This window comes from Stenotrophomonas testudinis (assembly GCF_024499815.1).
Taxonomy (GTDB): domain Bacteria; phylum Pseudomonadota; class Gammaproteobacteria; order Xanthomonadales; family Xanthomonadaceae; genus Stenotrophomonas.
This window is the reverse complement of the sequence record NZ_JAMOKY010000005.1, coordinates 1-55,222: the sequence shown is the minus strand read 5'-3', so window position 1 is coordinate 55,222 and position 55,222 is coordinate 1. Positions and strand designations below refer to the sequence as shown.

The window sequence follows — 55,222 nt, the reverse complement described above, 5'->3', positions numbered from 1 at the left end:
CTGACCACCTTCCAGCACCACTTCATCGATGTGCCCACCGGGCTGCTGGCCGGCTGGCTGTGCGTGTGGCTGTGGCCGGAGCAGGGCACGCCGCCGCTGCGGGCGTGGCGCACGGCGCGCGATCCAAAGCGCTGGCGCCTGGCCTCGTCCTATCTGCTGGGCGCGGCCGTGCTGCTGGTGCCGGTGGTGATGCTGGGCGGCGCGGCACTGTGGCTGCTGTGGCCGGTGGTGTCGCTGCTGCTGGTGGCGCTGGCCTATGCCGGGCTGGGCACGGCGGTGTTCCAGAAGCGCGCCGATGGGCGACTGACCATGGCCGCGCGCTGGCTGCTGGCGCCGTACCTGGCCGCGGCCTGGATCAATTCGCGGTTGTGGACGCGCAGTGCGCCGCAGCCGGTCGAGGTGGCAGGCGGGGTGTGGCTGGGCCGCATTCCCTGCGCCGCGCTGCCAGCGCCGTTGCGTGGCGTGGTCGATGCCTGTGCCGAGCTGTCCTGCAAGGCGCCGGGTGCGGCCCATGCCAGCGTGCCGATGCTGGATCTGGTGGTGCCCACGCCGGCGCAGCTGGCCGAGGCCGCCGATGCCATCGAAGCGCTGCGTGCGCAGGGGCCGCTGCTGGTGTGCTGCGCGCTGGGCTATTCGCGCAGTGCGGCCAGCGTCGCTACCTGGCTGCTGCGTACCGGCCGGGTGCGCAGCGCCGCCGAGGCAGTGGCGCGGGTGCGTGCCGCGCGGCCGTCCATTGTCCTGCATGACGTTCACCTACAGACCATCGCGGCCGCCGCCACACGGGAGAGCAACGCATGAGTACCGCTGCCGATCTGCCGATGATGCACCTGCTGCTGCGCCAGGGCCGGTTGCCTGCCGCGCTGTCACTGGGCCTGCTGCTGGTGGCGCTGTTGCTGCTGGGCATCGAGCCCGGCCTGGCGATGTTCGCCGCCGGCCTGCTGTTGCTGAGCGTGGCCGTGGGTGTGGTGCAGGCGTACTACGCGGTTCGGGTGCAGCTGGATGCCAGCCTGCTGCAGCTGCTGTTGCGCGAAGACCTGCAGGGCGATGCCGCGGCCGAGCGGGTGGACGCGGCCCTGCACACCGCCGGCCTGCGCCGCCGCGATGCGCAGGCGCCGGTGCGCGGCTGGGACGCACGCTGGATCGGCATGCGCCGCCTGCTGGTGCACCAGTACGTGGCCACGCTGCTGCAGTTTTCGGTGCTCCTGCTGGCCGTGCTGTGGCCGCAGACCTGAGCGGAGGTATCGATGTTTGCTGAGCTGATCGCCCGCGCCTGCAGTGGCGCGATCCATGGGGTGACCGGTGCGCGCGCGCTGTGGATCGGCTGTGCACCGTCCAGCGAACACCGCGTGTACTACGGCAACCATGCCAGCCATGGTGACTTCGTGCTGATCTGGTCGTCGATGCCGCCGGCACTGCGTCGCCAGGTGCGGCCCGTCGCCGCCGCCGAGTACTGGCAGGGCGATGCGCTGCGCCGTTACCTGATCGATGCGGTGTTCAACGGCGTGCTGGTCGAGCGCGACGCCGCGCGGCGCCAGCAGGATCCGCTGCAGGGGCTGCGCGATGCGGTGGACGAGGGATGTTCGTTGATCCTGTTCCCGGAAGGCACGCGCAATATCGGCGAGGAACCGCTGCTGCCGTTCAAAAGTGGCATCTATCATCTGGCGCGGCAGCGCCCGGAACTGGAGTTCGTACCGGTGTGGATCGACAACCTGAAACGGGTGATGCCCAAGGGGCGTTTCCTGCCACTGCCGCTGCTGTGCACGGCGACCTTCGGCACGCCGCTGCGCCTGCAGGCCGATGAGGACAAGGCCGCGTTCCTCGCGCGCAGCCGCCAGGCGCTGCTCGACCTGGCACCGAACGGAGGCCGCGCATGAGTTTCCTGCTGGATGTATCCGGCGACCTGGCCACGCAGAGCGTGGGCCAGCAGACCGGCCTGTTGTTTGCTGGTGTCGGTGCGGTGCTGGTGCTGGCCACGCTGGTATCGGAGACGCTGCGCTGGCGCCAGCGCGAGAGCCCCAGCGCGGTCATCGCCAACCTCGTCTCGCGCATCCGCGCGTGGTGGGTGATGGCCATCGTGGTGGGCGGTGCGCTGCTGTTCGGCCGCGCCGGGGTGATCGTGCTGTTCGCGATCATCTCGCTGTTCGCGCTGCGCGAGTTCATCACCCTTGCGCCCACGCGTTCGGGTGATTACTACGCGCTGCTGGCCGCGTTCTACATCGTGCTGCCATGGCAGTATTACCTGGTGTGGATCGACTGGTACGGCATGTACACGCTGCTGATTCCGGTCTATGCGTTCCTGTTCCTGCCGATCCTGTCGACCATCGGCGGCGACACCACGCACTACCTGGAACGCACGGCCAAGGTGCAGTGGGGGCTGATGATCTGCGTGTTCTGCATTTCGCACGTGCCGCTGCTGCTGAACCTGCACGTGCCCGGCCACGACCCGTCGCGCAACGTGCTGCTGTTCGCCTTCCTGGTGATCGTGGTGCAGTCCTCGGACGTGCTGCAGTACATCTGGGGCAAGCTGCTGGGCAAGCGCCTGATCGCTCCGAAGCTGTCGCCGTCGAAGACGGTGGAAGGCTTCGTCGGCGGCGTGCTCAGTGCCAGCGCGCTGGGTGCGGCGCTGTGGTGGATCACCCCATTCACGCCGCTGCAGGCATTCGGCCTGTCGCTGCTGATCAACCTGATGGGATTCTGGGGTGGCCTGGTGATGTCGGCGATCAAGCGCGACCGCGGCATCAAGGACTGGGGCCACATGATCGAGGGCCATGGCGGCATGCTCGACCGGCTGGATTCAGTGTGCTTCGCCGCGCCGGTGTTCTTCCATGTGGTGCGGTATTACTGGAAGGCGGGCGGGGTGGGGTGATCAACCCGGGGTCGGATCCCTTCGCACGGCGAAGGGCTCTGACCCCTATTTCGATTCCGTCGGGTTCTCATCCACGCATGGCGTGGATCTACTGCCGGCATCGGTAGCGCCGGGCCATGCCCGGCGGGCCGCGTTTACGCGCTGATGCCGTATTCCTTCAGCTTCTTGCGCAGCGTGGCGCGGTGGATGCCCAGCATCGCCGCGGCGCGGCTCTGGTTGCCTTCGCAGTGGTTGAGCACTTCCACGAACAGCGGAATCTCCATCTCGCGCAGCACGATCTCGTAGACATCGTCCGCGTCGCAGCCATCGAGGTCACGAAGGTAGCGGCGCACGGACTGGGCGACGTGTTCACGCAGCGGTGGCCGGGCACCGCCACGACTGTTGTCAGGACGAGAAAGGACAGCGTTCAAGGGGGTTCCCGATTCGGTGGCCCGTGCGCGCGGAGCGCGCGGCCGGACGAGGTTGTGGCGGCCAGTCTAGCGCGAGCGTGCCCGACCTGCCACGGCTGGACGCCTTCGTCCCGCTCAAAGGAACTCGAAGGTGAATGCGACCGTGGAGGCCGCAGGCTCCTGTACGCGGAAGGCGATGCGTGCGCTCTGCCCCGGTTCCAGCAGGGCCGCGCCGGGGTTCTCGCCCAGGTACTGCGCGGGCGGGAACACACCGGTGCCGATCACCCGGCCATCGGCATCAGCCAGTGACAGGCGCAGGTCGGGCCATGCCTGCGCCCAGCGCGCATCGTTGCGGATGCTGGCCTGGACCTGCAGCACACCGGCCTGCCCGGGCAGCGGACGGATCTCGCGGCTGGTCATGGTCAGTGCGGTCGGTTCGCGCCACGCCGGCAGGCTGCAGCGCAGGACACCGCACAGCGCACTGACCCACGGGCGGTGCGCGGCATCAGCAGCCAGTCGCGCGCGATCGGCCAGCACGCTCTGCAGCACCAGCAGCAGTGCCAGCACGGCTACCATTGCCCAGTGCCAGCGCGGCGTCGGCAGGGCACGCGGGCGGGCGCCGAGAAAGCTGGGTGCATCGCTGGCGGGTGCGACCGACGCAGGCGCGTCGATGCGGGAGGACGGTTCGATGACAGTGTCATCGGACTGTCGCGTCTGCGGCGGTGGCGGTGTGTCCACCACCGGTTCGGCCGGCAGTTCCAACGGTGCCGTCTGATCGAGGGTGGCATCCGTCGTGTCGTCAGCGGGTTCCTGCGCCTGCCCGGTGTCGGGCGGCGCATCGGTTCCCGGCGCGGAACGCAGGAAGGTGGCAAGCGGACGACGCGGCGGGTTCGGCTCGGACATGCTCAGGGCGCGGGCTCGGATCCAGCGGTCATTCAACCACGATCAGGCGCGGCGTACGCCGGTGATGCGCATCCAGTCGCCGTCCTGGGTGGCCTGCAGGTCGTCGAACCACGCCGCGTAACGCTGCAGCAGTTCGCCTTCCTGACCATGCAGGATGCCCGACAGGGCGATGCGGCCACCGGCAGCGACGCGTGCGGCCAGCAGTTCGGCCAGTGCATCGAGTGCCGAGGCGAGGATGTTGGCGACCACGATCGGGTAGGTGGCCACCGGTTCGTCCTGCGGCAGGTACACGTGCATGCGGGCCTGCTCGCCATTGCGCTCGGCGTTGTCGGCGGTGGCGATCAGCGCCTGTGGATCGTTGTCCACGCCGATCGCTTCGCCGGCACCCAGCTTCAGCGCGGCCAGGGCGAGGATGCCCGAGCCACAGCCGAAGTCGAGCACGCGCTGGCCCTGCAGCAGGCCATCCACGGCCAGCTGGTCCAGCCAGCGCAGGCACAGCGCGGTGGTCGGGTGGGTGCCTGAGCCGAAGGCCAGGCCCGGGTCCAGGCGCACCACGGCGGCGTCGGCGGCCTGCGCGGCCTCGGGCAGTTCATGGTTCCACGGCACGATCCAGGTGCGGCTGCCGAAATCCATCGGCTGGAACTGGTCCAGCCAAGCGCGTTCCCAGTCTTCGTCCTCGACCGCGCGGAAGCTGCCGCCGGTCCAGTCCAGCTCCGGGTCGAAGGCTTCCAGTGCGGCCAGCAGCAACAGCGCATTGCTGTCGGCCGGGAACAGCGCGCTCAGTACAAGGGTGTCCCACAGCGGGGTCTCGCCCACGCCCGGCTCGAGGATGGCCTGTTCGTTGCTGGTGTCGGCCTCGGCATCGAGCAGGGTGACCGCCAGCGCGCCCACGTCCTCCAGCGCGTTCTCATAGCGGGGCTGGGTGGCTTCGGTGCAGCGCAGGGTCAGTTCCAGGAACGGCATGGCGGTGGGGGCAATCGCGGGAAAGGGGGCCATGCTAGACCATCCGGCCGTCTCCGTATCCCCTGAGATGCTGGCCGGGGCTGAACGAGGCCGATTCAGACAGGTCTCACGGGCCTTGCTAAACTTGGCGCTTTCCTGCCCGACGTGCCGTAACCGACCGCCGATGGCTCTCGCCCCGACCCTTAAAACCTGGTTGCTCGTGCTGCCGGCCGTGGCCGTGCTGGGCGTGGCCGGTTATCGGGCCAGTGGCCATGGCCACGCGGCGCAGGTGGACGTGGGCGCGCCGCTGGCGGTGTCCACCGCCAGCGTGCAGGACGCGCTGGAACCGGTGATGCCCGAAGCGCTGGCCCGCCGTCTGGCTGGCTTCGAGCGCAGCAGCGCGCTGCCGTCGGGCCTGCCGTTGGACATCCGCGCCGACATCGAAGGCGAGACAGATCTGTTCGCCTACGCGCAGCGTCTGAAGGCGCAGGCAGAGCAGGGCAATCATGAAGCGCGCTGGATGCTCAGCCGGGTCTACGACTACTGCGCGCAGTACGCGGTCGATCCCGGTGGCTACCGCCTGGACAACAACGTGCTGGCCGGCCTCGGCCTGAGCGCGGCGCCGGCGATGGTGCATGCGCGCGAGCGCGTGGCGCAGCGGTGCGGTGGTTTCGTGCCGGGCGACAAGCTGGGCCCGTCGCTGGTGTTCAACGAACGCCGCCGTGCGGCCCTGCAGGGCAACCTGGCCGCCGAAGCCGCGCTGTTCGCCGAGGGCGAGCCGCTGCACAGCAATGACCAGTACCGCCGCGACCTGGTGGAGCGCGTGCGTACCTCGCGCGACCCGGAGGCCTACATGGCCCTGGCGCCGGGCATGGGCGTGCGCGCTGCTGGCGACAAGGCGCTGGCCAACATGGTGGCCGGCGAACAGCTCAGTGAGATGGCGTGGCGGGTGGCTGCCTGCCAGCTCGGTCTACCGTGTGGCGCCGACAGCGTGCTGATGAACAGTTACTGCGCGAACGGAGGGATCTGTTCGCAGGATGGGACGCAGGATTTCCAGGATTTCGTGTATGACGCTGCTGTATCGCGGCAAGGTGCGGGGACGATGAACGAATGGATCAAGCAATTGATTGGAAAGAGGAACGGGCAATGAATTACCGTCGATTCCTGCACGGGGCCAAGTTCTGGTTCTGGGTGGCGTTGTTTGTCGCGTATTCGGCCGGCGCGGTTGGCCTGCTGATGATCGACACCTACGAGGATCGCTACCGGCACCTTTCCAAGGTTGAACTGACTTCGGTGAAGGCGCAGGAAGACGTGCGCCGCGCCGGTGCCAGCCAGGTGGCCGCGGTGTACCGCGCGCAGAGTGGCGCGCCGTTTGCCTCGCTGCCGGCCGGCAGCACCTTCCAGGTGGTCTGGCCCGATGGCTCCACCGAAACCATGGTGATCGTCGACCCGACCTCGCCCAATGGTGTGCGCCCGCTGGCCGAGACGCAGATTCCGGCCGAAGTCGCCGACAAGCGCTGACGCGATTCTGTAGAGCCGAGCCGACGCTCGGCTGCGCTTGCAGCAAGCCGGGCGTGGGCTCGGCTCTACAGGAAACAGGCAACAGAAAAGGGCGGGGAAATCCCCGCCCTTTTCGTGTCCAGCCGCTGGCGCTGATCAGGTCAGTGCGATCGGCTTGTTCTTGCGTTCGGCCAGGCGCTTTTCCAGGTAGTGGATGTTCTGCCCACCGCTCTGGAAGCCCTTGTCGCGCATGATGCGCTGCTGCAGGGCCACGTTGGTCTTGATGCCGTCCACCACCATCTCGCTCAGCGCCACCCGCATGCGGGCGATGGCGGTCTCGCGGTCCGGGCCGTGCACGATCAGCTTGCCGATCATCGAGTCATAGTTCGACGGCACGCGGTAGCCACTGTAGATGTGGGTGTCCACGCGCACGCCGGGGCCGCCCGGCGGATGGAAGCCGGTGATGGTGCCCGGGCTCGGCACGAAGGTTTCAGCATCTTCGGCGTTGATGCGGCACTCGATGGCATGGCCGCTGAGCACCACGTCGCTCTGCTTGATCGACAGCTTCTGGCCGGCGGCGATCTTCAGCTGCTCGGCCACCAGGTCGATGCCGGTGACCATTTCGGTGACCGGATGTTCCACCTGGATGCGGGTGTTCATTTCGATGAAGTAGAAGCGGCCGTCTTCGTACAGGAACTCGAAGGTGCCGGCGCCGCGGTAGCCGATGCGCACGCAGGCTTCGGTGCAGACCTTGCCGATCTCTTCGCGCTGTTCGGCGCTGATGCCCGGTGCCGGTGCTTCTTCCACCACCTTCTGGTGGCGGCGCTGCATCGAGCAGTCGCGCTCACCCAGGTGGATGGCGTTGCCCTGGCCGTCGGCCAGCACCTGGATCTCCACGTGGCGCGGGTTCTCCAGGAACTTCTCCATGTAGACCTCGCCATTGCCGAACGCGGCCTTGGCCTCGCTCTTGGTGGTTTCGATCGAGGTCTTCAGCGAGGCTTCGGCGTGCACCACGCGCATGCCGCGGCCACCGCCGCCACCGGCCGCCTTGATGATGACCGGGTAGCCGATCTCACGGGCGATCTTGGTGTTGGCAACGATGTCCTCGCCCAGCGGGCCGCCCGAGCCGGGCACGCACGGCACGCCGGCGGACTTCATGGCGCGGATGGCTTCGACCTTGTCACCCATCATGCGGATGGTATCGGCCTTGGGGCCGATGAAGATGAAGCCGGACTCCTCCACGCGCTCGGCGAAGTCGGCGTTTTCCGACAGGAAGCCGTAGCCCGGGTGGATGGCCTGGGCGTCGGTGACTTCCGCCGCGGCGATCAGTGCCGGGATGTTGAGGTAGCTCTGCGGCGACGGTGCCGGGCCGATGCAGACCGACTCGTCGGCCATGGCCACGTGCTTGAGGTTGCGGTCGACCGTGGAGTGCACGGCCACCGTGCGGATGCCCAGGGTGTGGCACGCGCGCAGGATGCGCAGCGCGATCTCCCCTCGGTTGGCAATGACGACTTTGTCGAGCATGGCGTGCCCCTCAGCCGATCACGAACAGCGGCTGGTCGAACTCCACCGGCTGGCCGTTCTCGCCCAGGATGGCGACGATGGTGCCGGACTTGTCGGCTTCGATCGGGTTGAACATCTTCATCGCTTCGATGATGGCCAGGGTCTCGCCTTCCTTGACCTGCTGGCCAACGGTGACGAAGGCCGGCTTGTCCGGAGCGGCCGACGCGTAGAAGGTGCCGACCATCGGCGAACGCAGCACGTGGCCTTCCGGCAGGGCCGGGCCCGGCTTGGCGGTGCCGCCGGTGGAGGCTTCGGTCGGCGACTGCATCGGCATGGCCTGCGCAGCCGGGGCGGCCGGCGCGGCGTACACCGGGGCGGGCATCGGCGCGGCGTAGCCGGCCACCGGGGCGCGCGACAGGCGCACGGACTCTTCGCCTTCCTTGATTTCGATTTCAGCCAGGTTCGACTCTTCCAGCAGGTCGATCAGCTTCTTGATTTTGCGCAGATCCATGAGGGCCTCTTTGGTTTCTATCTAGGTGAGGTAGAGCGCCGGCTGGCGCCCGGGTCGACAATCAGGTGGCGGACACCCGCAGCAGCGCCGCGTCCATCGCGTAGCGGTAGCTGTCGGCGCCGAAGCCACACACCACGCCCACCGCCTTGTCGCTGAAATAGCTGTGCTGGCGGAACGGTTCGCGGGTGTGCGGGTTGGACAGGTGGATCTCGATGAACGGCACGGCCACCGCCGCCAGCGCATCGCGCAGGGCGACGGAGGTGTGGGTGAAGGCGGCCGGGTTGATCAGGATGAACGTGGTACCGTCGGTGCGCGCGGCCTGCACGCGGTCCACCAGCACGTGTTCGGCGTTGGACTGCAGGCTTTCCAGCGCATGCCCGGCCGCAGCCGCCTGGGCGGCCAGCGCCTGGTCGATGTCGGCCAGGCTGGTGTGCCCATAGACCTCCGGCTCGCGGGTGCCGAGCAGGTTGAGGTTGGGGCCATGCAGGACCAGCAGCTTCGCCATGGAATCCGATCAACAGGAAAGGGCGGCAGTCTGGCGGAACCTGTGGATGCTGTCCAGTTCGGCGAAATTGCAGGTGTTTAAAGCAATCGTTTGAAAATCGTGAAAGCGCTTGCGGCCGTATGGGTGGCGCCGGATCAAGGCCCGCTGAACGCCATGGCGGCGGGGATGCCCGCACGAAGGCCGACGATGGCGTAAATCCGCGCCATGCGTTGATGGCCACGCCCGGTAGATCCACGCCATGCGTGGATGACCGCTCCCGGACTCAGGTCTCCAGCGGCACCGTCGGCACCACGTTCGGGAACACCTCTTCCAGCGCCTCGGTCTCGCCGGGTTTCGGCGCCGGCCAGTTGTAGGCGTTCACCGGCTGCGCGCGGTTCACCCACAGCGCGTAATACAGATGGTCGGCACGGCCATCGCCGGTATTGGGGTGGATGAGGATGGTCAGGCCCAGGCTGTTGAGCTGCAGCCACGGCACCAGCACCGGCAGCAGGTCGTTGCTGAAGCCGAAGTAGAACGACGGCGTGACATGCGGGCCGCGCGGTTCCAGGTTCCAGTTGCCCAGTTCCACCCGGAAGCGCTCGGCCGCCCAGCGCCGCAGCAGGGCCGCCTTCTGGTAGCTGTCTTCGTCGAAATAGATGTGTGCGTGGTAGCTCTTGATATCGGTATAGGCACGCGGCCGGCTGGGCAGCGGCGATTCGCCCGGACGCACGCTGGCCGGGCGCGGTGTCGCTTCGGTGGCCGTGTCCTGGCCCCAGGGGCTGTGGCCCTGTGCGGGCGGCGGCACGATCGGGCGGAAACCGGGGCGGCCGGGTTCGGTGGTGTTGGGCGCGCTGGCAGCGCTGGCCGTGCTGGCAGCGGCAAGCCCGCCCACGGCCACACCCGCCGAGGCGATCAGGCGCCGGCGCACGGGTGAGAGCAGGTCGGCCCATCCGGCGTCTTCGGCCGCATCAAAAGGTGTAGCAGAGGTATGCGGCGGCATGGCCAGCGTCCTGGTGGCGGAGCCGACACGCTCGGCGATGGGGGCCACGCCGTCCAATAAGCAGCGGGCATCAGGTGATGCCGCGCCGCTGCCACCACGTTGAGTCGTGCCCGCGGCCGGGCTAGGGTGGCCGGGCCACACACCGGACATTCGCCATGACCGCCGTTGACACCGACACCGCCCGCCGGCGCGCCGCCTTCCGCCAACTGCACACTCAGGGCTGCTTCGTGCTTCCCAACCCGTGGGACGTGGGCAGTGCGCGCTATCTGCAGCGGCAGGGCTTCCAGGCGCTGGCCACCACCAGTGCCGGCTGCGCGTGGAGCGAGGGAAGGCCCGATGGTGCCGTCTCGCTGGAAGCCACGCTGGAACACCTGCGCATGATGGCGGGTGCGACGTCGCTGCCGTTGAACGCGGACTTCGGTGATGGTTTTGGTGCGACGCCGGACGAGGTCGGCGCAGCGGTCACCGCCGCCTTGGATACCGGCATCGCCGCGCTGTCCATAGAAGATGCCAGCGGCGTAGCGGGGGCACCGCTGCGGCCGCTGGAGGAAGCCGTGCAGCGCCTGGCCGCCGCGCGGGCGGCGATTGATCGCGCCGGTGCCGACGTCCTGCTGGTGGGGCGCGCGGAAAACTTCTTCGTCGGCGTGCCTGATCTTGAAGACACCCTGCAGCGGCTGCGTGCCTACGCCGCGGCCGGTGCCGACGTGCTGTACGCACCGGGCATCACCACGCACGAGCAGATCATGGCCGTCGTTGCGGCGGCAGGATCGAAGCCGGTGAACCTGTTGGTCGGTGGGCCCACGCCGCTCACCTTGCAGGACATCGCCGCGCTGGGCGTGCGCCGGGTCAGCCTGGGCGGGGCCCTGGCGCGTGCGGCATGGGGCGGGCTGATGCAGGCCACCGATCCGATCCTGCGCGACGGCCGTTTCGACGGCCTGCAGCAGGCCGCCACAGGCGCGGCACTGAACGACCTGTTCCGCTGAGGCCATGGACAACGTAACCGCCTACGCGGCGCTGGTGAGGGAGATGGAGGCGTTGCGCCAGGCGCCGGGGCTGCTGGCCCGCGTCGATGGTCCGGCGCTTGTACGCGTGCTGGAGCGCGACGAGGGACGGCTGGAGCTGGAGATCCGCGTGCGCTGGCAGGATGCCGGACACACGGCGCTGCGGCTGGAGGGCCACGCGCGCGGCGCCAGCACCTGGAACCACCAGCACCTGCAGGAAACGATGGTGGTACCGCTGCAGTAGATCCACGCCATGCGTGGAGGGTTGCCCGCGACTGGGGTCGGAGCGCTTCTTCGAAGGGCTCCGACCCCGTTGCTTCCTCAGAACCGCGCGGTCAGACCGACGAAGAACGTGCGCGCGCCACCGTCATAGTCGTTGCCGTCTTCCAGCGTGGACGTGTCGTCCAGGTTCAGCACGCCTGCACGCAGGGTCAGGTTCTCGTTCACGTCATAGGCGGTCACCAGGTCCACCGTGGTGTAGGCCTTGGCGAAGCTCGCGCTGGACGAGGCCACCAGCTGCTTGCCGATGTGCTGCGCGCTCAGGTTCAGCTGCCACGCATCGGTGACGTCCCAGTTCAACGACGTGTTGGCGGTGATCTTCGGCACCACCAGCAGGCTGGCACCGGTGGTGCGGTTCTTCGATTCCAGCATGCGCGTGGCGTTGGTGGTCCAGCTGACACGCTCGTGCAGCGGCACGGTCACGCTGGCTTCCACGCCGCGCGTGCGGGCCTTCTGGATGTTCTGCGCCACCGTCCACCAGAAACCGTTGACGAAGCTGGTGGTCTGGCCGGGGATGTCGCGCAGCGGCACCTGTTCGATCTTGTCGTCGAAGTTGGTCAGGAAGTAGGTGGCCGACGCCGACCAGCCGCCTTGGTCAAAGCCCACGCCCAACTCGTAGTTGGTGCTCGTTTCCGGCTCCAGGTTCGGGTTGCCGGCCATGTAGCAGCCGGTGGTGCCGTCGGCGCTGACCAGGCGGCTGTTCCAGCCTTCCGGGGTCAGGCTGCCGCAGCCACGGCCACCGGACTGGGTGGCGGCACCGGCCGTTCCCTGCTTCAGGTTGGGCGCGCGGAAGCCCTTGGACACGCCGCCGCGCACGGTCCACGCGTCAGCCGGGTGCCATACGCCGTAGATGCGCGGGCTGAGGTTGTCGTCATAGTTGTCGGTGTTGTCCCAGCGCACGCCCAGGGTCAGCACGAAGCGCTCGTGCAGGGTGATGTGGTCCTCGGCGAACAGCGCCCACGAATCGGCTTCGCTGGTCGGGCTGATGCGGCTGCTGCCGGTCCAGGTCACCGGCACGGTGCCGATGGTGTCGCTGTTCTCCAGCTCCTCGCGCTTCCACTGGCCGCCGACATTGAGGCTGTGCTCGAAGCCCCAGTTGAAGCCGGTGGTGAAGGCGGTGTCGAACACCGTTTCCTTCGAGTGGTTGCCCACCGCGCTGCCCTTGTCCTTGTAATCGTTCTGCACCAGCGTGCTCTTGGACGTGGTGCTGTCGCCGTAGCGGCCATCGTGGCTGAGTACGTAACCGGTCTGCACCAGCTTGGACAGGCCCCAGGCGTAGACATCGCCCGCTCCGCTGTTGCGCTGCACGCCGCGCGAACCTTCGATCGTCAGCGCGTGATCGTCGTTGAGGCGCCAGTGGAACTGCAGGTTGGCATTTTCCGCCTTGCTGCCGGGGGTCTGGTCTTCAAGCCGATCAGACTCGCGGTCGGTGACGTTGGCGCCGATGCGCACGCCGAGGTTGTCGGTGAGCGGGCCGCTGAACAGCGCTCCCATCTGCGTGGTGTCACCGCGCGAATCCGAATCCGGCTTGCTGTAGTTGTAGGTCACCGATCCACCCCAGTGGTCGGCGATCTTGCGGGTGATGATGTTGATCACGCCGCCCATCGCATCCGAGCCGTACAGCGAGGACATCGGGCCACGCACCACTTCGATGCGCTCGATCATGTCCGGCGTCAGCCAGTTCAGATCCTGCGGGCCGAGATCGTCGCGGTAGTTCACGCCGGAGGAATTGCCCTGGCGGCGGCCGTCGATGAGGATCAGCGTGTACTGCTCGGGCAGGCCGCGCAGACGGATCTTCGACTGCGTACCGGACAGTGCGTAGCCGCCGGTCACGCCCGGTACGGTGCTCAGCAGCCGGCCGATGCTGGTGACCGGCTTGCGCTCGATCTCCTCGCGGGTGATGACGCTGATGCTGGCCGGCGCATCCTTGATCCACTGCTGGGCGCCGGTGGCGGTGACCACCACGGTGTCCATCTGCTTGGCCGACGAGGCGTCGGCGGCGGCATCAGCGTGGGCGGTGCTGGCCAGTGCAAGACCAATCGCGGCGGTCAGGGCGGCAACGGAACGACGGGATTTCAAAACGGCGTGCGACATCGCGCAGTACTCCTGTTGAGGGTCCACTGGCGATGGCTGGGACGTCCGTGTGTAGGGGTTTCAGAATTCTTTAACAATCGTATCACGAATCATTCGCATTTGAAGTGTGGTGACATATCTATTTCCGTGTGGGCGGCATGCCAGGGAGGGCCAGCGAGTCGAAATCAGCGTCCTGCGGGGCGTACTGGTGGAATTCCACCTGCTAGTTACCATTGGTAACTAATCAGCCCACAGGTCCTTCCCATGCACAGCCTCATCGTCGTCGCCCATCCTGATTCCGCTTCGCTTACCCATGCCGTTGCCGCGCGCATCCGGCAGGCCATCACCGGTGCCGATGCGCGCAACAGCGTGACCCTGGCCGATCTCGCCGCCGAGGGCTTTGATCCCCGCTTCAACGCTGCCGACATTGGCCTGTTCAAGCAGGGCGCGGCGGTGCCGGACGACGTGGCCGCCGAGCACGCGCGGCTGGATGCCGCCGATACGCTGGTGCTGGTCTATCCGCTGTACTGGTGGTCGTTCCCCGCGCTGCTGAAGGGCTGGATCGACCGGGTGTTCACCCAGGGCTGGGCCTACGCCGACGGTGCCGACGGCAAGGTGGAAAAGAAACTGCAGCGCCTGCAGGTGCATCTGGTCGGCATCGGTGGCGCGGGCGCGGAGATGATCGAACGCCGCGGTTACGGTGCGGCAATGAAGACACAGATCGACATGGGCATCTTCGATTACTGCGGTGCCACCGTGCACTCGTCCACGCTGCTGCTGGATGCCGACAGTGGCCAGGCCGCGGCGCATCTGCAGACCGCCACCGACATCGGCCGTACCATAGGCACACCTGCCTGATGATGTAGAGCCGCTGCATGTCCACCGCCGCCACGCCCACCCGTCGCCGGATGTCACGCGAACAGCGTGGCCGCCAGCTGCTGGATGTGGCCTGGACACTGGTGGGCGGCGAGGGCACCGACGCGCTCAGCCTGGGGCGCCTGGCCGAGGCGGCCGGCGTGACCAAGCCGGTGGCCTACGATCACTTCATCACCCGCAATGGCCTGCTGGCCGCGTTGTATGCGGACTACGACCAGCGCCAGACCGCCGTGTTCGATGCACGCATCGGCGCGGCACCGGCGCGCCTGCACGAGCGTGCGCAGGCCATCGCGTCGGGCTACATCGACTGCGTGCTCTCGCAGGGCAGCGACATCCAGGCGATCCTCGCCGCATTGGCCGGTTCGCCCGAGCTGCGCGACGTGCGCCACCGCTACCAGCAGGATTTCGTCGAGCAGTGTGCGCAGTGGCTGGGTCCGTTCGCGGCCGACGGCGCCGTGCCCGTGGCTGGGCGCTGGGCGATTCTCGGTGCCGCCGAGGCCCTGTCCGAAGCGGTTGCGGCCGGCGCGCTGCTGCAGCCGGATGCGGAAACAGAACTGCAACGGCTGATCGTCGAGACCGTCAGCCGCGCGCGCTGATCGCCACGCCACGCTGCAGCTGCGCGAAACCCTCCTGCAGGCATTGCTGCACCCACGCGTTCCGCGCTTCCCGTGTGGGCGCGCCAAGGGTGATGTTGATCAGCCGGTGCGTTGCTTCTTCGCTGTCGCGGCACGCGGTCGCCGCCAGGCAGAAGCCCGCCGCGCGGGTATAGCCGGTCTTCAGCCCATCGATGCCCTCACTGCCCAGCAGCGTGTTCTGGTTGTCCTTGCAGAACGTGCCGTGGCTGAAGTGGCGCTGGGCAGTGATGGCCAGCACCTGCGGATGATCGGCCAGCAGCCGCGCGGCGAGCATCGCCATGTCATGCGCGGTCGACACATGGCCCGGCGTGGTGATGCCCGAGACCGAGACGAAGTGCGTATCGCGCAGGCCCATGCGTGCGGCGGTGTCATTCATGTGCTGCACGTAGGCAGCCTCCGAACCTGCCAGGTGGCGGGCCAGCGCCAACGCGGCATCGTTGCCGGATACCACCATCAGGCCTTCCAGCAGGTGGCCCAGGGTGACGGTCTCGCCCGGCACCAGGCCCATCCGCGTTTCATCGGCGGCCACCGCATGCACGTCACACGCATCGATCACGGTGCTGTCCGTCCACGCGTGAGCCTCGCGTGCGATGGCCTCATAGGCCACATGCGCGGTCATCAGCTTGGTCAGCGAGGCGGGCGCACGCGGCAGCCTGGCATCGTGCTGCTGCAGGATGCGCAGCGTGGCCGCATCCACGGTGATCGAAGAAAGTGCCGGTATCGGCGAAGCAGGCAGTGACATCATCAACACGATAGCGCGCAGCACGCAGGGCGAAAAGCCGCACGAATCTGCAACATTGCAATGATATAACGTGCCGCTGTGGGCGGTGTCGCCGCCTTTCGTACTGCAGGAATCTCCATGACCCGACCCCTCGCGCGACGCTGGCTGTGCCCGTCGATCCTGGCGGCGCTTGCCGCGCTCACTGCCTGCCAGCCCAATGCGCGTCCCGATGCGCAGGCGGCCACCGCGACGACCGCCGAGGCGCGTCCGCACAACGTCATCGTGATGATCAACGACGGCGCCGGTTGGGGTACCTGGGATGCGGCGGCCTACTGGCAGTACGGCAGCCGCGAAGGCGCGCCGTACGCGGCGTTCCCGCAGCGCCTGGCGGTCACCACGTTCCCGCTCAACGCCAGTGGCCAGCCCACCCGCGATGATTCGCAGCGCATCGGCTACGACCCCGTGCTGGCCTGGGACACCACCGAGGTGCCGGCGCCCGATCTGCCGTTCGTCGCCTACCAGTACCTGGCCGCGGTCGCCACCGACAGCGCCGCTGCGGGTACCGCGTTGTCGTCGGGGGTGAAGACCTACAACAACGCCATCAACTACAACAACGATGGCCAGCCGGTGGAGTTCAACACCCTGCGCGCCAAGGCGCTGGGCATGGCCACCGGCGTGGTCACCTCGGTGCCGTTCCCGCACGCCACGCCGGCGGCGTTCGCGGCGCAGAGCGAATCGCGTAACAGCTACCACCAGATCGCCCACCAGATGCTGGCCCAGGGCCACATGGATCTGGTGATGGGCACCGGCGGCCCCGGCTACAGCGTCGACGGCACACCCTGCGTGGACGGCATGGACAAGGTCGCCGCCGAAGGCTGCCAGAACCCGTGGGAATGGGTGTCGCAGCAGGATTGGCAGCAGCTGGAAGCGGGCACGCCGATTGCCGGCAATCCGTCCGGCGCGTGGCGCCTGATCCGCAGCAAGGACGACTTCGCCGCGCTGGCCGATGGCCGCCTGCCGGCCGACCGCCCGCTGATCGGCGTGCCGCGCGTAGCCAACACCCTGCAGCAGGCGCGCCAGCTGCCGGTGGTCGGGCGCGATGCCGCCACACCGTCGGGGGTGAAGAAGATCGACAGCGTGCCTGACCTGGCCACGATGACCCGCGGCGCGCTGCGCTTCCTGCAGCAGCGTTCGCCCAAGGGCCTGTTCCTGATGGTTGAAGGCGGTGCCACCGACTGGGCCGCGCACACCAGCGCCTGCGGTACCGAGTGGCACTACGGTACCTGCACCGACCAGCCGCAGTACGGCCGCCTGATCGAGGAAACCGCCGAGTTCAACGATGCGGTGTCGGCAGTGGTGGCGTGGATCGAGCAGAACGGTGGCTGGGAACGCAACCTGCTGATTGTCACCACCGACCACGACAACAGCATGCCGATGGGCCCGGACGCGCAGAAGGTGGCCTTCGATCCGGTGCGCAACAACGGCCGCGGGCAGATGCCGGGCATGAGCTTCCGCCCCACCGGCAACCACTCCAACGGCCTGGTGCCGCTGTGGGCCAAGGGCAACGGTGCCGAACTGCTGGGCCAGCGCGTGCGCGGCGTCGATGCCGGCTACCGCCAGCATGTGCGCTGGAACGACGGCAGCTACATCGACAACACCGACGTGGCCAAGGCCGTGCAGGACGCCCTGCAGCGCTGACCGCCCCCTGTAGAGCCGAGCCCACGCTCGGCTGCTCTTCGCGGGAACCTGCACACGGCAGGTTACGCCCGCGCGGCAAACGTACCGTGGAAGCCCAGCGGCACCGCGTACGGCAGCCAGGCCTGCGCCAGCGGGCCGTCCTGCACATGGCGCGCATCCAGCACGGCAATACCGCTGCGCTTGTTCACCGGATCCAGCAGCGTTCCGACCAGCCAGCCATCATCCGGGTTGCGGCTGCCGGGGCGGGGCACGAACACATGTTCCTCCGCCATGATGTCGCTGCCATAGCGCCACACCTGGCGGCGGCCACGCTCCACGCCGAAGGCGGCCACCGCGTTGAAATAGGGCGTACTGCTGGCGCCATCGACGGTCGGTGCGTACAGGCGGGCCGCGCGGCTGTCGGGCGTGCGCGGGTCGAACAGCGGGAATTCCACCGTGCTGATGCCGGTGTCCTGCCAGCGCGCCTGGCCACGGCGCAGGTCCAGGTGCAGTTCCACCAGGGTGCTGTGGCCGTTGGTGGCGTGGGCGCCGTCACCGGCCATCGCTTCCTTCATCGGCGAACGGGCTTCTTCCATGTTGTCGCGGCGCACGGCGCGCACCACGATGCCGTCCTTGCTGCGGTGTGCATCGCCGAAGTGGTAGATCGCCGCGAACGGTGCTTCAAACCACTGCGCCTTGTCCGGCGCGTCCTTGGATACCACCGCAATAGTGGCCGCGCGCTGCGGGGCGAACTGCATGCGTTCGAAGAAGCTGCCGCCGCTCTCATTGAAGTCGAACGGCGCCAGCACGAAGACCAGGTGCTGGTCGGTCATGGTGAAGGCATGCAGGTAGCCACGGCCCGGCGTGGCGATCACATCGGCGCTGATCAGCTGGCCATCCTTGCCGATGTGCCACACCAGCAGGCCGGCGCCGCCCATCAGGCTGATCGAGCCGAAGTTCCAGACGCTGCCATCGCGGTCCACCAGCGGGTGCGCCGAGAACGGCAGGGCCGCCAGGTCGGGGCGCCAGGTCACCGGGCCGATCGTCTCCAGCGAGTCGGGATGCACCTCGAACGCCGAGCCGGATTCGCACAGGGCGAACACGCGGCCATTGAGCGCCATCACCGACGTGTTGGCCACGTTGGCATCGTCGTTGTTGCGCACGGCCTGTGCGTTGGGGACGCTGGTACCGGCGGCGGGGTAGAGGAAGCGACCGGCCTTCTGCTCGCGGGTGAACTTGGGCGTGGCCACCATGCGTGCTCGGTGGGTCAGGCTACCGTCGCCGTTGAAGTGCCAGCCGTGGACCATGCCGTCGCCATCGAACCAGTGGTCGTAGCGCAGGGTGCCGCGCTCGCTCCACGCCGGGCCGTTGCGGTACAGCGTGCCGGCCAGGCCGGCGGGCAGCCGGCCCTGCAGCTGCACCGTGGCCGGGCCCAGCGTCTCGCTGCTCACCCCGCGCCAGCCCAGCAGCCATGGATGTTCCTGCAGGCCTTGGGCGAACTGAGCCGGGTCGTTGGCGAAGGCCGGGGCGCTGCGCAGGGCGGTGGCGCCCAGGGCCAGGCCAGCGGTGCTGCTGATCAGGGTGCGGAGGAAGCGGCGACGATCCATGGCGGGCCTCGGTGCGGTAGGGAGAATCAGCGCAGGGTGATGTCGATGGCGGTGCCGGCGGCGGGCACCGCGAAGCGTGCTTCCTCGAAGGTCGGCTTGCGCATCACCTGCGGGTTGTTGCTGAAGCCGTAGCCTTCGATCGGCATGCCCACCAGGTTGGTGTCGAGCTTGCCGTTGTCATTCTCGTCGTGGGTCAGCAGCACGGCGTAGTTGCCGGCCGGCAGATCCTTGAAGGTGAACTGCAGGGTGCCGCCCTGCGGGTGTGCATGCTGCGCCTGCACCGGTGCGGCCTTGCCGTTCCAGGCATTGTCGGAGGACACCAGAGCGGCGCGCAGGGTGCCGGTCTGGGCGCGGACATCGTGCACGTTCACGGTCAGTTCGGCGGCATGGGTGCCACCGGCAAGCAGCAGGCCAGCGAGCAGGGAGCAGGTCAGGGCGGTGCGGATCATGGCGGCAGTTCCGTCTGGAGGTGTGGGGCCAGTCTGCGCCGGGGCCTGGCCCGGGTTCAGGGCCAGTGGTCATCGATCCGACGTGCCAGAAGTCACTTTCTGCGCTGGACCCATTGCCGGCAGGGGCCCGGGCCGGTCAGCATGCCGCCATGCCCAGCCTGCTCCGCCATCTCCTACGTCCCCTCAGCCTTGCCGGCGTGATCACCGTGCTGGTAGTCGGCCTGTCATTCGGCGTGCAGCGCAGCGGGGCCGGATCAAGCCTGCTGCTGCTCGGCGCCTTCCTGCTGCTGTTCAAGGTGCACGGCTGGGTCGGGCTGCCGACACGCCTCCGCGCGGTCGTTGCCGTGCTGCAGGCGCTGCTGGCGGTCGCCCTCATCGCCCTGCAGCCACGCACCGGCACGGCACCGGTGCTGCTGGTGGTGCTGGTTGCGCAGCTGGCCGAGCACTGGCCGCCGCGCTTCGTGCTGGTGGTTGCGCTGCTGGCCAACCTGGCCGAGTACGCCGTGCTGCGCCACAGTGGTTTCACCCAGCCGCTGCTGGTGGTGCTGCTGTACGGCGGCTTCCAGGCCTTCGCCGCGCTGACCGCGCACTACGCGCGCAGCACGGCGCTGGCCCGCGACGAGCTGGCGCGGGTCAATGCCGATCTGCTGGCCACCCGTGCCCTGCTGGCCGACAGCGCCCGCGATGCCGAGCGCCTGCGCCTGGCGCGCGAACTGCACGACGTGGCCGGGCACAAGCTCACCGCCATGCGCCTCAACCTGCGTGCGCTGGCCGCCGATCCGGTGCTGGCCGGACGCGAGGGCCTGCAGACCGCAGAGCAGCTGTCCGGCGAACTGCTGGCCGACATCCGCCAGGTCGTGCAGTCCATGCGCGATGATCGCGGCCTGGACCTGGACACCGCCCTGCATGCGCTGGCCGCGCCGTTTCCGCGCCCGCGCCTGCAGCTGCGGATTGCCGAGGGCGTGCGGGTCACCGATCCACGCACGGCCGAGACGGTGCTGCGCCTTGTGCAGGAAGCCCTGACCAACGCCGCACGGCATGGCGAAGCCGATAACGTATGGCTGACGATGAGCGAAGAGGATTCCCGGTTGCGTATCGATATCCGCGATGACGGCCAGCGCGCCGAGCGCATCCGCGAGGGCAATGGCATTTCCGGCATGCGTGAGCGCTTGGCCGATGTGCAGGGGCACCTGGAGCTGGCCCGTACCGAGCAGGGCGGCATGCACCTGATCGCGCGGTTGTCGGCATGAGCGGCGCACCGATCCGCGTCGCCCTGGCCGATGACCAGGCCCTGGTCCGCGCCGGCCTGCGCGCGCTGCTGCAGGGCCTGGGCGTGCAGGTGGTGCTGGAAGCCGAGGATGGCCAGGCGCTGCTGGATGCACTGGCCACGCAGCAAGTGGACGTGGTGCTCAGTGATATCCGCATGCCCGGCCTGGATGGCATCGAGGCACTGCGCCAGCTGCGAGCGCGTGGCGACACCACGCCCTGCCTGCTGCTGACCACCTTCGATGAAAGCAACCTGCTGCTGCGCGCCAGCGAAGCGGGTGCGCAGGGCTTCCTGCTGAAGGACGCAGCGCCGGCCGACCTGCGCGAAGCCATCGAGCGCGTCGCCGCCGGCGAAACCCTGCTGCTGCCGGTCAGTACCGAACCGGTGCGCTCTCGCTACCGCTTCCACGACGAGGCGCCACCAAGCGATACCTTCGGCGAACGCGAAGTGGCCATCCTGCGCCTGCTGGCCGGTGGCTACAGCAACAAGGAAATCGCGCGCAGCCTGTTCCTGGCCGAAGGCACGGTGAAGAACTACGTGTCCAGCATCCTCGACAAGCTGGGCACCCGCGACCGCACCCGCGCGGTGCTGAAGGCGATTACCCTGCGCATCATCTGAAGCGGTATGGTGCGACGATGAACCCCGTCATGCACGTCGAGATTCCGGTGGTCGACCTGGCCCGCGCCATCGCGTTCTACCAGCGGTGGCTGCAGGTGGAGATCGATGCCCCGGTGGAAGTGCACGACTGCACGATGGCGTAACTGCCGTTCGACGACGATGCAGGCGGTGCCAGCATGGCGCTGGTCCATGGCGCGGATTACCTGCCGTCCGAGCGGGGCACGCGCATCTATGCCGGTGTGCAGGATCTCGATGCCAGCCTTGCCCGTGCGCTGCAGGCGGGTGCCGCGCTGCGATTCGGCCCCGCCGAGGCAGGGGCCTGGCGCGTGGCGGAGATCGCCGACAGTGAAGGCAACCGCATCGCCGTGCAGGCCCCGACAACAGCCTGACGCCCATCTGTAGAGCCGAGCCCACGCTCGGCTGCTGTTGGCCCGTAGAGTCGAGCTTGCTCGACTGCTCCGCGCACCCAGTCGAGCAAGCTCGACTCTACCCGGCTGTCGCCTGCCACCGCTGCAGCCACCCGGCAATGGCCGGATCCAGCCGCGCATCGTCCGGCAGCCGCACGCCAAAGCGTTCCTGCAGCACCTGCCGCACATCGGCCACATCGCGCAACGCCCGCTTCTCCGGCGCCTGGTCCGGGCGGTATTCGGTGTAGTTGCCACTGCCCAGCGTGCGCCGCCCCTCCGGCCAGGTCAGTGAAGCACGCAGTTCCCCGGGGAAACTCGAGTGCGGATGCGTGCACACATACCAGTTGCCCACCTCATTGTCGGCCGCCGCCGGCGACGTCAGGTCGAACCGGTACAGCGACCGCCAGTCGTCACCGCTGCTGGCCGCCAGCAGGTAATCGCCATCATCCAGGCACTGTAGCCGGTAGCGTTCATGCGGCGTGTCCTGTGCGGCTGTTTCCCGCAGGCGCAGCGGCACGCTCGGGGTCAGGCTGCCGAAGCCGGTATCAACCAGCCAGTCCTCGCCGTCCAGCCGCACCCGGATCAACAGGTGGGTACGTGGGGTCAGTTCGCCTTCGGCGGCCGACAGCAGCACGCGCGCGCTCAGTGCATGGGCATCGAAGCCCAGCGCCTGCAGCAGCACGAGGAAGGCGCCATTGAGCTCGAAGCAGTAGCCCCCGCGCTGCGCGTCCAGCAGCTTGCGCTGCACGCTGTCCAGGTCGATCGGCACCGCATCGCGCAGCAGGCAGGTGAGGGTCTCGAACGGCACATGGGCGTTGTGGCGCTGCTGCAGCAGGGTCAGCCCGGCCAGGGTGGCCGGCGGCGCGGCCGGCAGCTGCAGGCGCTGCAGGTAACGGGGGATATCGAGCGTGGTCATGACGGCGCCAGGCGGGGCAGGGACACCTACTGTGCAACCGCAACCGGGGTTGAGGTCAAGGGCAGGGCGCCGATGTCATCGCCCCGTCGCCTGCGGCCGGTACAAAGACCGTAAGCGCGCCCCCGGGGGGCAGTTCTCGAAAACAATTCTAAAGTCCCGCTGATCCAGGTCGATACAGGTGCGTCCTTTTGCCTGGAGTCTGTCATGTCGACCGCGGTTGTTCGCCTTCGGTCCCTGCGCACCCACTTCGATGGGCTGCGCTCGGCGTTTCCCGGCCTGTTGCGCTGGCTGCAGCCGCACCGGCTCAGCGTGGCCGACAAGCTGAAGGCCACCTTGTGGGTCTGCGGCCTGGGCCTGGTCGCCATCGCCGGGGTCTACGCCTGGACCGGCCACGCCAGCGCACAGGCGGCCCGCACCCAGGCCAGCTACCAGCACGGCAGCGATCTGGCGGCGGCGCTGGCCACCCGCGTGGCCGAAGCACGGCGCCTGCAGACACAGTATGCGCGCAGTTTCGATGATGCCGACCGCAGCCAGCTGCTGGCCACCCAGCAGGAGCTGAAGCAGGATCTGCAGGCGTTGCGCGCGATGCCGATGGATGCCGGCCGGCGCAAGACGCTGCAGTCCCTGGCCGAAGCGGTTGACGGCTTCTCGCAGGGCATCGCCGCGCTGTTCGAGCGCGTGGATGAGATGGGTCGCGGCGACGCGGGCCTGACCGCGCAGCTGCAGCAGGCCGCCGACACGCTGCAGGCGAACGTGACCGCGCTGCAGCGTCCGGTGCTGGAACTGCATGTGCAGAAGATGCGCCGGCAGGAGGCGTTGCTGCTGCTCGATGGCGACTCCACCCATGCCGACCGCGCCAGCGAAGAGAAGCTGCCCTTCGATCTGGCCCTGGCAGGGTTGCCGATCGAGGCGCAGGAAAGCCTGCGCACCGACATGGATGCCTACCAGGCCGCGCTGCTGGGCTACACCGCCGCCCGCGTCGGCCTGGATGTGGAAGCGCAGTCGCTGCTGGATACGGCCGCCGGCGTGGCGCCTGCACTGGCCGCCTTCCAGAAGGCCCAGGTGCAGGCGCTGGCCCAGGCACAGGCACGCCAGCAGGCCGGTGCACGCACCATGAGCGTGCTGTTCGCCGCCACGCTCGTGCTGGTGGCCGGTGTGCTGATCACCAGCCTGGTGCTGGTGCTGCGCGCGGTACGCCGTCCGATCCAGGACACCCTGCGCTTCGCCAGTGACATCGCCGATGATCGCCTCGACACCACCCTGCGCGTGCACAACGCCAACGATGAAATCGGCCAGCTGGCGCAGCGCCTGATCGACATGCAGCAGCGCCTGCGTGCGCGCATCGAGGAAGAACGCGCGGTGGCCCGTGGCAACACCCGCGTGCGCCAGGCGCTGGACAGCGCACAGACCGGGCTGATGGTGATCGATGCGGAAGGGCAGGTGGCCTACGCCAATCCCGCCCTGCTGCAGCTGCTGGGCATGCCGGCCGACGCACTGGTTGGCAGCGATGCGGTGCGCCTGCACCCGGCCATGACCAGCCTGGCCGGCGTGCGCCGCCGCGAGGAGCGCGAGATCAATCACCTCGGCGTCCGCTACCAGCTGATCGCCAACGCGATCGTCGATGAGAGCCACTTCCTCGGCGTGGCGGTGGAATGGCGCAGCCGCGCGCTGGAAACCCTGCTGGAAACCGAAGTGGCCGCGCTGGTCGATGCGGCCGCACACGGTGAACTGCAGGGTCGCATCGCGCTGGAAGGCAAGCAGGGCTTCGTGCGTACGCTGTCCACCAGCATCAACCATCTGCTGGCCACGTTCGAAACCAATCTGGGCGATCTGCAGGCGCTGCTGGCGGCACTGGCCCGCGGTGACCTGAGCGTGCGCATGGAAGGCGACCTGCAGGGCGTGTTCGCGCGCATGCGCGACGATGCCAATGCCACCGTCGGCCAGCTCGGCTGCATCGTCACCCGCATCCAGCAGGCCACGTCGCGGCTGGATGTGGGCGTGGGCGAGATCGTCGCCGGCCACCATGATCTCTCGCAGCGTACCGAACAGCAAGCGGCCAACCTCGAAGAGACCGCCGCGTCGATGCACGAACTGACCGACACCGTCGGCCGCAACGCCGATGCCGCCGGCCGTGCCGATGCGCTGGTGCAGGGCGCGGCGGCGGTGGCCGCGCGTGGCGGCCAGGCCGTGGGCCAGGTGGTGGCTACCATGCATGGCATCAGCGAAGCCTCGCGCCGCATCGGCGACATTACCCAGCTGATCGACGGCATCGCCTTCCAGACCAACATCCTGGCGCTGAACGCTGCCGTGGAAGCCGCGCGTGCCGGAGAGCAGGGCCGCAGCTTCGCCGTGGTGGCGTCCGAAGTGCGCCTGCTGGCCCAGCGCAGTGCCGAGGCCGCCAAGCAGATCAAGGGGCTGATCGAAGATTCGGTCACCCGCGTCGGCCAAGGCAATGTGCAGGCCGAACAGGCCGGCACCACCATGGGCGAGATCGTCGGCAGCGTGCAGCAGCTGGCCGAACTGCTCACCGCCATCCGCAGTGCATCGCAGGACCAGCACGCCGGCATTGCCCAGGTGAACCAGACCATCGTGCAGATGGAATCGAGCACGCAGCGCAATGCCAGCCTGGTGGAAGAAGCCGGCGCATCGACCGCGCACATGCAGGCCCAGGTGCAGGCGCTGGCCGAAGCGGTGTCGGCGTTCCGCCTGCAGCCGGAGCGGCGCCCGCGCGTTGCCGCGTGATGGCTTGATCGCCTTCGCCGGACCATGCCCGGCGAGCGAACTCAATACACGTCGCGGCGGTAGCGCCCGTTCTCCAGCAGCGTCTCCACTTCGTCATCGCCCAGTGCAGCACGCAGGACCTGGTCAACACCCTCGGCCATGCCCTGCAGCGAACCACACACGTGGATGACCGCGCCGCGCTCCAGCCACGCCTGCAGTTCCGCCGCAGCGGCCTGCAGGCGGTGCTGCACGTAGCCACCGCCGTCGGCATCACGCGAGAAGGCCAGGTCCACGCGGGCCAGATGGCCCTCGGCCTGCCACTGTGCGATCTCCTCGGCGAACAACTGGTCGTGCGCACGTTGGCGTTCGCCAAACAGCAGCCAATGGCCATGCTGGTCGTGCTGCGCGGCTTCGCGCAGCAAACTGCGCAGGCCGGCGATGCCGGTGCCGTTGCCGACCAGCACCATCGGTGCGCCGTCCTGGCGGTGGAAGCCCGGGTTGCGGTGCACGCGCGCGGCGATGCGGCTGCCCAGCAGCGCATGCAGCGACAGCCAGCCTGAGCCCCGGCCCGCGCGGCCTGCGGCGTCGCGCACCAGGCGCACCACCAGTTCCACGGCACCATCGGCGGCGCAGGAGGCGATGGAGTATTCGCGCCCTGGCAGCTCCGGCAGCCCGGCCAGCCACAGCGCGGCGTCCTGTACCGGCAGCGCGGCCCCTTCGTCGGGCAGCACGCGTTCGCCTGCCAGTTCCAGCAGCGTGCGGGTGGTGCCGTCGAGCAGCAGCGGCTGCAGCGGGTCCAGCCCGTACGCCTGCAGCACCGCCGCGGCGTGCTGCGCGCTGTTGCGCGGTGCGATGTGCAGGATGTCGCCGGCCTGCCAGGTCGTGCCGGCCGGCGGCGCCAGGCGGATCTTCCAGATCGCGCCACCCAGGCTGCCCGGGTTCAGTTCTTCGCGTGCGAGCAGCTGCCAGTCATGCATCTGCGTGGCCGGCGGCAGCACGCTGTCATCGGTGACGATGCCGGTCAGCGCACCCAGCTCGCGTTGCCACTGGCGCAGTGCCACCACCGAGGCGGCGTCGACGTCGATGCGCGGGAACAGCGGCTGCGCACCGTTGCCGGCCAGCCACGTGTCGACCGCGGCGCCGAACGCGCAGTAATGCGGATACTGCCGATCGCCCAGCGCCAGTAGGCCGTGGCGCAGGTTCGAAAGATCCATGCGCTGGGCGAGCAGCTGGCGTGCGGCACGACGGGCGTTGTCCGGCGGCTCGCCATCGCCAAAGGTGCTGAGCACGAACAGGACCTGCGGGCTGTCCTGCAGCAGCGCAGCCGTTACCCGCGCCAGTGGCAGCACCTGCACCGGGTGGCCGGCGGCCTGCAGCTGTGCCGCCGCGCGCCAGGCCAGCTGTTCGGCCAGGCCGCTCTGGCTGGCGTGGATCACCCGCCAAGGCGTGCCTTCGCCGCCGCTTTCCTGCGCCGCAGGCAGGGTCTGCCGCAGCGCACGTGCCGCGCGCTGGCTGCGCCGGCGGTCCAGATACAGCATCCAGCCGGTGATGAAGAACAGGCACATCGCCAGGCTGCTGAGCATCACCACCACGCGGCCGGTCAGGCCGAAGTAGCTGCCCGAATGCAGCGCGAACACGCTGGTGGCCAGCTTGCCGCCGGTGCCCTGGCGCTCGTAGGGGCGCGCATCCAGCAGCGCGCCGCTGGCCGGGTCCAGCTGCAGCAGGTCATGCGCGCGGTCGTGGTGGCCGCCGCGCAGGGCCGGGTCGCCAGACATCACCCGCACGTTCAGTACCTGGCCCGGCTTTTCCGGCAGGCGCAGGTCGATGTAACCGCTGCGCACGCCGGGCTGCGCATACAGCGTGTCCTCGACATGCTGCAGGTCGAGCACGGCGTCGGGCGCGACCTTGTGCTTGGCCGGCGGGGTTACGCCCAGCACCGAATTGGCTGCACTGCGGTACCAGTCGAACGACCACCAGAGGCCGGTCAGCGCACTCATCAGGTAGATCAGCAGCACCCAGGTGCCGATCACCGAGTGCAGGCTCCACAGGAACCCGCGGCCGCTGCGCTTCCATTCCACTGCCAGCCAGCTGCGCCAGTGCCACCAGCGGCGGGGCCAGCGCAGATACAGGCCGGACAGGGCGAAGAACAGCAGGGCGATGGCGCAGCTGCCGACCACGACCTTGCCGCGTTCACCGGCCGCGAGGTGCCGGTGCAGGTCTTCGACGAAATCGAATAACGCCTGGCCCCGCAGGTGGCTGAAGCGTTCGCCGTTGTAGGGGTTGAAGTAGACCCAGTGGTCCTTGCCGCCAGCAAAGCGCGCCACCGAGGGGCGCTGGCCGGTGGCGTCCACGCGCAGGCGTTGCAGCGGGCGCTCGCTGCCGGCCTGCAGCAGCGGCACCAGTTCGCTCAGCGCGAGAGGCTGCTGACCGTCGTCGTAGTGTTCGGCGATGGCGGCGAAGCCAGGGTTGGCGGCACGCAGCAGCTCGTCCTCGAAAGACAACGTGGCGCCGCTGAGGCCCATGATGGCCAGAATGGTGCCGGCCGTGATGCCCAGCAGCCAGTGCAGTTGGAACAGGACGTTCTTGAACATCGGGGAGAGAGGCCGTCGAGGCTGCCGCCCGCATCCTGCGTAACAGCAAATGAGAATTAATCCGGTAATTTTCCGGGGGCGGACGGGCTACGGTCAAGGAGGGTTTTGTTGCAGGGCTTGCAGCCCTGCACCCGCAGAGGCAACGTCAACGTCAGAAGCCGGCTATCCGTGAGTTGGCGGGGTGGGTCCGGTGGCAGGGGACGGCGTGAATACGTCCATGTAGCCTCGGTCGCGCCATCCATGGCGCTCACGCCCCTGCCACCGGACCCGCCCCGCCTTCGACAGTTTCCCGCGATCTGTCGGAATGGCATGGGTCGGATCCCGTTGCTGCGCAACGGGCTCTGACCCAGATGAATTTCGATATCTGACAGATGTGTCGACCAACGGCCGACACCTACCAGAAGCCGAGCGTTCCAGCAGTCGCCGTTACCCACAGCCGCCGTTACTCACAGCCGCGTGAAACTGTCGAAGGCGGGGCACTGTGGGTTTGCGGGGTGTGAGCCGCATGGATGCGGCGACCAAGCCCCCATGGATGGGTTCACGGCGTCCCCGCAAACCCACAGCGCCCCGCCATCCCACGGAATGCCGCTCTGGCTATTGACGTTGACGTTGATTCGGCAGGTGCAGGGCTGCAAGCCCTGCAAAGAAACTCACTCCACCCAGCCTGCAATCTCACCGTGCTCGAACGGTCCCAGCTTCGCCTTCACCCTCCGTCCCTGCGCATCGAACAGCACGCTATACGGCAGCAGCCCCTGCGCATTGCCCAGCTGCACGCTGGCATCGCGCGGGCCCGGGGTGTCGAGCACGATCGGGTAATCCACCGGCACCCGCTGCAGGAAATCCGCCACGCTCTCCGGCGTATCCAGTGCCAGGCCCAGCACCTGCACACCGCCATCGCCCTGCGCTTCGGCGAAGCGGGCCAGCTCGGGCATTTCCTCGATGCAGGGTCCGCACCAGCTGGCCCACACGTTCACCAGCAGCGGCCGGCCGCTGAAACGCTGGCGGATATCCAGCGGTTGCCCGTCCACACCAGGCAGCACCAGCGCCGGCAGGGCATCACCGGCGCGCAGGACAGGAATCGGGGGTTTCACATCAGGAGGCGTCGAAGCCACCGGCGTCAACCGATGCCCGGCCCACAGGCCGAGGCTGGCGGCCAGCACCGCTGTCCACAGCAGTGCGGGCCGCCGCCAACTCATCGGGCGGTGCGCAGCAGCGCTTCTTCCACCAGGGCCTGGGTCAGCAGGGTCGGCAGCACGGTCGGCGGTGCGCCCGGGCCGTACACCACGTACAGCGGCACGCCCACGGCCTTGTGCTCATCCAGGAACGCGGTGATCTGCGGGTCGACGTTGGTGTAGTCGCCGCGCATGTACACCGCGTTGGTGCGCTTGAGCAGTTCCTTGAACTCCGGGCGCGACAGCACCGCGCGTTCGTTGGCCTTGCAGCTCACGCACCAGTCGGCGGTCATGTTCACGAACACCACGCGGTTGTCCGCGCGCAGGCGGTCCAGCATCTGCGGCGAGTAATCCACCACGTTGTCGCTGGCCGCCTGCGCGGCACGCGCCGGCGGTTGCAGCTGGGACACGCCCCACACCGGGCCCAGCGCGGCCAGGGCCAGCAGCACGCCCAGCAGACTGGCGCCACGCTTGCTGCGCCAGCGGCTGGTTTCGAACAGCCACAGGCCGGCGGTCAGCAGCAGCAGGCCGCCCAGGGCCAGCGCCATGCCGTCCACGCCACGCTGCTTGCCCAGCACCCACAGCAGCCACAGCGCAGCCGCATACATCGGGAAGGCCAGCACGTGCTTCAGCGTTTCCATCCACGGGCCCGGCTTGGGCAGGCGGCGGGCCAGCGCCGGCACGAAGCCGATCAGCAGGAACGGCAGGGCCAGGCCCAGGCCGAGGAACAGGAACACCAGCATCGCCGCGATCGGCGGGGCCACGAAGGCATAGGCCACGGCCGGACCGAAGAACGGGCCGACGCAGGCGCTGCCGACCACGCAGGCCAGCACGCCGGTGAAGAAATCACCGGCCGGGCCGCTGCGGCGGGCCAGCGACTGGCCGAAGTTGCCGATGCCGCCGCCCATGGTGAACACACCGGACAGACTCAGGCCGACGGCGAACATGATGTAGGCCAGCGCCGCCACCACGCCCGGGTGCTGCAGCTGGAAGCCGATGCCCACTGCGTTGCCGAGCATGCGCAGGCCAACCATCAGCGCACCGATCACCGCGAACGCCACCAGCACGCCCAGCGTGTACCACAGGGCATGGCTGCGGGCGCGCTCGGCGCTCTCGCCGCTCTGCGCCAGACTCAACACCTTCAGCGACAGGATCGGCAGCACGCAGGGCATCAGGTTCAGGACCAGGCCACCGCCCAGCGCCAGCAGCAACACCCACAGCAACGAGCTGTCGGTCTTGGGCACGCTGCCCGGCGGCTTGGTGCGCTTGGCGTTGTCCTGCTGCGCATCGGCAGCGAAGGCATCGCCCCCGGCTGCGCCATCACCGGCGGCGTCCGCGGCATCGTTGGGCACGGTCGGCAGCAGGCGGCGTGGCGTGCCGTCGGCGTCTTCGCGCGGGATGTCGCTGGCGGCGGCCGGTGCAGCAGCGGCGGTGTCAGCGGCGGCAGTCAGCTTGCCGGCGGGAATGGACAGCTTGACCCGGCGGGTCATCGGCGGGTAGCAGATGCCATCGGTCTGGCAGCCCTGGAAGGTCACCACCAGGGTGCTGTCCACGGCCTCGGCGCGGGTGCGGCGCAGCGGCAGCGGCACTTCCACCTGGTTGAAGTACACCGAGACATCACCGAAGTGCTCGTCGCGATGCGCCTGCGCGGCCGGCCAGCGCGGCTTGTCGACTAGCACGCCGGTGCTGCCTTCCAGCTTCAGCGAGGTGCGGTCGCGGTACAGGTAGTAGCCCGGCGCCGGGGTGAAGCGCAGCAGCAGGGTATTGCCGTCGCTGGCGATGGCATCGAAGCCGAAGGCCTGTTCCGACGGCAGCGGCAGCGCCTGGCTGTTGCTGGCGCCCGGCAGGCGCAGGCCGCCGTTGCTGCCGGCACCGGCCAGCGGGTTGTTGAAGGGGGTTACGCCGGTGACGCGCGCGGTGGGCACCGCGGCCTTGCCGCCCGCGCCGGGCAGGGTTACCTGCACCACGCGCTTCTGCGGCGGGTAGCACACGCCGGCATCGGCGCAGCCCTGGTAGCGCACTTCCAGGCTGATGGTGCCGGCCGCATCGGTCGGCGCGCCGGGCAGGGTGGCCTGCAGGCGCTCGCGGTAGGTTTCCACCTCGCCGAAGAAATCGTCGTGGTGCTTGTTGCCGGCCGGCATCTGCAGCGCACCGGCATTGAAGGCCGGGTCGGCCTTGACGCTGGTGCGGTGGCGATACAGGTAATAGCCGGGGGCGATCTTGAACTGCAGCTGGATCTGGCCACGTTCGGGCGCACTGGCGGTCAGCGCGAACGCCTGATCGACCGGCAGCAGGTCCTTCTCATCCAGCGCGAAGGCGGGCAGGGCCAGCCACAGCAGGGCGCACAGCGCGGCGCCACGAGCAAACAACTTCATCAATCGGTGTCCTCCCGGGTCTGCGCCCGGATCCAGTCCAGATACGCCGGCAGGCCGGCCCGGGTTTCGACCGCGATGCACTCCGGGAGTTCATACGGATGCAGTTCGACGATGCGGGCGATCGCGTCATCGACGCGGCTCGCCGTGGTCTTCACCAGCAACTGCAGTTCGGCGTCGGTGATGACGTCGCCCTGCCAGCGGTAGGTCGACTGCGCTCCTTCCAGCCGGGTGACGCACGCAGCCAGGCGCTCGCCGACCAGCGCGTGCGCGATGCGCTCGGCACTGGCCCGGTCCGGGCAGGTGGTCAACAGCAGCAGGACGGGATCGACGGTCGACATGACCGCCGAGTATAGGGCCGCCGCCGGGTCAGGGCCCGGCGGCGGCGTGGACCGCTGCGTTGCGCGGTCAGTTGGCCAGCTGGCAGGTGGCCGGCTTGGCGGAGGTGAACAGGCCCGGGGTCGCCCACTCAGGGTGGTCGATGAACGGGTTGCGGTTGCCTTGGAACGAGTAGATCACGTCATTACGGGCACGCTCGGCATCATCCGGCGGATCGGACAGGTGCCAGTCGATCAGGGTCGACAGCAGGCCCATGTAGGCCGGCGAGCTGCTGGTCTTGACGATCTTGCTGCGGTCGTCGGTCAGTTCCAGGTCCGGTTCGGACTGGCCGGTGGCCGCATCCTTGCCGCCCTCATAACGGATGGCCATGTACATCACCGCACGCGCCATGTCGCCCTTGCGCTTGCCCCACACCTCGAAGGTGCCGGTGTTGCCGTCGGGGGTACGCACCCAGTTGGAATTGCCCGGGTAGCCGCCGCTGCCGCCGCCCTGGCCGTTGTTGGCCTCCGTGGCGCGCTCGCCGCAGTTGGCATCGCACTTGCCGAACGGCTTGTTGCCGCGGTCGGCATTCCACTGCGCATCGGTCAGGTACAGCATGTGGGTATCGGTGTACGGGGCGTACGGCAGGCCCTTGTCGCCGGTGGTGCTGGCAAAGCCCAGCGAGTTCGGCCAGGTGTGCTCGCGGTTGTAGGTCAGGCCGCTGCCCGTGCCCGCACGGCTGCTCACCTTGGTGTAGCTGTGGTTGCGGTAGGCGTCGAGGATCTTGCCGCTGTTGTTCGGATCTTCGTCGGCGATTTCCAGGATGGTCCAGGTGCTGGTGCCCGAGCCGCTGTACGGGTACGCGGTGTGGCCCTTGATGGTCTCGTGCAGCGAGCAGCGCAGCTGGCTCGGGCTGGAGGTGTTGACCTTGGAGTAGTAGCCCGCCGGGGTGCCTGGGTTGCCGGGATTGCCCGGGTCCGGGTCCGGGTTGCCGGTGGTGCTGGCCACGGTGAAGGCGATGCGGCTGTCAGCGGCCGGGCGTGCGCCCTGGCTGTCGGTGATGCGCGAGGCGCGGATGTCGAAGCGGCAGGCCTCACCGGCCACCAGGGCGGTGTTGGTCGACAGCTTCACGGTCTTGCCGCTGCCCGGCCAGGTCAGCGGCACGCTGCCGGAGGTCCCGCAGCTCAGGGCGAAGGCGCCGCTGGCCAGGTTCACCGTCTCGCTGAACACCACTTCCAGATCGGCCGCGGCCGGGAAGGTGCTGCTGCCCTGTGCCGGGGTGGTGGTGGTCACCGACGGCGGGGTGTTCGGGCCGCCCGGGGTGCCGCCACCGCCGCTGAAGGTCTGGTTGTTGTTGCAGCGGCCGAAGGTCTCACCGGCCGACTCGGCCCAGGTGAAGTGGGCGTACTGGCTGCCGCTGCCGGTCAGCTGCAGCGAGGTGCCCGGAGCGGTGCTGTTGCTTTCGGCAACCGGAATGTTCTGGCTGGTCATGCCGGCGGCGGGGCCACCGGAGGCGGTGATGGCGCCCTCGTAGCTGAGGAACTGGACCACCTTGCCGCTGGCGTCGACCAGGGCGATGCCGTCGTTGGGGCCGTTCTGCAGGCCGTTGGTCGGGTAGGTGACCACGGCGATCGTGGCGCTGCCGCAGCCGGCTGCGCTGCCAGCCGGCACGGGCTTGTTGTCGTAGACCACGGCGGCCGAAGCGTTGGCGCCGTTGTAGAGATACAGGCGGTAGCCGGAGAGGTCCTCGCCAGCGGTGGCGACCACTTCGATGGCTTCGCCGACGTCACCGGCTGGGGTGCTGTCGTCGTAGTGCAGTTCGTTGATGAAGACCTCGGCCTGGGCCGGCGCGGCGACCAGCGCCAGCAGGCAGGCGGCGGCAAGCGGGGACAGCAATCGCATCGACTACTCCTTGTGATTGGGAATGCCGGGCGAGCCTAAGGCCGAACGCGTGACACTTTGCCGTAACTGAACGTCAGATATCTGACACTGCGACGTGGATCACCAAAAATGCGGGAACCTGTCGGTCCCGCCGTCTGTCCCCGCCGCAGCGCACCGTCGAAAATTTTTCCGTGGCGGGGCTTGAAAGGCCCAAGGGCAGCTCCATCTCTGTCCTGCTCCCGACCTGTCGGGTTTTTTCGCGAGCAATGCTGGCAGTCACCTGGGGTGAGTGCTAACATCGCCGGACTTTTTTAGACCAATCAACAACTTAAGAGGTCCCTATGAACATCAAGCCGCTGCACGACCGCGTTGTGGTCAAGCCGATCGAAGCCGACGAAATCTCCGCCGGTGGCATCGTCATTCCGGATTCGGCCAAGGAAAAGTCGACCAAGGGTGAAGTCGTCGCCGTCGGCCCGGGCAAGGCCCTGGACAACGGCACCGTGCGCGCTCCGTCGCTGAAGGTTGGCGACAAGGTCATCTACGGCCAGTACGCCGGCAGCTCGTACAAGAGCGAAGGCGTCGAGTACAAGGTCCTGCGCGAAGACGACGTGCTCGCCATCATCGGCTGAGCCTCGGCGCGACCTGCTTTCCTGTAAGACATCCCTTTCCGTCGCCGGGCCCGGCCCGGCGCAAACATCGAGGTAATCGCAATGGCTGCCAAGGATATTCGTTTCGGTGAAGACGCCCGTTCGCGCATGGTGCGCGGCGTCAACGTTCTCGCCAATGCCGTCAAGGCCACCCTGGGCCCGAAGGGTCGCAACGTCGTGCTGGAAAAGAGCTTCGGCGCTCCGACCATCACCAAGGACGGCGTCTCCGTCGCCAAGGAGATCGAACTGGCTGACAAGTTCGAGAACATGGGCGCGCAGATGGTGAAGGAAGTTGCTTCCCGCACCAACGACGACGCTGGCGACGGCACCACCACCGCCACCGTGCTGGCCCAGGCCCTGATCCGCGAAGGCGCCAAGGCTGTTGCTGCCGGCATGAACCCGATGGACCTCAAGCGCGGTATCGACAAGGCCGTTGTGGCCGCCGTTGCCGAGCTGAAGAACATCTCCAAGCCGACCGCCGACGACAAGGCGATTGCCCAGGTCGGTACCATCTCGGCCAACTCGGACGAGTCGATCGGCCAGATCATCGCTGACGCGATGAAGGAAGTCGGCAAGGAAGGCGTAATCACCGTTGAAGAAGGCTCGGGCCTGGACAACGAGCTGGACGTGGTCAAGGGCATGCAGTTCGACCGCGGCTACCTGTCCCCGTACTTCATCAACAACCAGCAGTCGCAGACCGCTGACCTGGATGACCCGTTCATCCTGCTGCACGACAAGAAGATCTCCAACGTCCGTGACCTGCTGCCGGTGCTGGAAGGCGTCGCCAAGGCCGGCAAGCCGCTGCTGATCGTTGCCGAAGAAGTCGAAGGCGAAGCGCTGGCGACCCTGGTGGTCAACACCATCCGTGGCATCGTCAAGGTCGTGGCCGTCAAGGCTCCGGGCTTCGGCGACCGTCGCAAGGCGATGCTGGAAGACATGGCCGTGCTGACCGGCGGCACCGTGATCTCCGAAGAAGTAGGCCTGTCGCTGGAAAAGGCCACCATCAAGGATCTCGGCCGCGCCAAGAAGGTGCAGGTTTCCAAGGAAAACACCACCATCATCGATGGCGTGGGTGAAAAGTCTGCCGTCGACGCACGCGTCGGCCAGATCAAGACCCAGATCCAGGACACCTCCTCGGATTACGACCGCGAGAAGCTGCAGGAACGCGTGGCCAAGCTGGCCGGCGGCGTTGCCGTGATCAAGGTCGGCGCTTCGACCGAAATCGAAATGAAGGAAAAGAAGGATCGCGTCGACGACGCCCTGCACGCTACCCGTGCAGCCGTTGAAGAAGGCGTGGTCCCGGGCGGCGGCGTTGCCCTGGTCCGTGCGGTCACCTCGCTGGCTGGCCTGAAGGGCGCCAACGAAGACCAGAACCACGGCATCCAGATCGCCCTGCGTGCGATGGAAGCCCCGCTGCGCGAAATCGTGGCCAACGCCGGTGAAGAGCCGTCGGTCATCATCAACAAGGTCAAGGAAGGCACCGGCAGCTTCGGCTACAACGCCGCTACCGGCGAGTTCGGCGACATGCTGCAGTTCGGCATCCTGGACCCGACCAAGGTGACCCGTTCGGCGCTGCAGAACGCTGCCTCGATCGCTGGCCTGATGATCACCACCGAAGCCATGGTTGCCGAAGCTCCGAAGAAGGACGAGCCGGCCATGGGCGGCGCCGGTGGCATGGGCGGCATGGGTGGCATGGGCGGCATGGACTTCTAAGTCCACGCGTTCCCGACGTAATGAAAAACCCCGCCGGAAGGCGGGGTTTTTTTTTGGGGTGCATCCCACGCCATGCGTGGATGAACCGCGCGCGACCTCAGCCGCGCAACGCGCGCCGATCCAACCAGACCTTGGCGATGAAAAACGTCGGCACACCGCCATACAGCACGCCCTTCACCCAAGGCAGCCCCAACTGGTAGGCAATCAACCCGCCTGCGGCCATGCCGACCAGGCCGATGGCGGCCGCCCTCCGCTGGCGCTTTAGCTGCTGCATCTCCTCCTGCTGGCGCGCGGCGATCTCGTCACGCCGGTGGTCGGGCTGCATCACGGCGCTGGCAATGGCATCGGCTTGCGAAGGGGTCATGCGGTCGTCCAAGAAGACAAGTGTGTGGTTCTTATACTGCGCCTTCTGCCAAGATCGCGTAAATCCCGCGCGGCTACCGCCGCAGGCAGATGCGCTCGGCCCCTGCACTGATGTCCACTTGGCCACCCTGCATCACGTCCGCACCGAGGATCACCGCCGGCTGCTGGTCCAGCCCAATCGCCCGGAACACCGGCAATTCGCTGATGCGCACTTCCACCGCCGGGTGCTGCCACCCCGCACTGGCCAGCGCGGGCAGGGTGTAAAGCCACGTTGGCGTCGGCTTGCCACCCAGCCCTTCGCTGCCCTTGCTGCGCGCCCGCACACGCACATCGCTGCCATCGGTGCGCAGGCCCAACGCACTCGCTGCCGCGTCGTTGAGGATGGTCTGGGCCGAACCGGTATCGACCACGCCGATGGCCTCCACGCCGTCATCGCCCAGCTGCAGGGTGACAAAGCCGAAACCCTTCAACACCCCGCTGCGGTCGGGCAGGGCGTTGCCCTGGCAGTGCGCCGCCGAGGTGGGCAGCGTCTGCGCCGGCCACAGCCTCAGGCGTGCATTGGCGAAATCCCAGCGCGTATCGAAGCGCGCAGTGATGTCTTGGCCGATGATGCCGTGCAACGGCGCGGCGCGCGACGAAGACAGGCTGGCCAGGTCGGCCTGCAATGCAGTCACCTGCAGTTGCAGGCTGCCCAGCGCCATCGCCACGCTGCGCGTGCTGCGCAGTGTCAACCCGCCCGCGCTGGCGCCCTGCGCGTCGTGGTTGCGTGCGTTCTGGTCCTGCAGCTGGAAGCGCTGCACCACGGCCGTATCCAGCAAGGTTGCGCTGGCGGCACTGTCCACCACCAGATTCAGCAACTCGTGGTGTCCATCCAGCGTACCGCGCACGGTCGGGTGGCTTGCCTGCATCGTCATCGGCAGGCTGTGCAGGGCGGCCGGTTCAGCCGCAGGCGGCAACGAAGCGATCAACAGGGGCAGCAGGGCCATGCGCATCGGGGAACTCCTCGGGAAAGAGCGGTCATTCCGCACCACGTGCGTCGTACCGGTGTGTCCGTCTTGATACCAGGCCGATACACAGCGCCGTCATACTTGTCGCATGAATGCTACCGCCACCCTCATCGTCGTGGATGACGATGCCAGCATCCGCGATGCCATTGCCGACCACCTGCTGCTGCACGGCTACCGCGTACGCGTGGCAGCGGATGCAGCCAGCCTGGATGTGCTGCTGCAGGTAGAGCGCCCCGATGCCATCATCCTGGATTGGATGATGCCCGGCGAAGATGGCCTGTCGGTGTGTCGCCGCCTGCAGTCGCGCGCCATTCCCATCCTGATGCTGTCGGCCATGGGCAGCGCACCGGACCGCGTCATCGGGCTGGAAATGGGCGCCGATGACTACCTGTCCAAACCCTTCGACCCGCGCGAGCTGCTGGCCCGCGTACGTGCGCTGCTGCGCCGGCAGGACAAGCTGCGCGCACGGACGTCGTTTGAACTACGGTTCGATGGCTGGCGCCTGCTGCCCGAGCAGCGTCGGCTGCTGGCCCCAGACGGCAGCGAAGTGGCGCTCAGTCGCGGTGAGTTCGCATTGCTGCAGGCGCTGGCCGAGCGTCCCGGCCGCGTATTGGACCGCGAACGGTTGATGCAGCTCACTCGCGGCGACGACAGTGACAGCGTGGACCGTGCCGTGGACCTGGCCATCAGCCGCCTGCGCCGCAAGCTCGCCCACGCCGCCAGCGGCGGTGATGGCCTGGTGCAGACCCTGCGGGGTGAGGGCTATCGCTTCGGCGCAGCGGTGCAACGCCTGTGAGCGCGCGCTGGGGCACGCGACGTTGGAGCACCGCCCGTTGGATCGCGATGCTGGCCGTCAGCAGCCTGCTGCTGGCCACGGCGGTCAGCATGGCCGTGGTGGGCTGGCTGCCGCGCCCGGCGGCACCGCAGATGCGGCTGGACCAGGCCATGCAGGTGCTGCGCGGAGAGCGCCCGGCTGACAGCGTGGGGCTGCGTGTGGACGTGCGTGCCCGGGCTCCTGAAGGAACCGGCCATGCGCACTTGCTGTACGTAGCCGCGGAAGGATTGCAGCGGCATGCGCAGCACGTTCGGCTGGTGTGGCCGGGCAACAGCAAGCCGCCGGACATTCATGTCATCGCCGCGGGTGCGGAGCAGGGCAGTGGCGGCGATACGGCAGCACTGGACGCCGCGCAGCAGGTGCTGGCCAGCCTGCCGTGGCCCCCATTCGAGCTGGCCGTGCGGCAGGCCGATGGGCGCTGGCGCGTGGTCAGCAGTGCCTACAGCGATCTGGCGGCCTGGCGAAGGCAGGTGCTGCTGGCCTTGCTGGGCGGCATGGTGCTGCTGGCGCCCTTGGCCGCTTGGGCAGCTGCGCGACTTGGTCGCCCGCTGCGGCGCCTGGCTGATGCCAGCGCCCATCTCGATCTGCACGCACCGACGCCGCTGCCCGACGACGGCCCACGCGAAGTGCAGATGCTTGCCGTGGCCCTGGATGCAGGCCGCACCCGCCTGCGCGAGCAGGCGCAGCAGATGACGCGCATGCTGGCGGCGGTCGCACACGACCTGCGTACGCCGCTCACCGGCCTGCGCCTGCGCGCCGAGTTTGCGCCTCCCGCGCAGGCCGCGCGCATGGTGGCTGATATCGAGCGCATGAACGCCATGATCGAGCAGGTGCTGGATTACGCCCGTGGCGAACTGCAGCCTCCGCAGCTGCAGACGATAGACCTGGTCCCTCTGCTGCAAGACTGCGCGCAGGCCGCGCGCCTGCGCGGCATTGAGGTTGCTGCTGAACTACCCGTCACCCTGCCTTGGCAGGCCGATGCTCTGCTGCTGCGTCGCGCGCTGGACAACCTGATCGACAACGCCGGCCGCTATGCGGGAGCGGTGGAACTACGTGCTGCGCAGCTGGACGCGCTGCTGCAGGTGGACATCATGGACCGTGGCCCCGGCATCCCCGCCGAAGATCGGGAGCGCCTCCTGCAGCCTTTCCAGCGCAGCGAAACCTCGCGCAGCCGCACAACCGGCGGCACCGGTCTCGGCCTCGCCGTGGCCGCCAATGCCGCCCGCAGCCACGGTGGCCAACTGCAGCTGCTGCAGCGGGAAGGTGGCGGCTTGATCGCCCGCCTGCAGCTGCACTGAGGTCGGTAGATCCACGCCATGCGTGGATGAATCTTCCCTCTCCGCTTGCAATATCCATTCGCTCCTGAATATGCTTAGGCGCCTAATCATAATTGTGATCGAAGTGCTGGAAGCAAAACACACCGCCCTCATCAACGAAGCTGCCCGTCGCGGCCACGCCAACCTGGCGCAGCTCCGCCTGTGTTTCCAGCTGCTTTCCCTCTCCACCGCCATCGACCGCGACTGCGCCACACGCCTCGCACCGCATGGCCTCAGTGAAGGCCGCTTCATCGTGCTGTTCCTGCTGCATGGCGCTGGCGGCACGCTGCCCCCGCACGAGCTGGCCGAACGCGCAGGCGTCACCCGCGCCACCATCAGTGGCCTGCTGGATGGACTGCAGCGCGAAGGCCTGCTGCAACGCAGGCACGATGCCGACGACGGCCGCCGTCTGCAGGTCGTGCTGACCCCCCGCGGCAGACGCCTGGCCGAGGAACTGTTCAACCAGCACACGCAGTGGATCGGTGGACTCTTCAATAGCTTGGATACCAGTGAACAGGCGCAGCTCTCGAAGCTCCTGGCCAAGGTCTGGCAGCACACCGACACCGGGCGGGACGCGACGCCGTGAGTCAGGCCATCAGTGCGGCGCGGAAGCACGAACTCGACACCGGCCTAGCCGCCAGCACGCATCTGGCCGAGTGCCTTGTGGTGGACTTCGCAACGTTGCTGCAGACGGTGGTGGAGCTGCCAGATTCCGCCGTACAGCGCATGCGCGATGCCGCCAGCAAGGGCATCACCCAGCGCATGGCGCTGGCGGCAGCACTGCTGCGGGAAGCGGGGCAGGGGGCTGTCATTCACTGGCAGTCGCACCCCTCGGACACCGTGCGAGGTTGGGCCTGTTACCTCATCGGCAGTGATGCCACGTTGGGGCTCAGCGAAAAGCTGCAGGCGATACAGCCCCTGGCTGACGACCAACATTTCGGCGTGCGCGAATGGGCCTGGCTGGCCCTACGCGCCGACCTCGTGGCCGCGCCGCTGCAGGCGCTGACGCTGCTGCTGCCGTGGACAAGCGCTGCCTCGCCCTACCTCCGTCGCTTTGCCTGCGAAGCACTGCGCCCGCGCGGCGTATGGGCCACGCACATTTCACTCTTCAATCAACAGCCGCAGCACGCACTGCCGCTGCTGGACGCCCTGGCCAACGACCCCGAACGCTACGTGCAGGACTCGGTGGGCAACTGGCTCAACGATGCCAGCAAGATGCAACCGAAGTGGGTGCGCGACCTTTGCGCGCGCTGGCAACGCGAACACAGCAGCGCAGCAAACGCATACATCCGCAAGCGCGCCCAACGCTCCCTCCGGTAACGCCGGCCACCCACCGGCAACGCCACCACGCCGGTAGCGCCGGGCCATGCCCGGCGGACGCTCCAACCCCACCACCCCAAGGAAGGCCCCAATGCCCCACATCCTCATCGAGCACTACACCGCCACTCCCGCCTGGGCCCCACTCTCGCCGGAGCAACGCAACGCCTTCTTTGCCCGCATTGGCGCTGGCATGCAGCAGTTCGACGCGGCGCGCATCACGCCGCTGGCCATGGGCCGCATCGCCCGTGATGTGCCGCATGGCAGCGCCGAACAGTTCTACGCCGTCTGGCAGTGCGCCAGCCGCGCCGACGCCGATGCACTGGTCGCCGGCATCAGCGCCACAGGCTGGCATGAGTACTTCACCACCACCAATACGGTAGGTGCCGTGGATGCCATGCCGCAGCACCTGCACGATCTGGCAACCCACGAGTAGATCCACGCCATGCGTGGATGAACCCCCCACGCCATCCGGTAGCGCCGGGCCATGCCCGGCGGCTCCCCAGTCTCCGCCAAGGCCTGGTTACCGCGGCCGTACCCGCTCTGCCGCATGCGTACCTAGTTCCAGGCAGGCCATCATCAGGCCCTCCATCACGAGCGGTCCAACATCATGTTCCGGGCCGCCGTTCCGGCCACGCATCGCAGCAGATCCACGCCATGCGTGGATGCCCCCCCCCACGCCATCCGGTAGCGCCGGGCCATGCCCGGCGGCTCCTCAGTATTCCGCCAATGCCTGACTACCGCGGTCGCACCCGCTCCGCGGTATGCGTACCCAGTTCCAGGCAGGCCATCATCAGCCCTTCCACCACGCGCGGGCCGACATCATGCTCTGGGCCGCCATGCTGGCGGCTGCGCTCGGCGGCCAGCATCACCTCATGCACGATGCGCAGCCCGGCCAAGGCGCAGTCGCCATCGGCCAACTGGATGCGTCGGCCGATCGGCAGGTTCGGCTCAGGCCAGGGAAGGCCATCGCTGCCGCAGCCCGCGCCGATGCGCTGCAGGTTGGCGATGAAACCGTGGGGATCAGGGGCAGCGTCTTCGGAATTGGCCGGATCGTTGTGGCCGCTACCGGGAAAGGGGAGGTGCTTTGCGTTCACGGTGTGTGCTCCGTCCAGCGAAGACGGCAGCACCACCGGAATAGGTGGCGGACGGTACGTGTCTGGAAGCCGGGAAACAGAAGTAAACCGGTGGACCCTTGGGTCCCCACGCGCCGCCCGCCACGGAACGCGGACGATATGGCAGCCGGCGCCGCAACACGCGGCGCCGGCTGGCAAACGTTTCTTCTGTCGCAGGGGCTTCCAGACCCGGCCGCCCTTTTTCGGTGGCAATCTATCTAGAGTAGATGTCTGCGAAGAACGTCGAGTGCGTCCGCGGCATTCATAGCGCACGGCGCTATATCGCACACGCGTTGAGAGGGAAACGCCGGGCGTTTGCGCCTAGCTTCCTGCAATTGAACTTTGCTTGCGATAAATGGCGAGCGCGTCAGTCGCTACGCTTCGCTGTAATCCAGAATTCGCGGCAAGCTCCGTTCATTGGTTTCGCTCATTGGGCTGTCAAGCCTGCTCGATCGGTCCAACTTCTCCATAAGGGGGTTGGCAATTGCCGTAACAACCTCCCCCTCCGGGAAGCCAGCCTCCGATGCCGCCGCCGCCACCACCACCACCACCACCACCAGCCCCAGGTTGCGCAGCAGTGCTTCCATCATTCGATGAGTCCTGTGCACGCTGGCCGCAGGGCTTCTCAACGTGAATCATGGCGCGCCCGGTCATCATCATGATCCTTGTGGTGTAACTCACATTTCCTTTGAAGTAGTTGTTGCGCCAAACAGCGGTGCCAACAACCTTCTCCGCAGCTTCATCCAGCTTCTTGTTGAAGGCCGAGGCAAAAGGATCGCTGGCGCCTGCGGCGCGCTCCTTTGAGATGTCCTTGATATCGACTTTCAAGGGAGGAAGGGGTGGGATGGGTAGCTCTGAACAGGCGATTGCAATACCGGCGCAACATCCAGCAGAAATCAGGCACAGCTTTACAGACGGTTTCAACTTTTGCTCCTTGCGTGTGAAACGAACAACTACTCAGACGGTAGCGGTCGAGGATCGGGGATGAACTCGCCTCCGGTTTTTTCCCGATATATGGCATCCAGCGTTCTGCTGAGCTTCAGCGCTTCCGCTTCACCACGCATTCGCTGTTCGACGGTCAATGGGGCTCTGAACATCATTTCTCTGGCCAGTGCCAGTGATGTATCTCCTCTCATCTCGGCGACCCGTGCAATTGCGTAGCCGGTGACCACATCACCTTGCGTGCTTCCCGCAAAGAACGACGCGGCAGACTGCAGCGCATAAAGATTGCCCTCGGCGCCTTTGATCAACAGTCGATCCAGGGCTTCGCGCTCCGGCAGCGCCCGCGTGTCCAACATGACTTGGGCAACGATGTCCCCAGCATTGGCCGCACTCCAAAGGATGCCGTCGGAGGCGCCGGTGAACGTCTCATGCTGTTCCTTGTTCGGGTATCCATGCCGATCCAACCAGTGCTGCTCCTGTACGTTCGTGGCTCCCCATGGGTCATCGTCGAAGCCCATGCCTTGCCGTGTTGCGCGTGGCAAGGAAACACTTCCAGCTGCGGCAGGCTGATTCTTCTCGCCCTTCTGCCCACGTACTTCGTCAACCGGAATCATGGGGGTGCTTTTGTTGTTTTGGACGGCCCCCACGCTTGGTCCATCTACTGCGCAGCCCGCCAAAGAGGCCATAAGCACGCAGGCCAGCACCAGCAGGTGGCCACTGCTGCTTGAACGCGTGAAACGATGGGTTTTATTCACTACCTGTTCCCGAAGTCCTAGTAACCGCTCGTGGCGACAGAAACTGATGCATGATCCGGCCATCGTCAAGCTCGTTGTGTAGTAAGGAATATCTGACGCAGGCTGACCCGCATTCCACCCAAGCTGAACTGCGATTCTGTGCGTCGATCAGTTGGGGCTACAGGTCTCTGGACGTTTGGTCTTTGGTGGAATACGTCAACAGCATAGGTCGGAATGTCTGGAGGCCAGCGCCTAGAAGAACTCGAGCCATGGCGTAGTCACCAGCCGTGCAGATCACTGCACGGCTGGCAGGCAGATATCGAATCGAGTGGCGCTGTAGCTCTACTGCGGCCGCACCCGCTCGGCCGCATGCGTGCCCAGTTCCAGGCAGGCCATCATCAGGCCTTCCATCACGCGTGGACCAACATCATGTTCCGGCCCGCCAATCTGGCGGCTGCGCTCGGCGGCCAGCAGCATCTCATGCACGATACGCAGCCCGGCAAGCGCGCAATCGCCATCGGACAACTGGATGCGTCGGCCGATCGGCAGGTTCGGTTCGGGCCAGGGAAGGCCATCGCTGCCGCAGCCTGCGCCGATACGCTGCAGGTTGGCGATGAAACCGTGGGGATCAGGGGCAGCGTCTTCGGTGTTGGCCGGGTCGTTGTGGCCGCTACCAGGGAAGGGGACGTGCTTTGCGTTCATGGCGTGTGCTCCGTACAGAGAGGACGGCAGCGCCACCGGAATAGGTGGCGGACGGTACGTGGCGGCAAAGACCGGGAGATGCTGATACCGGCGGGCGCAAGCGCCCCCACGCACCGCCCGCCATGGAACGCGGACGGATTGCCAGCCGGCGCCGCACGAAGCGACGCAGGCCGGCAAACGTAAACAGCATCTCCACGGGCTTTGCCGACCCGGCCACCCTTTTTCGGTGGCAATCCATCTAGTGCACATGCCTGCGCGCAGCACCAAGGGCATCCGCGACAGCCATGAAACCGCGGCGCAGTATTGCACATGCTGCAGGCCATGGAATCCGCTGTTTCAAGCGCATTGCTCCACGGTTGAACTTCGAAGCCACGAAGTCATTGGCGTATCACGTAGCGAGTCGAAAGCGGGTTCGATCACGACATTATCCATATGGGGAAAAGTGACGCGTCCTCTTCAGTGACGCTTTCTCCCGGCGACTGAAGCCATGTTCTTCAGGACAATTTCTGGCTTGCCACGTGGCGGGATTTCAAAGCTCGCATGGAGGGCGAGCGTCATGTCGGTCATCCAGGAATATGCGCTCGCAGATCGCATTCGCGAGCTCGTTCGATTCGTTGATAGGCAGTCCATCGCTGGTGCGGAGGATTGGCGTGCTCCTGCATTTGCGTACCTGCTCACGCCAAAGCAATGCGATGACTTTGATCGGGTCTGTGACGAGAACGGCTGGTTACGGTTGAACTGCTACGCGGTCATGCTCGGTCCCGGTGAAATACGGCACGTTCTGGATGCCCGTAAGCAGAAAGATGGCCTGATGTGTTCCGAGATCGAAGAGCTTCTGGCCAAAGCGTACAGCCCGCGCAGCCTCATCAGATGCAATCCGCCCGGCGGTTCCGACGCTGCACCACGGAGAAGCGAGCAGCAGTCCGTCATGCTCAACACGCACCAGAAGCTTTACATCGGGGGTACGCCGTACTACGCGACGGCTGTACTGGAAATCCGTGTTTCTGGATCCAGAAGGTACTTGGCCCCGGTGACGTGCTATCACGTGACCGAGGCCAAGAAACGAAAGATGTTGAAGTGACTACGTAGGAAGGACGGCCTCATTGGCAGGCTTCCGCACTCAAGCGAACAGCCCCGGCGCCAACAATTTCCCTTCATATGCCCCCTGCGGGACTTCGCAGCTCCGCCGACGAATTTTCTGCTGTCTGCGTAGTCGGCGCTCACTATACCGGCCCCTCAGGGGAGCCGCAACGAACCTATCAGATGATGGGGAAAAGCGTCACCTTCGTTTCCGTGCACGGCTGCCAACGAACAGCGTTCACACTGGCCACTGCCGAATGAGGCTGGGCGCGCCACGGCACATGCGCCTGTCACCAAGACGCGGTAAACATGATCCCTGCCCATGTCCACCCGCAGGGAAGTCGATCATGCAGAGCAAGCTCCAGGTCACGCTGTACGGAACCCTTGGCGACAGCCCGGCGCTGCAGCTGCCAGGTCTGGAGGGGCCGTCGGTCGCCATCCTGGAGTCCACCCTGCGGCAGCTCGTCTCCGATCTCTACACCGCCCGCTCCCTGCTCAACCCCGAGCAGCTGGACGAGGCGCAGAAGGAACTGGACCGCGTGGTGGAGCGCTGGGTGGACATCCACGAAGGACTGCTGCTGGATGTGGAAGTACACGGCAAGCGCTGAGGCACCCCTGCCTGAACCGCTCCCGCAGTTGCCGATGAAACATTTTGCACTGCGCAGAAGCTGTGCTATCAATACATCCCATGAACGCCGTCCACGCCAACTTTTATTGGTATTACTTTCCGAAGCCCACGGCGGAGGAAGGACTGCGCTCACCCTGAAGAAACCTTCAGACGCATTCCCGAAAGCCGCCAGCGAACCTGGCGGCTTTTTTCATGTCGCCACGCTGGGGACCCCCAACGTTCCGGAGAACCCCCGCAATGCCCCCCCACACCGACGACCTTCGTATCCGTACCATCGAACCGCTGACACCGCCCGCCCAGCTGCTGGCGATGCTGCCCTGCGACGATGAAGCTTCCGACACCGTCAGCGCCTCGCGCGCGGCCCTGCACGAGATCCTGCATGGCCGTGACGACCGCCTGGCCGTGGTGGTGGGCCCGTGCTCGATCCACGACCCGCACGCCGCCATCGAGTACGCCCAGCGCCTGAAGCCCCTGCGCGATGCGCTGGCCGGCGAACTGGAGATCGTCATGCGCGTGTACTTCGAAAAGCCGCGCACCACGGTGGGCTGGAAGGGCCTGATCAACGATCCGGACCTGGATGGCAGCTTCAAGATCGACAAGGGCCTGCGCATTGCCCGCGGCCTGCTGCGTGACATCAACAAGCTGGGCCTGCCGGCCGGCGTCGAGTTCCTCGATGTGATCTCGCCGCAGTACATCGCCGATCTGGTCGCCTGGGGCGCCATTGGCGCGCGCACCACCGAAAGCCAGGTGCACCGCGAACTGGCCTCGGGCCTTTCCTGCCCGGTCGGCTTCAAGAACGGTACCGATGGCAACGTCAAGATCGCGGCCGATGCAGTGGGCGCAGCGTCCAACCCGCATCACTTCCTGTCGGTCACCAAGCAGGGTGGCACCGCCATCGTGTCGACCACCGGCAACCCGGATTGCCATGTGATCCTGCGTGGCGGCAAGCAGCCGAACTACGACGCGGCCAGCGTCGGCGAGGCCTGCCAGGCACTGGCCAAGGCCAAGCTGCCGACGCGCCTGATGATCGATGCCAGCCATGCCAACAGCCTCAAGAACCCCGAAAACCAGCCGAAAGTGATCGAGGACATCGCCATCCAGCTGGAAGACGGCGAACAGCGCATCGTCGGCGTGATGGTGGAAAGCCATCTGGTCGGTGGCCGCCAGGAACTGGTGGAAGGCCAGCCGCTGGTTTACGGCCAGAGCATCACCGATGGCTGCATTGATTGGGACACCACCGTGGACGTGCTGGAGCGCTTGGCCGCTGCCGTGCGTGCCCGCCGTGAAGTAAAGGTGTCCGAAGCCGCTTGATTGCGGCATGTGTGTGGATGGCGGCCAGCGCCTGCGGGGGTGCGGCCGCGATCAGGGTCGGTCGGAGTTGGAGGCCGACCCGTCCGCACCGGCGATGCGCCTGGCGCTGCGTAAGTGCGACAGCGCCAGGTACATCGCCGGGGTGGTGGTACCGGTTTTTGTAGAGTCGAGCCATGCTCGACTTATGCAAAAAGCAGTCGAGCATGGCTCGACTCTACATGGATCTTTTCGCGCGAATCCTCGCCAGCGCCAGATACATCGCCGGCGTCGTGTACAGCGTCAGCCACTGGCTGACCAGCAACCCGCCCACAATCGCGATGCCCAGCGGCTGCCGCAGCTCCCAGCCCTCGCCGTTGGCCAGCACCAGCGGCAGCGTGCCCAGCAGCGCCGCCAGCGAGGTCATCAGGATCGGCCGCAGGCGAAGCCGTGCCGCCTCCATCACCGCGTCGTGCGCGCTCACGCCTCGCCGCTCGCCGGCCAGGGCGAAGTCCACCAGCAGGATGGTGTTCTTCATCACCACGCCCACCAGCAGGAACAACCCAAGCAGCGCGATCAGGTTCAGTTCGTTGCCGAACACCCATAGCGCCAGCAGCGCGCCGATGCCGGCTGAGGGCAGGGTGGACAGGATCACCAGCGGCTGCAGGAAGCTCTCGTAGAGGATGCCCAGCACCAGGTAGACCGCCAGCGTCGCGCCCAGCACCAGCCACAGCTGTCGCGCACGCAGGCTGTCCAGGCCACCGGCTTCACCGGACAGCTTGGCCTGCACCGTGCGTGGCAGCATCAGTTTCGCCATCGCAGTGTCGATCGCCTGCGTGGCCTGTTCCAGGCCGACACCCGGCGCCAGTGCGAATTCGATCCAGATCGAGGCGAACTGTTCGCTGTGGTAGATGCGGTCCGGCGCCATGCCATAGCGCCAGCTGGCGATGGTCGACAGCGGAATGCGCTGGCCGCTGCCATCGATCACCTGCAGGCGCGCCAGCGTGCCTGGGTCCTGGGTGTGCTTCGGGTCCAGCTCCATCACCACGCGGTACTGGTTGAGGCTGTCGTACAGGGTGGCGACCTGGCGCTGGCTGAAGGAATTGTTGAGCATGTTGGCCACGGTCTTCAGGTCCACGCCATGGCGCGCGGCGGCCTCGCGGTCGATGTCCAGCACCACCTGGCGCATGCCGGCCTCGCCCTGTGCTTCCACGTCCACCAGCTCGGGCAGGGCGCGCAGCGCGGCGCCGACCTTCGGGGCCCACTCGCGCAGCGGCGCCATGTCCGCCGACAGCAGCTGGAACTCGTACTGGCCGCTGCTGCCGCCGCCCTCCAGGCGGATGTCCTGGTCGACCCACAGGTACAGGTTGCCGCCGGGCAGCTTGGGTAGGCGCGCGCGCAGGCGATCGATCACCTCTTGGCTGGACACCTTGCGCTCGGCCAGCGGCTTCATCTTGATCATGATGAAGGCGTTGTTGACCCCGTTGCTGCCGCCGATATAGCCGATGATGTCCTCGATGGCCGGGTCGGACAGCAGCAGCTTGCGGTAGGCATCGATCTTCGGCTGCATGGCCTGGAACGAGAGGCCATCGTCGCCACGGGCGAAGCCACGCAGCTGCGCGGTGTCCTGCTTGGGCACCACGCCCTTGGGCACCTGCTGGAACAACCAGGCGTTGAGCGCGATGACCGCCACGAAGGCCAGCAACGGCCAGCGCAGCCGGCGCAGGCAGGCCTGCAGCGTGCGCAGGTAGGCGGCACGTATGCGCTCGAACAGCGCGTTGCTGCCACGCTGCCAGCGCGAGGCATGCTGCGCGTCATCGACGAACAGGCGCGCGCACAGCATCGGCACCAGACTCAGCGCAACGACCACCGACACGCTCATCGCCGCCACCAGGGTCAGCGAGAATTCGCGGAACAGGCGCCCGACGAAGTCATCCAGGAACAGGATGGAGACGAACACCACGGCCAGCGCCACGTTCATCGACAGCAGGGTGGCGCCCACTTCCGCCGCGCCCCGCACCGCGGCCTGCCAGCGGTCGGCGCCCAGTTCGCGATGACGGGCGATGTTCTCCAGCACCACGATGGCATCGTCCACCACCAGCACCGCGGCCACGATCAGCGCCATCAGCGAGAGCGTGTTGAGCGAGAACCCCATCAGCGCCACCAGTGCCAGCGTGCCGAACAGCACCACCGGGATGGCCACGCTGGGCACCAGCGCCGCGCGCCAGTGGCCGAGGAAGGCGAGCACCACCAGCACCACCAGGGCGATGGCCAGCACCAGGGTCAGTTCGGCTTCGTGCAGGGTCGCGCGGATGACAGGCGAGCGGTCCATCACCAGGCGCATGTCCACGCTGGGTGGCAGCAGCGCATGCAGCTGCGGCAGCTGCGCTTGGATGGCATCGACGGTGGCGATGATGTTCGCACCGGGCTGGCGGCTGACGATCAGCAGCACCGCCGGGCGTTCGTTGTGGAAACCGCTGGCGTAGCGGTCTTCCACGCCGTCGGCCACTACCGCCACATCGCCCAGGCGCAGGGTGCGGTCGTCGCTCACCTTCAGCGCCAGCTCGCGGTACTGCGCGGCCTGGCGCAGCTGCAGCGGCGCTTCCAGCTGCCATTGCTGGCGCTCATCGCCCACCGCACCCAACGGGCGCACCGCGTTTGCGCGGCTGATGACCTGGGCCACGTCTTCCAGGGCCAGGCCGGCATGGTTGAGCGCATTCGGGTCCAGCGATACGCGCACCGCCGGCAGGGCACTGCCACCCACCTGCACTTCGCCCACGCCCGGTACCTGCGACAGCTTCTGCGCCAGCACGGTGGAGGCCAGGTCGTACAGCTGGCCCGGCGGCAGCGTGTCCGAGGTCAGTGCCAGCGCCAGGATCGGCGCCTGCGAGGGATTCACCTTGCGGTACTGCGGCATGCCGGGCATGCCACTGGGCAGCTGCCCGCGCGCGCGATTGATCGCCGCCTGCACTTCGCGCGCGGCCTCGTCGATATCGCGGCCGAGCACGAACTTCAGCTCGACCGAGGTCTGGCCCTGGGTGCTGGCCGAATCGATACGCGAGATGCCGGGCAGGCTGCCGAGGGCACGTTCCAGTGGCGTGGCCACAGTGGCGGCCATCGACTCGGGCGAGGCACCGGGCAGGCTGGCGCTCACTTCGATGGCCGGGTAATCCACCTGTGGCAGCGGTGCCACAGGCAGCAGGCGCAGCGCCAGCAGGCCGGCCAGCACCAGCGCCACCGCCAGCAGGGTCGTCGCTACCGGTCGCTGCACGCAGGCCTGGGCCAGGCGTGCGATGGGGCTCATGCGCGCGCCTCTTCAGGCGTGGCGATGGTGGCCGAGCGCCGGCGCTGCAGGCGGTCGAAGGCCAGGTAGATCACCGGCGTGGTGAACAGGGTCAGCACCTGGCTGACCAGCAGGCCACCGACCATCACCCAGCCCAGCGGCTGCCGCAGTTCCGCGCCCGAGCCACTGGCCAGCATCAACGGCACCGCGCCGAACAACGCGGCCAGCGTGGTCATCAGGATCGGACGGAAGCGCAGCAGCGCCGCCTGCTGGATCGCCTCGCGCGGGGCCATGCCGCGCGTGCGCTGCGCGTCCAGCGCGAAGTCGATCATCATGATCGCGTTCTTCTTCACCAGCCCGATCAGCAGCACGATGCCGATCACCGCGATCAGGTCGAGGCTGCGTCCGCTCACCCACAGCGCGGCCAGCGCACCCACCGTGGCCGAGGGCAGGGTGGATAGGATGGTGATCGGGTGCACGAAGCTCTCGTAGAGCACGCCCAGCACGATGTACATCACTACCACCGCGGCCAGGATCAGCCACAGCGTGGACGACAGCGAACTGCTGAACGCCGCTGCCGCACCCTGCAGGCGCAGTTCGATGCTTTCGGGCAGGGCGATCTGCGTACGCGCCGCTTCCACGGCGGCGGTGGCTTCGCCCAGCGAGGCGCCCGGCGCCAGGTTGAACGAGAGCGTGGCCGCCGGGAACTGGCCCACATGGTTGCGCAGCAGGGCCGCCGGCCCCAGTTCCACCCGCGCCACCGCGCCCAGCGGCACGGGTTGGCCGTCGCTGTTGCGCACGCGCAGGCCGCTGATGGCCTCGGGCCCGGGCTGGCGCGACGGATCGGCTTCCAGCACCACGCGGTACTGGCTGGCCTGGGTGAAGATGGTGGAAATCTGCCGCTGCCCGTAGGCGTCGTACAGCGCATCGGCCACGGCTTCCACGCTCACGTTCAGGCGTGCAGCGGCATCGCGGTCGATGTTCACCCGCGCCTGCCGGCCCTGCATCTGCAGGTCGCTGGCCACATCGCGCAGTGCTGGCTGCTGGCGCAACGCCTGCAGCAGCTTCGGCGTCCACGTTTCCAGCCTCTGCTGTTCCGGCGTGGTCAGGGTGAACTGGTACTGGTTGCGGCTGATGCGGTCTTCGATGCCCAGCTCCTGCACCGGCTGCAGGTAGAGGGTGATGCCGGGAATCTTCGATACGCGCTGCTGCAGCCGTTCCATCACCACGGCGGCGCCGTCGCGGTCGCCATGCGGCTTCAGTTCGATCAGCAGGCGGCCGGTGTTGAGCGTGGCGTTGTTGCCGTCCACGCCGATGTAGGACGACACGCTGGCCACGGCCTCGTCGGCTTCGATGGCTGCCGCCAAGGCCTGCTGGCGCTCGCGCATGGCCTGGAACGAGATCGCCTGCGGGGCTTCGCTGATGCCCTGCACCAGGCCGGCGTCCTGCACCGGGAAGAAGCCCTTGGGCACGGCGAAGTACAGCGCCACGGTCAGCGCCAGGGTAGCGACGGTGGCCAGCAGCATCAGCGGCTGGCGCTGCAGCACCCACTGCAGCTGCCGGTCGTAGACGGCGATGATGCGGTCGAACACGTCCGGCGCGTGCGCGGTCTTCGCATGCGGCTTCAGGAACCGCGCACACAACATCGGCGTAAGAGTGAGCGACACCAGCAGCGAGATGCCGATCGCCACCGCCAGCGTCACCGCGAACTCATGGAACAGCGCGCCCACCAGGTCGGCCATGAACAGCAGCGGGATCAGCACCGCGATCAGTGAAACAGTGAGCGAGACCAGGGTGAAGCCGATCTCGGTCGCGCCCTTCAGCGCCGCCTCGCGCGGGCTTTCGCCGTCTTCCAGGTGGCGGGCGATGTTCTCCAGCATCACGATGGCATCGTCCACCACGAAGCCGGTGGCGATGGTCAGCGCCATCAGCGTGAGGTTGTTGAGCGAATAGCCGGCCAGCAGCATCACCGCGAACGTGCCGATCAGCGACAGCGGCACCGCCACGCTGGGAATGAGCGTGGCCGGCAGGTTGCGCAGAAACACCCATGTGACCAGCACCACCAGGCCGATGGCCAGCACCAGTTCCTTCTGCACGCCGCGCACGGAGGCGCGGATCGATTCGGTGCGGTCGCTCAGCACGTTCATCTGCACGCCGGCTGGCAGCGTGGCCTGCAGCTGCGGTATTAGCGTCCGCACCTGTTCGACCACGGCGATCACGTTCGCGCCGGGCTGGCGCTGGATGTTCACCAGCACCGCCGGCGTGGGGCCGCTCCAGGCGGCCAGCTGGCGGTTCTCGGCGCCATCGGTGACGGTCGCCACGTCGCCCAGGCGCAGCGGCGCGCCTTCGCGCCAGGCCAGCACCAGGGCACGGTACTCATCGACGCTGCGCATCTGGTCGTTGGCATCGAGCATCACCGCGCGGATCGGGCCGTCGAAACTGCCCTTGGGCAGGTTGACGTTGGCTGCCGCGATCGCGGTACGGATGTGGTCCATGCCCAGGCCGTTGGCGGCCAGCGCAGCCGGGTTCACCTGGATGCGCACGGCCGGCCGCTGGCCACCGGCCAGGCTGACCAGACCGACGCCGGGCAGCTGCGCCAGGCGCTGGGCGATGCGCGTATCCACCAGGTCGTGCACCTGCGGCAGTGCCAGCGCCTGCGAGGTCACCGCCAGGGTGAGGATGGGCGTATCGGCCGGGTTGACCTTGCGATACACCGGCGGCACCGGCAGATCGCCGGGCAGGAAGCTGCCGGCTGCGTTGATGGCCGCCTGCACGTCCTGCTCGGCCACACCCAGCGACACGTCCAGGCCGAACTGCAGGGTGATGACCGAGGCACCGCCGGAACTGGTGGACGACAGCTGCTTCAGGCCGGGAATCTGCCCGAGCTGGCGTTCCAGCGGCGCGGTGATGGTGCGCGTGGTCAGTTCCGGGCTGGCGCCCGGGTACAGCGTGGTGATCTGGATGATCGGGTAATCGACCTGCGGCAGCGCCGCTACCGGCAGCAGGCGGTAGGCCAGCACGCCCGACAGCAGCAGCGCCACCATCAGCAGGGTCGTTGCGACCGGGCGCAGGATGAACGGGCGCGACAGGTTCATGCGCCGGCCTTGGCCGCCTTCGCTGCAGCAGCGGGCTGTTCGGCCACGATCTCCACGGCGGTGCCATCTTCCAGGCCATCGATGCCTTCGATCACTACCTGGTCACCGGCCTGGAGGCCGGAGCGTACGGCCACGCGGCCCTCATCGGCCGGGCCCAGCACCACGGTGCGGCGCTGCGCCTTGTTGTCCTTGTCGACGATGTGCACGTAGTTGCCCTGGCTGCCGAACTGCACGGCGGCATCGGGAATCAGCAGCGCTGGCTGTTCGCCCAGCTGCAGGCGCACGTTGACGAACTGGTTGGGGAACAGGGCCAGGCCGGCGTTGTCGAACTGCGCGCGCAGCTTCAGCGTGCCGGTGGCGGTGTCGATGCGGTTGTCGACGCTGGACAGCGTGCCCTGCGCCAGCGCCCTGCTTTCACCGCGGTCCCAGGCTTCCACCGGCAGGCCGGCCTGGGCCTGCACGGCATCCAGCAGGGCCGGCAGTTCCGGTTCGGGCACGGTGAACAGCACGCTGATCGGCGCGGTCTGCGCCAACGTCACCAGGCCTTCGGTATCGCTGGCGTGCACCAGGTTGCCGACATCGAGGCGGCGCAGGCCGACGCGGCCGCTGACCGGCGCGGTGATGCGGGTGTACTGCAGCTGCAGGCGCGCTTCGTCCACCGACGCCTGGTCGCTGATGCGGCGGCCCTGCAGTTGCCGTACCTTGCTCTGCTGGTCGCTCAGTTCCTGCCCGGACACGTAGTTCTGCTTCTGCAGTTCGCGGTAGCGCTGCAGCTGGCGTTCGGCGTTCTCGAGTTCCGCCAGATTCTGCTGCTGGGTACCCTGCGCCTGCGCCAGCTTCACTGCATACGGGCGCGGGTCGATCTGCGCGAGCAGGTCGCCGGCCTTCACCTGCTGGCCTTCCTGGAAGTGCAGGCGCAGCAGCTCACCATCGACGCGGCTGCGCACCACCACGCTGTGCAGCGGGGTGACGGTGCCGACGGCCTTCAGGCGCAGCTGCAGCGGTTCGGCACTGGCACGGGCCACGCGCACCGGCACGGTCTTGCCCGGGGCTGCGTCCGCGGTTGCCTCGGCGCGCGGCCATGCCCACCAGGCCACCAGGCCGGCCACGATGATGACCACGGGAATCGCCCACCAGCGGCGGGAACGGGGCGGGGTGCTACGGGACGGCTCAACAGCGGACATGGGGCATCCTGCGCCCTGCGCACGCGCAGGGACATGTACGCCCGCTCGCGCATCACGCGTAGCGGGCAACGGGGGAGGGGGGTGTCTGGCGGGACCGCGACGCGGTGTGGCTGGATGCCGTCGCGCGGGCGACGGGAAACGCATGGTAGCCAATCACGTGGGATTTTTCCGCATGACCAAGGTCATGCCCTGCAATGCGTCGAACGCGCTCGACCGCCTTTGTAGAGTGGGGGGGGGGGGGGGGGGGGGGGGGGGGGGGGGGGGGGGGGGGGGGGGGGGGGGGGGGGGGGGGGGG

52 protein-coding genes (1 of these 52 cut by a window edge) are annotated in these 55,222 nt (G+C 67.6%); 26 read left to right on the top strand and 26 right to left on the bottom strand.

The window, feature by feature from the left end:
* The 4 genes in view from NQ204_RS05015 to NQ204_RS05000 are tightly spaced (at most 12 nt apart) and all read left to right on the top strand, a layout consistent with a single transcriptional unit that may run on beyond the window.
* A protein-coding gene (locus tag NQ204_RS05015) for a phosphatase PAP2/dual specificity phosphatase family protein (protein WP_256643249.1) crosses the window boundary here: on the top strand, window positions 1–798 show its 3' portion. 537 nt of this gene lie to the left of the window's left edge; 798 of the gene's 1,335 nt are visible here — the last part of the coding sequence; its start codon lies beyond the left edge, outside the window; its stop codon occupies window positions 796–798.
* The gene (locus NQ204_RS05010) at window positions 795–1,232 is read left to right on the top strand and encodes a hypothetical protein (RefSeq protein ID WP_256643248.1); all 438 of its coding nucleotides are present in this window, start codon (window positions 795–797) and stop codon (window positions 1,230–1,232) included. The genes NQ204_RS05015 and NQ204_RS05010 overlap by 4 nt, the downstream gene beginning before the upstream one ends.
* A 12-nt stretch (window positions 1,233–1,244) precedes the next feature.
* Window positions 1,245–1,874 (top strand): lysophospholipid acyltransferase family protein, encoded by a 630-nt coding sequence (locus NQ204_RS05005; RefSeq protein ID WP_116862879.1) that lies wholly within the window; start codon window positions 1,245–1,247, stop codon window positions 1,872–1,874.
* The gene (locus NQ204_RS05000) at window positions 1,871–2,866 is read left to right on the top strand and encodes a phosphatidate cytidylyltransferase (protein WP_116862878.1); all 996 of its coding nucleotides are present in this window, start codon (window positions 1,871–1,873) and stop codon (window positions 2,864–2,866) included. Before NQ204_RS05005 ends, NQ204_RS05000 begins: the two co-directional genes overlap by 4 nt.
* A 134-nt stretch (window positions 2,867–3,000) precedes the next feature.
* On the opposite strand, the gene fis is transcribed toward NQ204_RS05000, so the two are convergent.
* The 3 genes from fis to prmA form a co-directional block, all read right to left on the bottom strand.
* Window positions 3,001–3,276, bottom strand: coding sequence for a DNA-binding transcriptional regulator Fis (fis, locus tag NQ204_RS04995; protein ID WP_116862877.1), 276 nt, complete (start codon window positions 3,274–3,276; stop codon window positions 3,001–3,003).
* A 114-nt stretch (window positions 3,277–3,390) separates the two neighbouring features.
* Window positions 3,391–4,158, bottom strand: coding sequence for a DUF3426 domain-containing protein (locus tag NQ204_RS04990; protein WP_256643247.1), 768 nt, complete (start codon window positions 4,156–4,158; stop codon window positions 3,391–3,393).
* 42 nt (window positions 4,159–4,200) lie between these two features.
* Window positions 4,201–5,121, bottom strand: a complete 921-nt coding sequence (prmA, locus tag NQ204_RS04985; protein WP_108770187.1) for a 50S ribosomal protein L11 methyltransferase — start codon at window positions 5,119–5,121, stop codon at window positions 4,201–4,203.
* A 163-nt stretch (window positions 5,122–5,284) separates the two neighbouring features.
* Here prmA and NQ204_RS04980 point away from each other — a divergent pair, with 163 nt between their 5' ends.
* Both NQ204_RS04980 and NQ204_RS04975 read left to right on the top strand, forming a co-directional pair.
* Window positions 5,285–6,250, top strand: a complete 966-nt coding sequence (locus NQ204_RS04980; RefSeq protein ID WP_116862874.1) for a hypothetical protein — start codon at window positions 5,285–5,287, stop codon at window positions 6,248–6,250.
* Entirely contained in the window at window positions 6,247–6,621 is a 375-nt protein-coding gene (locus NQ204_RS04975; protein WP_108770185.1) for a hypothetical protein, read from the top strand. The genes NQ204_RS04980 and NQ204_RS04975 overlap by 4 nt, the downstream gene beginning before the upstream one ends.
* A gap of 135 nt (window positions 6,622–6,756) precedes the next feature.
* Here the strand turns inward: NQ204_RS04975 and accC are convergent, their stop codons facing one another.
* The 4 genes from accC to NQ204_RS04955 all read right to left on the bottom strand — a co-directional run bounded on the left by accC (window position 6,757) and on the right by NQ204_RS04955 (window position 10,098).
* Entirely contained in the window at window positions 6,757–8,124 is a 1,368-nt protein-coding gene (accC, locus tag NQ204_RS04970) for an acetyl-CoA carboxylase biotin carboxylase subunit (protein WP_116862873.1), read from the bottom strand.
* A gap of 10 nt (window positions 8,125–8,134) precedes the next feature.
* Complete coding sequence (gene accB, locus NQ204_RS04965) at window positions 8,135–8,614, bottom strand: acetyl-CoA carboxylase biotin carboxyl carrier protein (protein WP_079223759.1); 480 nt, start codon at window positions 8,612–8,614, stop codon at window positions 8,135–8,137.
* A 61-nt stretch (window positions 8,615–8,675) separates the two neighbouring features.
* Window positions 8,676–9,119 (bottom strand): type II 3-dehydroquinate dehydratase, encoded by a 444-nt coding sequence (gene aroQ, locus NQ204_RS04960; protein WP_116862872.1) that lies wholly within the window; start codon window positions 9,117–9,119, stop codon window positions 8,676–8,678.
* Window positions 9,120–9,381: 262 nt separating this feature from the next.
* On the bottom strand, window positions 9,382–10,098 hold the full coding sequence (locus tag NQ204_RS04955; RefSeq protein WP_256643246.1) for a DOPA 4,5-dioxygenase family protein: 717 nt from the start codon (window positions 10,096–10,098) through the stop codon (window positions 9,382–9,384).
* A 155-nt stretch (window positions 10,099–10,253) separates the two neighbouring features.
* On the opposite strand from NQ204_RS04955, the gene NQ204_RS04950 reads away from it, so the two are divergent.
* Window positions 10,254–11,081 carry an isocitrate lyase/PEP mutase family protein gene (locus tag NQ204_RS04950; protein ID WP_256643245.1) on the top strand — a complete coding sequence of 276 codons (828 nt, stop codon included), beginning with the start codon at window positions 10,254–10,256 and terminating at the stop codon, window positions 11,079–11,081.
* 4 nt (window positions 11,082–11,085) lie between these two features.
* Complete coding sequence (locus NQ204_RS04945) at window positions 11,086–11,343, top strand: hypothetical protein (protein WP_116862870.1); 258 nt, start codon at window positions 11,086–11,088, stop codon at window positions 11,341–11,343.
* 77 nt (window positions 11,344–11,420) lie between these two features.
* Here the strand turns inward: NQ204_RS04945 and NQ204_RS04940 are convergent, their stop codons facing one another.
* On the bottom strand, window positions 11,421–13,472 hold the full coding sequence (locus NQ204_RS04940) for a TonB-dependent receptor domain-containing protein (RefSeq protein WP_256643244.1): 2,052 nt from the start codon (window positions 13,470–13,472) through the stop codon (window positions 11,421–11,423).
* 243 nt (window positions 13,473–13,715) lie between these two features.
* Here NQ204_RS04940 and NQ204_RS04935 point away from each other — a divergent pair, with 243 nt between their 5' ends.
* Complete coding sequence (locus NQ204_RS04935; RefSeq protein WP_116862869.1) at window positions 13,716–14,309, top strand: NAD(P)H-dependent oxidoreductase; 594 nt, start codon at window positions 13,716–13,718, stop codon at window positions 14,307–14,309.
* A 17-nt stretch (window positions 14,310–14,326) separates the two neighbouring features.
* The gene (locus NQ204_RS04930; RefSeq protein ID WP_243402646.1) at window positions 14,327–14,923 is read left to right on the top strand and encodes a TetR/AcrR family transcriptional regulator; all 597 of its coding nucleotides are present in this window, start codon (window positions 14,327–14,329) and stop codon (window positions 14,921–14,923) included.
* On the opposite strand, the gene NQ204_RS04925 is transcribed toward NQ204_RS04930, so the two are convergent.
* Window positions 14,907–15,704, bottom strand: coding sequence for a D-alanyl-D-alanine carboxypeptidase family protein (locus tag NQ204_RS04925; protein WP_256643243.1), 798 nt, complete (start codon window positions 15,702–15,704; stop codon window positions 14,907–14,909). The genes NQ204_RS04930 and NQ204_RS04925 overlap by 17 nt on opposite strands.
* A gap of 117 nt (window positions 15,705–15,821) precedes the next feature.
* Here NQ204_RS04925 and NQ204_RS04920 point away from each other — a divergent pair, with 117 nt between their 5' ends.
* Complete coding sequence (locus NQ204_RS04920) at window positions 15,822–17,381, top strand: alkaline phosphatase (RefSeq protein WP_256643242.1); 1,560 nt, start codon at window positions 15,822–15,824, stop codon at window positions 17,379–17,381.
* 62 nt (window positions 17,382–17,443) lie between these two features.
* On the opposite strand, the gene NQ204_RS04915 is transcribed toward NQ204_RS04920, so the two are convergent.
* Both NQ204_RS04915 and NQ204_RS04910 read right to left on the bottom strand, forming a co-directional pair.
* On the bottom strand, window positions 17,444–18,967 hold the full coding sequence (locus NQ204_RS04915; RefSeq protein ID WP_256643241.1) for a carotenoid oxygenase family protein: 1,524 nt from the start codon (window positions 18,965–18,967) through the stop codon (window positions 17,444–17,446).
* Between the two features lie 26 nt (window positions 18,968–18,993).
* Entirely contained in the window at window positions 18,994–19,416 is a 423-nt protein-coding gene (locus tag NQ204_RS04910; protein ID WP_116862864.1) for a DUF2141 domain-containing protein, read from the bottom strand.
* 149 nt (window positions 19,417–19,565) lie between these two features.
* Here NQ204_RS04910 and NQ204_RS04905 point away from each other — a divergent pair, with 149 nt between their 5' ends.
* From NQ204_RS04905 to NQ204_RS04890, 4 genes are read left to right on the top strand one after another with little or no spacing between them, the layout of a single operon-like run.
* Complete coding sequence (locus NQ204_RS04905) at window positions 19,566–20,666, top strand: sensor histidine kinase (protein WP_256643240.1); 1,101 nt, start codon at window positions 19,566–19,568, stop codon at window positions 20,664–20,666.
* Window positions 20,663–21,301 (top strand): response regulator transcription factor, encoded by a 639-nt coding sequence (locus tag NQ204_RS04900; RefSeq protein ID WP_116862862.1) that lies wholly within the window; start codon window positions 20,663–20,665, stop codon window positions 21,299–21,301. The genes NQ204_RS04905 and NQ204_RS04900 overlap by 4 nt, the downstream gene beginning before the upstream one ends.
* Before the next feature lie 17 nt (window positions 21,302–21,318).
* On the top strand, window positions 21,319–21,444 hold the full coding sequence (locus NQ204_RS04895; protein WP_256643239.1) for a VOC family protein: 126 nt from the start codon (window positions 21,319–21,321) through the stop codon (window positions 21,442–21,444).
* A gap of 33 nt (window positions 21,445–21,477) precedes the next feature.
* The gene (locus NQ204_RS04890; protein WP_243402645.1) at window positions 21,478–21,690 is read left to right on the top strand and encodes a VOC family protein; all 213 of its coding nucleotides are present in this window, start codon (window positions 21,478–21,480) and stop codon (window positions 21,688–21,690) included.
* 97 nt (window positions 21,691–21,787) lie between these two features.
* Here the strand turns inward: NQ204_RS04890 and NQ204_RS04885 are convergent, their stop codons facing one another.
* On the bottom strand, window positions 21,788–22,624 hold the full coding sequence (locus NQ204_RS04885) for an arylamine N-acetyltransferase family protein (protein WP_256643238.1): 837 nt from the start codon (window positions 22,622–22,624) through the stop codon (window positions 21,788–21,790).
* A gap of 204 nt (window positions 22,625–22,828) precedes the next feature.
* Between NQ204_RS04885 and NQ204_RS04880 the strand changes: the two genes are divergently transcribed.
* A complete protein-coding gene (locus NQ204_RS04880) occupies window positions 22,829–25,366 on the top strand; it encodes a methyl-accepting chemotaxis protein (protein ID WP_256643237.1) in 2,538 nt (845 codons plus the stop codon).
* Between the two features lie 41 nt (window positions 25,367–25,407).
* Here NQ204_RS04880 and NQ204_RS04875 read toward each other — a convergent pair whose 3' ends face one another.
* From NQ204_RS04875 to NQ204_RS04855, 5 genes are all read right to left on the bottom strand, one after another.
* Window positions 25,408–27,936: a PepSY domain-containing protein gene (locus NQ204_RS04875; protein WP_256643236.1), complete on the bottom strand. Its 2,529-nt coding sequence runs from the start codon at window positions 27,934–27,936 to the stop codon at window positions 25,408–25,410.
* Window positions 27,937–28,586: 650 nt separating this feature from the next.
* Window positions 28,587–29,132, bottom strand: a complete 546-nt coding sequence (locus NQ204_RS04870) for a TlpA family protein disulfide reductase (RefSeq protein ID WP_256643235.1) — start codon at window positions 29,130–29,132, stop codon at window positions 28,587–28,589.
* The gene (locus NQ204_RS04865; RefSeq protein WP_256643234.1) at window positions 29,129–31,486 is read right to left on the bottom strand and encodes a protein-disulfide reductase DsbD domain-containing protein; all 2,358 of its coding nucleotides are present in this window, start codon (window positions 31,484–31,486) and stop codon (window positions 29,129–29,131) included. The genes NQ204_RS04870 and NQ204_RS04865 overlap by 4 nt, the downstream gene beginning before the upstream one ends.
* Window positions 31,483–31,821, bottom strand: coding sequence for a divalent-cation tolerance protein CutA (cutA, locus tag NQ204_RS04860; protein WP_256643233.1), 339 nt, complete (start codon window positions 31,819–31,821; stop codon window positions 31,483–31,485). Before cutA ends, NQ204_RS04865 begins: the two co-directional genes overlap by 4 nt.
* A 67-nt stretch (window positions 31,822–31,888) precedes the next feature.
* Entirely contained in the window at window positions 31,889–33,700 is a 1,812-nt protein-coding gene (locus NQ204_RS04855) for an endonuclease (protein WP_256643232.1), read from the bottom strand.
* 320 nt (window positions 33,701–34,020) lie between these two features.
* Between NQ204_RS04855 and NQ204_RS04850 the strand changes: the two genes are divergently transcribed.
* The gene (locus NQ204_RS04850; RefSeq protein ID WP_108770161.1) at window positions 34,021–34,308 is read left to right on the top strand and encodes a co-chaperone GroES; all 288 of its coding nucleotides are present in this window, start codon (window positions 34,021–34,023) and stop codon (window positions 34,306–34,308) included.
* Between the two features lie 81 nt (window positions 34,309–34,389).
* Window positions 34,390–36,039: a chaperonin GroEL gene (groL, locus tag NQ204_RS04845; RefSeq protein WP_116864144.1), complete on the top strand. Its 1,650-nt coding sequence runs from the start codon at window positions 34,390–34,392 to the stop codon at window positions 36,037–36,039.
* Between the two features lie 97 nt (window positions 36,040–36,136).
* Here the strand turns inward: groL and NQ204_RS04840 are convergent, their stop codons facing one another.
* A complete protein-coding gene (locus NQ204_RS04840; protein ID WP_116864143.1) occupies window positions 36,137–36,403 on the bottom strand; it encodes a hypothetical protein in 267 nt (88 codons plus the stop codon).
* A 73-nt stretch (window positions 36,404–36,476) separates the two neighbouring features.
* Window positions 36,477–37,388 carry a pepsin/retropepsin-like aspartic protease family protein gene (locus NQ204_RS04835; protein WP_343238440.1) on the bottom strand — a complete coding sequence of 304 codons (912 nt, stop codon included), beginning with the start codon at window positions 37,386–37,388 and terminating at the stop codon, window positions 36,477–36,479.
* 109 nt (window positions 37,389–37,497) lie between these two features.
* On the opposite strand from NQ204_RS04835, the gene NQ204_RS04830 reads away from it, so the two are divergent.
* The 5 genes from NQ204_RS04830 (at window position 37,498) to NQ204_RS04810 (ending at window position 41,313) form a co-directional block, all read left to right on the top strand.
* A complete protein-coding gene (locus NQ204_RS04830; protein WP_116864141.1) occupies window positions 37,498–38,205 on the top strand; it encodes a response regulator in 708 nt (235 codons plus the stop codon).
* Between the two features lie 47 nt (window positions 38,206–38,252).
* On the top strand, window positions 38,253–39,542 hold the full coding sequence (locus tag NQ204_RS04825) for a sensor histidine kinase (RefSeq protein ID WP_256643230.1): 1,290 nt from the start codon (window positions 38,253–38,255) through the stop codon (window positions 39,540–39,542).
* Window positions 39,543–39,645: 103 nt separating this feature from the next.
* Complete coding sequence (locus tag NQ204_RS04820) at window positions 39,646–40,146, top strand: MarR family winged helix-turn-helix transcriptional regulator (protein WP_256643229.1); 501 nt, start codon at window positions 39,646–39,648, stop codon at window positions 40,144–40,146.
* Window positions 40,143–40,880, top strand: a complete 738-nt coding sequence (locus tag NQ204_RS04815) for a DNA alkylation repair protein (RefSeq protein WP_256643228.1) — start codon at window positions 40,143–40,145, stop codon at window positions 40,878–40,880. The genes NQ204_RS04820 and NQ204_RS04815 overlap by 4 nt, the downstream gene beginning before the upstream one ends.
* A 91-nt stretch (window positions 40,881–40,971) precedes the next feature.
* A complete protein-coding gene (locus NQ204_RS04810; RefSeq protein WP_116864138.1) occupies window positions 40,972–41,313 on the top strand; it encodes a DUF6616 family protein in 342 nt (113 codons plus the stop codon).
* A 301-nt stretch (window positions 41,314–41,614) separates the two neighbouring features.
* Here the strand turns inward: NQ204_RS04810 and NQ204_RS04805 are convergent, their stop codons facing one another.
* From NQ204_RS04805 to NQ204_RS04790, 4 genes are all read right to left on the bottom strand, one after another.
* Entirely contained in the window at window positions 41,615–41,974 is a 360-nt protein-coding gene (locus NQ204_RS04805) for a hypothetical protein (protein WP_256643227.1), read from the bottom strand.
* A 456-nt stretch (window positions 41,975–42,430) separates the two neighbouring features.
* Window positions 42,431–42,916 (bottom strand): hypothetical protein, encoded by a 486-nt coding sequence (locus tag NQ204_RS04800; protein WP_256643226.1) that lies wholly within the window; start codon window positions 42,914–42,916, stop codon window positions 42,431–42,433.
* Window positions 42,917–42,945: 29 nt separating this feature from the next.
* Window positions 42,946–43,689 carry a hypothetical protein gene (locus NQ204_RS04795; protein ID WP_243402723.1) on the bottom strand — a complete coding sequence of 248 codons (744 nt, stop codon included), beginning with the start codon at window positions 43,687–43,689 and terminating at the stop codon, window positions 42,946–42,948.
* Between the two features lie 321 nt (window positions 43,690–44,010).
* A complete protein-coding gene (locus tag NQ204_RS04790; protein ID WP_116864135.1) occupies window positions 44,011–44,370 on the bottom strand; it encodes a hypothetical protein in 360 nt (119 codons plus the stop codon).
* Between the two features lie 556 nt (window positions 44,371–44,926).
* On the opposite strand from NQ204_RS04790, the gene NQ204_RS04785 reads away from it, so the two are divergent.
* The 3 genes from NQ204_RS04785 to NQ204_RS04775 all read left to right on the top strand — a co-directional run bounded on the left by NQ204_RS04785 (window position 44,927) and on the right by NQ204_RS04775 (window position 47,389).
* On the top strand, window positions 44,927–45,451 hold the full coding sequence (locus NQ204_RS04785; protein ID WP_256643225.1) for a hypothetical protein: 525 nt from the start codon (window positions 44,927–44,929) through the stop codon (window positions 45,449–45,451).
* Between the two features lie 346 nt (window positions 45,452–45,797).
* Complete coding sequence (locus NQ204_RS04780) at window positions 45,798–46,058, top strand: hypothetical protein (protein ID WP_108770152.1); 261 nt, start codon at window positions 45,798–45,800, stop codon at window positions 46,056–46,058.
* 257 nt (window positions 46,059–46,315) lie between these two features.
* Complete coding sequence (locus NQ204_RS04775) at window positions 46,316–47,389, top strand: 3-deoxy-7-phosphoheptulonate synthase (RefSeq protein WP_116864133.1); 1,074 nt, start codon at window positions 46,316–46,318, stop codon at window positions 47,387–47,389.
* Window positions 47,390–47,603: 214 nt separating this feature from the next.
* Here NQ204_RS04775 and NQ204_RS04770 read toward each other — a convergent pair whose 3' ends face one another.
* Genes NQ204_RS04770 through NQ204_RS04760 form a run of 3 tightly spaced genes read right to left on the bottom strand, consistent with a single transcriptional unit; the run spans window position 47,604 to window position 54,927 of the window.
* The gene (locus NQ204_RS04770) at window positions 47,604–50,669 is read right to left on the bottom strand and encodes an efflux RND transporter permease subunit (protein ID WP_256643224.1); all 3,066 of its coding nucleotides are present in this window, start codon (window positions 50,667–50,669) and stop codon (window positions 47,604–47,606) included.
* Window positions 50,666–53,743, bottom strand: coding sequence for a multidrug efflux RND transporter permease subunit (locus tag NQ204_RS04765; protein ID WP_256643223.1), 3,078 nt, complete (start codon window positions 53,741–53,743; stop codon window positions 50,666–50,668). The genes NQ204_RS04770 and NQ204_RS04765 overlap by 4 nt, the downstream gene beginning before the upstream one ends.
* On the bottom strand, window positions 53,740–54,927 hold the full coding sequence (locus tag NQ204_RS04760) for an MdtA/MuxA family multidrug efflux RND transporter periplasmic adaptor subunit (RefSeq protein ID WP_256643222.1): 1,188 nt from the start codon (window positions 54,925–54,927) through the stop codon (window positions 53,740–53,742). Before NQ204_RS04760 ends, NQ204_RS04765 begins: the two co-directional genes overlap by 4 nt.
* Between the last annotated feature and the right edge of the window lie 295 nt (window positions 54,928–55,222).

Excerpts from the sequence above, each read along its gene's own strand:
- NQ204_RS05010 (WP_256643248.1), top strand. The coding sequence starts at position 795 with ATGAGTACCGCTGCCGATCTGCCGATGATGCACCTGCTGCTGCGCCAG.
- NQ204_RS05005 (WP_116862879.1), top strand. The coding sequence starts at position 1,245 with ATGTTTGCTGAGCTGATCGCCCGCGCCTGCAGTGGCGCGATCCATGGG.
- NQ204_RS05000 (WP_116862878.1), top strand. The coding sequence starts at position 1,871 with ATGAGTTTCCTGCTGGATGTATCCGGCGACCTGGCCACGCAGAGCGTG.
- NQ204_RS04990 (WP_256643247.1), bottom strand. The coding sequence starts at position 4,158 with ATGTCCGAGCCGAACCCGCCGCGTCGTCCGCTTGCCACCTTCCTGCGT.
- prmA (WP_108770187.1), bottom strand. The coding sequence starts at position 5,121 with ATGCCGTTCCTGGAACTGACCCTGCGCTGCACCGAAGCCACCCAGCCC.
- NQ204_RS04980 (WP_116862874.1), top strand. The coding sequence starts at position 5,285 with ATGGCTCTCGCCCCGACCCTTAAAACCTGGTTGCTCGTGCTGCCGGCC.
- NQ204_RS04975 (WP_108770185.1), top strand. The coding sequence starts at position 6,247 with ATGAATTACCGTCGATTCCTGCACGGGGCCAAGTTCTGGTTCTGGGTG.
- accC (WP_116862873.1), bottom strand. The coding sequence starts at position 8,124 with ATGCTCGACAAAGTCGTCATTGCCAACCGAGGGGAGATCGCGCTGCGC.
- accB (WP_079223759.1), bottom strand. The coding sequence starts at position 8,614 with ATGGATCTGCGCAAAATCAAGAAGCTGATCGACCTGCTGGAAGAGTCG.
- aroQ (WP_116862872.1), bottom strand. The coding sequence starts at position 9,119 with ATGGCGAAGCTGCTGGTCCTGCATGGCCCCAACCTCAACCTGCTCGGC.
- NQ204_RS04955 (WP_256643246.1), bottom strand. The coding sequence starts at position 10,098 with ATGCCGCCGCATACCTCTGCTACACCTTTTGATGCGGCCGAAGACGCC.
- NQ204_RS04950 (WP_256643245.1), top strand. The coding sequence starts at position 10,254 with ATGACCGCCGTTGACACCGACACCGCCCGCCGGCGCGCCGCCTTCCGC.
- NQ204_RS04945 (WP_116862870.1), top strand. The coding sequence starts at position 11,086 with ATGGACAACGTAACCGCCTACGCGGCGCTGGTGAGGGAGATGGAGGCG.
- NQ204_RS04940 (WP_256643244.1), bottom strand. The coding sequence starts at position 13,472 with ATGTCGCACGCCGTTTTGAAATCCCGTCGTTCCGTTGCCGCCCTGACC.
- NQ204_RS04935 (WP_116862869.1), top strand. The coding sequence starts at position 13,716 with ATGCACAGCCTCATCGTCGTCGCCCATCCTGATTCCGCTTCGCTTACC.
- NQ204_RS04930 (WP_243402646.1), top strand. The coding sequence starts at position 14,327 with ATGTCCACCGCCGCCACGCCCACCCGTCGCCGGATGTCACGCGAACAG.
- NQ204_RS04925 (WP_256643243.1), bottom strand. The coding sequence starts at position 15,704 with ATGTCACTGCCTGCTTCGCCGATACCGGCACTTTCTTCGATCACCGTG.
- NQ204_RS04920 (WP_256643242.1), top strand. The coding sequence starts at position 15,822 with ATGACCCGACCCCTCGCGCGACGCTGGCTGTGCCCGTCGATCCTGGCG.
- NQ204_RS04915 (WP_256643241.1), bottom strand. The coding sequence starts at position 18,967 with ATGGATCGTCGCCGCTTCCTCCGCACCCTGATCAGCAGCACCGCTGGC.
- NQ204_RS04910 (WP_116862864.1), bottom strand. The coding sequence starts at position 19,416 with ATGATCCGCACCGCCCTGACCTGCTCCCTGCTCGCTGGCCTGCTGCTT.
- NQ204_RS04905 (WP_256643240.1), top strand. The coding sequence starts at position 19,566 with ATGCCCAGCCTGCTCCGCCATCTCCTACGTCCCCTCAGCCTTGCCGGC.
- NQ204_RS04900 (WP_116862862.1), top strand. The coding sequence starts at position 20,663 with ATGAGCGGCGCACCGATCCGCGTCGCCCTGGCCGATGACCAGGCCCTG.
- NQ204_RS04895 (WP_256643239.1), top strand. The coding sequence starts at position 21,319 with ATGAACCCCGTCATGCACGTCGAGATTCCGGTGGTCGACCTGGCCCGC.
- NQ204_RS04890 (WP_243402645.1), top strand. The coding sequence starts at position 21,478 with ATGGCGCTGGTCCATGGCGCGGATTACCTGCCGTCCGAGCGGGGCACG.
- NQ204_RS04885 (WP_256643238.1), bottom strand. The coding sequence starts at position 22,624 with ATGACCACGCTCGATATCCCCCGTTACCTGCAGCGCCTGCAGCTGCCG.
- NQ204_RS04880 (WP_256643237.1), top strand. The coding sequence starts at position 22,829 with ATGTCGACCGCGGTTGTTCGCCTTCGGTCCCTGCGCACCCACTTCGAT.
- NQ204_RS04875 (WP_256643236.1), bottom strand. The coding sequence starts at position 27,936 with ATGTTCAAGAACGTCCTGTTCCAACTGCACTGGCTGCTGGGCATCACG.
- NQ204_RS04870 (WP_256643235.1), bottom strand. The coding sequence starts at position 29,132 with ATGAGTTGGCGGCGGCCCGCACTGCTGTGGACAGCGGTGCTGGCCGCC.
- cutA (WP_256643233.1), bottom strand. The coding sequence starts at position 31,821 with ATGTCGACCGTCGATCCCGTCCTGCTGCTGTTGACCACCTGCCCGGAC.
- NQ204_RS04855 (WP_256643232.1), bottom strand. The coding sequence starts at position 33,700 with ATGCGATTGCTGTCCCCGCTTGCCGCCGCCTGCCTGCTGGCGCTGGTC.
- NQ204_RS04850 (WP_108770161.1), top strand. The coding sequence starts at position 34,021 with ATGAACATCAAGCCGCTGCACGACCGCGTTGTGGTCAAGCCGATCGAA.
- groL (WP_116864144.1), top strand. The coding sequence starts at position 34,390 with ATGGCTGCCAAGGATATTCGTTTCGGTGAAGACGCCCGTTCGCGCATG.
- NQ204_RS04840 (WP_116864143.1), bottom strand. The coding sequence starts at position 36,403 with ATGACCCCTTCGCAAGCCGATGCCATTGCCAGCGCCGTGATGCAGCCC.
- NQ204_RS04835 (WP_343238440.1), bottom strand. The coding sequence starts at position 37,388 with ATGGCCCTGCTGCCCCTGTTGATCGCTTCGTTGCCGCCTGCGGCTGAA.
- NQ204_RS04830 (WP_116864141.1), top strand. The coding sequence starts at position 37,498 with ATGAATGCTACCGCCACCCTCATCGTCGTGGATGACGATGCCAGCATC.
- NQ204_RS04825 (WP_256643230.1), top strand. The coding sequence starts at position 38,253 with ATGCTGGCCGTCAGCAGCCTGCTGCTGGCCACGGCGGTCAGCATGGCC.
- NQ204_RS04810 (WP_116864138.1), top strand. The coding sequence starts at position 40,972 with ATGCCCCACATCCTCATCGAGCACTACACCGCCACTCCCGCCTGGGCC.
- NQ204_RS04790 (WP_116864135.1), bottom strand. The coding sequence starts at position 44,370 with ATGAACGCAAAGCACGTCCCCTTCCCTGGTAGCGGCCACAACGACCCG.
- NQ204_RS04785 (WP_256643225.1), top strand. The coding sequence starts at position 44,927 with ATGTCGGTCATCCAGGAATATGCGCTCGCAGATCGCATTCGCGAGCTC.
- NQ204_RS04780 (WP_108770152.1), top strand. The coding sequence starts at position 45,798 with ATGCAGAGCAAGCTCCAGGTCACGCTGTACGGAACCCTTGGCGACAGC.
- NQ204_RS04775 (WP_116864133.1), top strand. The coding sequence starts at position 46,316 with ATGCCCCCCCACACCGACGACCTTCGTATCCGTACCATCGAACCGCTG.
- NQ204_RS04770 (WP_256643224.1), bottom strand. The coding sequence starts at position 50,669 with ATGAGCCCCATCGCACGCCTGGCCCAGGCCTGCGTGCAGCGACCGGTA.
- NQ204_RS04765 (WP_256643223.1), bottom strand. The coding sequence starts at position 53,743 with ATGAACCTGTCGCGCCCGTTCATCCTGCGCCCGGTCGCAACGACCCTG.
- NQ204_RS04760 (WP_256643222.1), bottom strand. The coding sequence starts at position 54,927 with ATGTCCGCTGTTGAGCCGTCCCGTAGCACCCCGCCCCGTTCCCGCCGC.